Below are 57,671 nucleotides of genomic sequence, written 5' to 3'. Positions count from 1 at the left end.
TTTAACGCCAAAAATATTCCATTTTTATACTTTGGAGTTGAAGACCATAAAGATTACCACAAAGCAACAGACGAATATTCGACCATCACAAAACAGTTTTTTAGCGATGCCGCAAACACAGTTTTAGAGGTTGTTAAAAGTGTAGATAAACAAACAGGTTTGCAGCAATCATTAAAAGATAAAATGATCATGACAGATAATCCTCAGAAAGTGAATAAGTTTTAAAAAAACACCCTATAAATTAACATTAGTAGGCTATCTAAAAAAGGCCCCTTCTATATTTTTATTTATCGGTTACCAAACGTTTTAGCGATTTTTTACAGCATTCACTGTAGTTGTAAGGGATATGCTATTACCCATTGAGCCATAAGTAAAGAAAAGTCAGGAAGAAGATTATGTAAAAATCGGACAAATCGGGAATCAGATTCCGGATTTGTCCAATAAAAATAAACAAGAAATTGATTATCAATAACTACTGCGGCACATACACCACATATTTAGTTTCAAAAAAATCTTCTTCAAAATATGCTGAAAGCGGATACAATTCTGCTTTCAGTTTTGATGCTGCAATTTCTGCTGTTAAATCACCACCTTTTAAATATAAAATTCCATTTGGAATAGCATTTAATGAATCCTTTTTGAATTTCCCCTGAATCCAGGGATAAAATTCTCCTAAACGTGTAACCGCTCTTGAAACTACAAAATTGAATTTGTCTTTAATTTGTTCAGCCCTTAAATGATCCGCTTTTAAGTTTTCTAATCCTAAAGCAGCGGCAACTTCCTTAACAACTTTGATCTTTTTTCCAATAGAGTCTACTAAATGAAACTGTGTTTCAGGAAATAAAATCGCCAGTGGAATACCAGGAAAACCACCACCTGTTCCAACATCCAAAACAGATTCGCCAGCTTTAAAAGTGCAAACTTTTGCTATTCCTAGCGAATGTAAAACATGGCGTTCGTAAAGTTCTTCAATATCTTTCCTTGAAATTACATTGATCTGTGCATTCCAGAAACTGTATAAATCAAACAATTGCGAAAATTGTGCAATTTGTTTTTCGGTTAAACCAGGAAAATATTTTAAAATGATATCGGGTTTTACATCAGCCATATATAATTCTTAAAGTTTGCAACTTATTTCCAATTTACTTTTTTCTTGCCAAACATGGCTAAAAATCCGTTCAAAGTTAAAAATAGAAACAAAAGTATATCTAATATCGGGAACCACCAACGCAAATCTCCATAGTTTAGTCGTTTCAGTAATTTCGGATAGACAAAAGACCTGATGATAATGCTTAACAAAAGGATTCCGCCAGCAATATATTGTGCTTCTCTGCTTAAAAACATACAGCCTGCAAAAAATCCATAAAATAGAAATTGAAATATGATTTGCAGGCTTAAAATAAATTTGTGTTTAGCTTTATAAAGTTTCCCTGCTCCAAAATGGCGCTTTTTCTGTTTGAGATAACCACTCCAGGTACGATTAGGCTCGCTCCATACATGACTATCTTGATGCAACCTTATTTCCGTATTGTATTTGCTGGCATGAGCGTTCACAAACAAATCATCATCTCCTGATGGAATATGCATGTGGGCCGCAAAGCCCTTATTTTTGAAAAAAAGAGATTTCTTGTATGCCATGTTTCGGCCAACGCCCATATACGGCATGCCTTTTAAAGCAAAACCCAAATAATTCACAGCTGTAAAAAAGGTTTCAAATCGAATTAAAGCATTTAATAAACCTCTCCGTTTCAGGTATGGCGAATAACCTAACAAAATATCAACATCTTCATTAACTGGCTGTTGCATATCCATTAACCAATTTTCAGATGCAGGTGTACAATCAGCATCCGTAAAAACCAGCCAGTCGTATTTTGCAGCTTTAATTCCCATCGTTACTGCGAATTTTTTGCCAGCGATAAATTTATCATTATCCAGAATTTTAACCACTTTGAGGTTGCTGAATTTCTTTTCCCAGGCTTCCAGAAATTCTTCGGTACCATCCCATGAGCGATCATTTACTACTACCACTTCAAATTCAGGATAGTTCTGATTTAAAATGGTTGGAAGATACTGTTCCAGGTTGGCCATTTCATTACGTGCACAAATGATTACACTGCAAGGCTTTCTGGCTGATAAAGGAATTTCCTCAATTTTAGCATTTGCTAATTTTAGGTGTATAAAAAGAACATAATATAACTGCACCAAAAGGCAAAAAGCCAGGATCGAGAGCAATATAATTTCAAGTAGGGTTAATATCACGATGGTAAAATAATAGGCGCAAATTTCTCATTTTTAATCTGCAATATCCCTTATGTTGAAAAAAACATGTGGAATATTATTTAATATTAAAATATCAGGCTAATTGTAGCAAATGATTATTGTTTGAATTAAGCCATTAAACTAGTTAACAGTATATATAGGTGTGTTAAATTTGCTACTTTTGCATCCTATATGAAATTTACTTTACAGGCTAACGACCCATTATCAAAAGCCAGGGCAGGAACAGTAACCACTGCTCACGGCGAAATACAAACACCAATATTTATGCCTGTAGGCACAGCTGGAACAGTGAAAGCGGTTCATCAGCGTGAGCTTAAAGAAGACATCGACGCTCAAATCATTCTTGGCAATACATATCACTTATATTTAAGGCCAGGATTAGATATTCTTGAAAAAGCTGGAGGTTTACATCAGTTTATTGGCTGGGATCGCCCGATTTTGACAGATAGCGGTGGTTATCAGGTATATTCTTTAAGCAAAGTGCGCAAGATTAAAGAAGAAGGGGTAACTTTTAATTCGCATATCGATGGCTCAAAACACTTGTTTACACCTGAATACGCAATGGATATTCAGCGAACCATTGGTGCAGATATTATTATGGCTTTTGATGAGTGCACTCCGTATCCTTGCGATTATACTTATGCAGCAGAATCTATCAAAATGACGCATCGGTGGTTAAAACGTTGCTGTACTCACTTTGATAATACCGAACCAAAATATGGTTTTGACCAAACCTTATTCCCTATTGTGCAAGGTTCTGTATATAAAGATTTAAGAATTAAATCTGCAGAATTTATTGCCAGTATGGAACGTGAGGGCAATGCAATTGGTGGTTTATCAGTTGGTGAGCCCGCTGAAGAAATGTACGCCATGACAGAAGTAGTTTGCGATATATTGCCATATGATAAACCACGTTATTTAATGGGAGTGGGCACTCCTATTAATATTTTGGAGAATATTGCCCTTGGCGTAGATATGTTCGACTGTGTGATGCCTACACGAAATGCACGTAATGGAATGCTCTTTACCAGAAATGGCATCATTAACATTAGAAATAAAAAGTGGGAAAATGACTTTTCTCCTTTAGATGCTGAAAGCGATTTACATGCTGATTTAGTCACAAGCAAAGCATATTTAAGGCATTTGGTTCATAGCAATGAGATGCTTGGAGCGCAAATTGCTACACTACACAACTTACATTTTTATTTATGGCTGGTAAAACAGGCTCGTGAGAAAATAATTTCCGGGGAGTTTTATGAGTGGAAAAACAAAATGATAAAAGTTTTAGGCAATAAACTGTAAAATGAATCAATTAAAAGGAAAGATAAAAATCATCGATCAATATATTATCGGTAAATACCTGGGTACCTTCATTTACACCCTGGCTATTTTTGTGATCATCATTATTGTTTTCGATCTATCAGAAAAGATGGATGATTTTATGAAAAGCGGTCTAAGTTTTTGGGGAGTGCTATCCAAATACTACGCTGGTTCTATCCCTTTTTATGTGAACATGCTTTCCCCTTTAATCAATTTTATTGCGGTGATTTTCTTTACCGCTAAAATGGCCGATCAAACAGAAATCGTTCCTATTTTGAGTGGAGGGGTAAGCTTTAACCGGTTTTTATTTCCTTATTTTATATCTGCTTCCGTTATATTTTCAGCGAATCTTGTATCAAATCTGTACATATTACCCTATACCAATACATTAAAAAATTCTTTCGAAAACACCTACGTAAAACGAAACGATCCATCTACCAAGTCTAATATCCACATGAAATTAGACGACAAAACCTACATATATATTGAAAGTTTTGATAATAAAACCAACTACGGATACAGATTCTCTTTAGATAATTTTAACGGCGATATACTGGTTAAAAAGATTGTTGCAGACAATATAAAATGGGATTCGACCAAGAGAAAATGGCAGTTGAGCAATTATTCAATCCGTAAAATTGATGGACTGAAAGAGTCAATGGTGTATGGAAACGGAAAACTTAAGGATACGATTTTGGATATGCGCCCTGATGATTTTTCAGCCTATGATAATGTGATTCAAAACCTGTCTACGAAAGAGCTTTCAGAGAAGATTAAAAAAGAAAAAATTCGTGGTACAGGAGTGATGAACGATCTCGAATTTGAAAAATATAAACGATATCTGCATCCACTTTCAGCTTATATTCTTACGCTCATCGGTGTGGCTTTATCTTCACGTAAAGTGCGTGGGGGCGTTGGTGTTTCCCTCGGTATAGGAATATTCATCAGTTTCGCATACATCGTATTCAATCAATTTACACAGATGTTTTCTACAAAGGGTGGATTACCTCCTTTTATAGCCGTATTACTACCAACAATTGTATTCGGAATTTTAGGCATTTACCTGCTGAGAAGAGCTCCAAAATAGCGATGGACATCAATAAAAAAAACTTAATTATTCTTCACTTAACTGTACTCATCTGGGGATTTACAGGCGTACTCGGCAAAGTGATTTCTATTGATGCTGTGCCACTGGTTTGGTATCGGGTATTGATTGCAACATCCACCCTTTTCGCCTGGTTTTTGATCACCAAAAAGAATATAAAAATCTCCAAAAAACAGTTTATACAATTCTTTTTAACCGGAGGAATTGTAGCTGTTCACTGGATATTTTTCTTCCATGCCATTAAAGTTTCTACCGTTTCAGTTACGCTGGTTTGCCTATCTTCTTTTACTTTATTTACGGCAATTCTGGAACCTTTAATTAAAAAACAGCCTATTCAAATGGGCGATATTTTAATCGGACTCTTAATTATTCTGGGGATTTATATGATCTTTAAATTCGAAAGCCAGTATACTTTAGGTATTATTTTCGGACTTCTTGCCGCTGTTGCCTCAAGTCTTTTCTCTACCATAAACTCTACCCTGGTTCAAAAAAGTGAACCTTCCATCATCGGTTTTTATGAATTGATTGGCGGACTTTTCTGGATTACTTTATACCGCTTGTACTATGGATCTTTAGTCAATTCTGCCTTTAACTTAAACACAAGAGACTGGTTTTATATCGGCATTTTAGGAACACTTTGCACCTCCGTAGCCTATGTAGCTGGCGTGTCGGTAATGCGAACTTTATCTGCTTTTCGCGTAGCTTTGGTTACCAATCTGGAGCCTGTTTACGGCATTCTTTTAGCCTTCCTTTTCTTCAAAAATAAAGAACAAATGACAGGTGGTTTTTACATCGGAGCAGTCATTATTTTAGGTGCGATATTCCTTTATCCGATTTACAAAAAGAGACAAAACAAGCAATAGGAAAATTTACTTTTTCAAGGCTATTCCTATACATTGAACCGTAAAATATCGGGCATATAAACCACTCATATTACCTGAAATATTTACACCTTAAAAGGAATTTTTATAAGCTATTAAACGAATTGATCTGGCATAGATTAATGGATAGAAGCATAACAAAATTGCATTCATTTTAGTGCATCATCTAACTCATTCAACCATCATAAAATGTTGCAATCAAACGCAAAATTTTGTCAATAATAACAAAGTTATTATCTCCGATACTCTTATCAATTAGATGTAGTTTACAGCATTGAAAACACTAAAGCAAAGTTATATTTAGCATAAAATTCCATAATAAAATAAGCAATCAAACGAGATTTTCATAAAGCATAACAAATCTGAGCAAGCAGCTAAAACCGCTTAATAAAACAACATAACAGTATGTTATTCAATTGATTAAATCTTAAATTTCCATTTTCGTCCAAAATATTAAAATCATTACTGAATACTCAAATATCGCAAGGAAATACGATTAGAATTGATTATTCAGGGCGTTTTTACCTCCTAAAACTATCAGAAAACATACTTATCGAGCAAAAATAACAATGTGATTTGTAAGAAAATTGATATTATTCTTAATTAAAAACGGAGTAATCAAAAGATTGTGAGGAGTAATTCCTAACTGAAAACACCTTTTTTGGCCTACATTTTCAGCGCATAAAAGAAAGAACAATCAACTGGTCTGAAATTAAATAGATTGGAAGCACAGAAAAAAACACAGACATTTCGTCAGCAAATTAAAAAAATAAGCAATCACAGTTGTTTATAAAAATGCCAATTCATTGATTAAAAAAGTGGTCAAGAATAACATTAGTGGTGTTACTTTTTTACGCAAAATTACCCAAGTAAAATCCTTTTTTGAGAATCCTTTTTCTTGAGAAATCAATGGTAAAGAACCAACCATTTATCTCAACAAAATGAGTTGAAACAATAAGATAAGCGTTGAAATTTTAAGACAAAAGGCTCGAGTTTTGTCAACGTTCATCATGTTATAAATTCAAAAATGGAGTAAAAATTTTCAAGGAAAACCGATTAATAAGTGTAAATTAAGAGCGGTTTAAAAGAAGAATATATTTTTAATAAAACCATCATTCAGATGCCTTAAAACTGTAAAATATAAATGATTTTTAATTAGATAAGTCGATTTAAGTAAAAAATATATAAAATTAAAAATCAGTTATTTAAGTAAATACACATAAATAAAAAATCAACAAAAATTAAACTTATAAAATTCCATAAAACTAAATATTTTAGCATTCACATCAGATGGGTTTAAACAAAGTAAACAAAAAACTATTTATCAGATACTTAAGTACAATTACATTAAGTTTTATTTCACTATCGGTTTTTGGGCAGATTTTCAGTACTGCACAAAACCCACTTAGTGTAAAATGGAACTATATTCAATCAGCAGGCTTTAAAATCATCTATCCAAAAGAACTGGAAAAAGAAGCACAAAGAATGGCCAATACCCTACCCTATATCTATCCAAAAATCGGGCTTGGTTTAAGGCAACAAAACACTACCATTCCACTGCTGTTGCAGAACCGAGGAACCATAGCAAATGGCTTTGTTCAACTCGGTCCAAAGAAGTCTGAATTTTATGCAACACCACCGCAATACTTCGATAGCCAGGATTGGCTAAACAACCTTGCCGTACATGAACTTCGACACATTGCACAGTTTGACAAATTGACAGGAACACAAGCACACCCTTTTCCTGAACTGGTTTACTTCGCTTATTTTGGAGCAGCAATACCAACCTGGTTTTTCGAGGGTGATGCAGTTGTGAACGAAACAGCTTTGACCGAATCCGGACGTGGTCGTCAACCAAATTGGATCATGCCTTTTCGGACTTCAATTTTGGAGGGCAAAAAATTCTCGTACAGCAAAGCATATTTTGGGTCGAATAAAGATGTAACACCGGGTTACTATCAAACCGGTTATTTAATGGTAGCTGACATAAAAGAAAAATACGGGCAGTTCATTTCCGACAGCTTACTTGGCGACATCAGAAAAAGGCCATTAAGGCTTTACCCATTTTCGCAAAGCCTGAAAAAATATACCGGAAAAAATACAAGAAAATATTTCCTTTCCACGCAAGAAAAACTGGAAGAAAACTGGATGCTTCAGAATGAAAAAACTGCTGCAGAAAATTATGAAAGCTTAAACAAAAAAACCTTGCTTGCCACCAATTATTTTCTGCCTGTTCGGTTAAACGAAAATCAGATTCTTACACTTAAAGAAAGTAAGCAGGATGCAAGATATTTCGTCATTATAAACAAAGATAAAACAGAGCAAAAATTATTCGGAATTGGTTATCAGGAACAGCCCTGGTTCAGCTTTAAAAATGATGTACTGGTTTGGGATGAAATCCGCTATGACCCGAGGTATAAGCAGAGAAGTTACAGTGTGATTTGCTCCTATAATTTCAAGACTAAAAAATTCAAAAAACTAAGCAGTAAAAGCCGGCTCTTCTCTCCCACCCTTTCTGAAAACGGAAAGAAAATCATCGCTGCAAAAGTTGAGCTCAACAATCAATTTAATCTTATTGAAATTGATGCTGCGTCGGGTAAGATTTTAAAAACTTACCCCAATCCTGAAAATGAAATTTTGCAAACTCCGGCCTTTGACAAAACGAGAAACCGGATTACTTACATCAGCGTAAATGAGAAGGGAAAAAGTTTGTGGCTGATGGAAGGCGATAAAAAAACACAACTCATTTCGAACAGCAGGCAGCAACTGAGCAGACCGGTTTTTATGGACGATAAAATTGTTTTTAATGCGCATTACAATGGCATCGATAATATTTATGACATTGATATCGAGACAAAAAAAATCAGCGCACTGAGCGGCTCAAAATACGGTGCCTTTAATCCGACAGAAACTGAAGATGGAAAGATCATTTTCAATGACTATAAAATCAATGGATATGAAATTGCAGAGAAAGCAATTACGGAGAAAATAACGGGAGAAAATAATTTTGTAGATTTTTCTGTTGCAGCAGAAAAGCAGGAAAACACGGGCAATGTTTTCGACAATATTCCAGACAGTACTTTCCAATCGAAACGTTTTCGCCAGGGCTTAAATCTTTTCAGTTTTCACAGTGTGATTCCAGTGATCAATAACGAATATGTTTTTGGATTGGAGCTTCAATCGAACAATTTATTGAACACAATGGATTTTTATACGGGCGCAAAATACCATCGCGATTTAAAGCGTTTCGAATACACCGCAGATATTAGCTATAAGGCGCTTTATCCGGTTTTTAGTGTTCTATACCGTAACCGACCAAAACGAACGTTCTATCGAGCTAAAAACGCTATACAGCAAGGCGATTGGCGGGAGAACTATATTAAGCTTAATACTTCAATACCGTTATCGTTCAATGCAAGAAATCACAACTATGCTTTTACATTAAATGCAGCCACCAGTTTTACGCAACGCTACATGCCAGAGAACATGCCAGTCAATTTCATCCGCGAGCTTAAATTCCCGATGGAATATAATTTTACTTTTAACCACAGTGTCAGAACCACCGAAAGAGATATTGCGCCGAAATGGGCCCAGGTTTTAAGAGCAACTTACAACCACCAACCATTTGATGAAAATCTTGGAGGCGAAATTCTGGCTTTGGAAAGTTTCTTTTATTTCCCTGGTTTTGCCAAAAATCATTCTTTCCTGGCAAGCTTCAATTATCAGAAAGCAAGTGGCGTAAATCAATACGCAACAGAGATTGCCACGGTTTACGGCTACAACAATATCCTTGCGAAAAGTAAATTACAAAACACCATGCTTTTTAATTACCGTTTTCCCTTTGCTTTCCCCGATTGGGAACTGGGCCCGCTGGCTTACGTCAGGAATTTCAGGGCAGGCTTATTTTGTCATTACGAAAACATTGGAAAAGACACCAGCATTGGCGAACCGAAAACTTATGGCGTGGAATTGAACAGCAGTTTAAACATTTTACGCTACCAACCTGTTATTAATGTTGGGGCGAGATTGGTTTTCGTTAATAAAATTTACAATCAAAATCCGATATTAGAGTTTTCATTTAATTATAGCTTTTAATCATGAGCGGAAAAACCATCTTTATCATCATCCTAACTGCATTATTAACCATATTTTTAATGGTAAATACCGAGCCTGTCGATTTCGACTTTCTGGTTACAACGGTTGCAGTATCAAAACTTTTAGTGATCGGTGTGTGTATTGTGATCGGCTTCATCATTGGTTTCATTGCCGGCCGTCCAAGAAAAACAGTGAGCAGCTACGATGATGAGATTGAAAGAAATCAAGCAACCGGAAATAAAAAAGAGTTAAGCGACGAAGACAGAGATTATATTAGTTAGGTCTAAGATTTCTGTCATGCTGAGGCACGAAGCATCTGTTTCATCGGATGCAGATGCTTCGTGCCTCAGCATGACAGGTTAACGAAGTCGCTGCAAATTTCAAAAATGTATCGCTCCGAACCCGTTTAGAAATCACGGTAATTGTACTGTTTCCATTTCCTTTGCAAAACGCTGAAAAAGCAATTAACCTAAGGCGATCATGATTTCTCCATAAAGCAAGCCACTTCCACCACCATAATGCTGAATGATTTTAACATCTGGTCTAATTTCCAAAAGCCTTGCTCTCAATCTTTTTTCTGCATCAGGGTCGATGCCGTTACCCAGCAAAACCAGATCAATTTCTTGTTCCTCACAAATAGAAATGGCCTCTTCATCAGTGCACACGCAAACGCCTTTCCATTCTGGCCTGGCATTTAACAGGCGATTCATTACAACTGTAATTTCTGTATCCCGACCGATATAAAGTATGGTAGTTTGCATATTCTAAAACTAATAAACCTCGTAAGCATTGGAAACCTACGAGGTTTGATAAAAAATTATGTTTTTATTAATTCAGTTCCATCGGAACATCCATTAACAACACTTCTGCATCTGCAGAGTTTGCTTTAAAATTAATACTATCTGTATCCCAAATACCTAAACCATCTCTTTTGCTTAAAGTTTGGCCGTTAATGGTAACTTCTCCGCTGATCACAAAAGCATAAACACCGTTCCCAGCTTTTTTGATTTTGTATTCGGTTTCAAAGCCGGCGTCAAATTTACCTAATGAAAACCAGGCATCCTGATGAATCCAAACGCCCGCATCATCTGCATTTGGTGATAAAATCTGCTGAAAATTATTGCGGCGGGCATCCACATCTAAAGCCATCTGATCGTAACGTGGGCTAACATTTTTCTTGTTTGGGAATAACCAGATTTGCAGCAAGCTTAATTTTTCGTTTTCCAAAGCATTAAACTCGCTATGGCTAACGCCTGTTCCTGCACTCATTACCTGGATTTCCCCGCTTTTAATTATTGCTGAATTTCCCATGCTATCCTTGTGTGCAATGGCTCCGGCCAATGGAATTGTGATAATTTCCATATTATCATGTGGATGTGTTCCAAAACCCATACCACCATCAATCAAGTCATCATTTAAAACCCGCAAAACTCCAAAATGCATTCTTTCAGGATTGTAATAATTGGCAAAACTGAATGAATGATGTGCATTTAACCAACCATGATTGGCATGGCCTCTGGTGTTTTCTTTGTGCAAAATAAACTGTGACATAAATTTCCTTTCTTGTTTATGATACAAATTTACTACAGGTTTTAAACCTGTGCATTGATGTAGGGTAAGAAAGTTTTAGTCTGGAGTTCTGAGTCATTAGTCTGGAGTCTTCTTAGCGATTGTTTTGCTAAAACCGCATCGCTATCGAATTCCCTCAGTTAGGCGTTTTCCAGCGCCTGCTCTATATCAGCAAGAATATCATTAATATGTTCCAAACCAATTGATAAACGAACAGATCCTTGCTCTATACCAACAATATTACGCTCCTCTTCAGTTAACTTGCTGTGTGTGCTCGTTGCCGGATGCGTGGCGATTGAACGCGTATCGGCAAGGTTTGCAGAAATGGAGAACATTTTCAATCCATCCATAAATTTGCGGGCGCCTTCTATACCACCATCAACAACGATGGTCACAATGCCACCACCCTGTTTCATTTGCTTTTTTGCAATCTCATACTGCGGATGCGATGGCAAAAAAGGATACTTAACCAATTTAATTTTAGGATGTTTCTCTAAGTATTCGGCAACTTTTAAGGCACTTTCGCAATGACGATCCATACGAACGGCTAAAGTTTCCAGGCTTTTCGATAAAATCCAGGCATTGAAAGGCGACAAAGCGGGTCCGCTGTGGCGGGCAAAACCAATTACTTCTGCAATCAAATCCTTGCTTCCTAAAATAATTCCACCAAGCACACGGCCTTGCCCATCGATGTATTTCGTAGCCGAATGAATGGAAATATGTGCGCCCAACTTAATCGGCTGTTGCAAATAAGGTGTTGCAAAACAGTTATCCACTACAAGAAGTTGGTTATGTTTTTTAGCTAAATCGCCTAAAAATGCTAAATCAATAATATCGATACCAGGGTTTGAAGGTGTTTCAACGAAAATCATTTTCGTATTAGGCTTAATCAATCCCTCCCAATCTTGTGGTTTATCCAAATCGGCATAATCAAAAGTTATCCCCCATTTAGAGAAAACATTGGTAAGCAACTGGTGGGTAGAGCCAAAAACCGACCGACTGGAAATGATATGATCACCAGCTTTTAAAAAAGCACCAAAAGTGGTAAAAATGGCTGCCATTCCCGTTGCCGTTGCAAAACCATCTTCAGCACCTTCCAGCAAACACATTTTTTCTATAAATTCTGATGTATTTGGATTTGAATAACGGCTATATACATTGCCTTCTTTCTCGTTAGCAAAAAGCGCCCGCATTTCTTCTGCATCATCAAACTTATAGCTCGATGTCAGGTAAATTGGTGCAGAGTGTTCTTTGTGTGAACTGCGTTCGGTTTGAGTGCGTATGGCTATGGTTTCAAAATTTTCGGATTTCATTTTATTGTTAGTATCAAGATTTTAGTATCAAGTAGCGAGTATCAAGTATCAAGATTTTGTATGGAGTATAAAATTGGCATCATGCATTTTAGGCTTTCGCACTTGATACTTGATACTCACTACTTGATACTCGCTACTTGACACTTACTTCTTGTTATTTGTTTATTTTGTAAGTAAAATTAATTGTTGCTGAGCGCCCTAAGATATTCGATACGGAGCAATATTTATCAAAGGTCATGGCTAAGGCACGTTCAACTTTTTGAGCATTTAAATTCCCGAATAAATCGAAGTGAATATCAATCACATCAAAAATTGGTGGCATTTCTTCATCTTTTCGGGTTGCATTGATTGCAATTTTGATATCATCTAATGGTTCTTTTTGCTTGGTCAGCACATTTACCATGTCAATTCCGCTGCAACCACCAAGGCCAACCAAAAGCATTTCCATTGGTCTGAAACCTTTACCCTCGCCACCAATGGCAGCCTTTGCATCTAATTCAACAGTAAAACCGCTCTCGTTTTCTGCCTCAAAATTAAATTTACCGCTTTTGCGGATGAGATTTATATTCATTTTTGTTAGTATTCTAGTATTAAGTAGTTAGTATCGGGCAACAAGCCCAAATAACTACTCAAAATGTTTATCCAATTTCTTAGTATTTTTTGCATTCAAACTCAAAGTTCCAAACGCCAGGCGCCAGGCAAACTAAATGTTGTAGAATACTAAGTTGTTGCTTTCCAGTTCGGGCAATTTAACGGGTTCGTTAAAAATTGCAAAAACCGATGAACCGCTTCCACTCATTAAAGCGAATGTTGCGCCTGCATCGTATAAACTGGTTTTTATTTGATGAATTTGGGGATACTTTGCGAATACCGATGGCTCGAAATCGTTGATAACCTTATTTTTCCATGTTGTTGGGGGCAAATGTATGATTTCTTTTAAGGATTGCAAAGGTTTTTGAGGTTTTACTAAGGCATATGCATCAGCTGTGCTCACATGTACGGGTGGTTTTACCAAAACTTTAAACCAGGCTGACAAATCAATTTCACAGTGTTCAAATTCATCGCCTTTATTGAAAGCATAAACAGGTTTATTCTCAATGAAGAAAGCACAGTCAGCACCTAACTGGCGGGCGTAATCTTCCATTTGACTCACTGATAAACCTAAGCCGAATTTATCATTCAATAATTTAATCAGAAAAGCACAATCTGCTGAACCTCCACCTAAACCAGCGCCAATAGGAATATTTTTTAAAAGATTAATCTGCTGTGCTGGAATGTCGAAATCTTGTTTAATAAGATGGTAAGCCTTTACACACAAGTTATCATTTGTATCGCCTGGAATATCAATTCCGTGAATTTTGCATGAGGTAAATTCAGCATCCGTGATTTCTACTGAATCCTTAATATTGATCGGATAAAAAACCGTTTCGAGGTTATGATAACCATCACTTCGTTTTTCGGTAATATTTAAACCCAGGTTTATTTTTGCGTTTGGAAAGGATAACATTTTAGTCTTGAGTTGTAAGTCTTAAGTCTGGAGTCCATGATGCAGAAAAAGCAAACGACTCTGATTGCAAACATACAAACTAGTCTGGAGTTTTCGGTCTGGAGTAGAAGATCGCAAAAAGAAGTTCAATAATTAAAGTCAGTTTTGTTTAAAATTCAACTGATGTAGAAAACTAAAAAATTTTAGGATTGAGATTTTTTACATATTTGTAATCGATAATTTATTCACGATTAAAAGCCCTTTTAGGGGTTTGAGTATATGAAACAATATTTAGATTTAATGCAGCATGTGCTGGATAACGGCGCACAAAAGCATGACCGTACAGGAACAGGAACCATTAGTGTTTTTGGTTATCAAATGCGATTTAATTTGCAAGATGGTTTTCCGATGGTTACGACCAAGAAACTGCATTTAAAATCTATTATACACGAATTAATCTGGTTTTTAACTGGCGATACCAACATAAAGTATTTAAAAGATAATGGTGTTCGCATTTGGGATGAGTGGGCTGATGAAGATGGAAACTTAGGCCCCGTTTACGGTTCGCAGTGGAGAAGCTGGCCAACGCCTGACGGGCAACACATTGACCAGATTACAAACATCATCAATACAATCAAAAACAACCCTGATTCACGGAGAATTATAGTTTCGGCATGGAATGTTGCTGAAATCGAAAATATGGCTTTACCTCCTTGCCATGCCTTCTTCCAGTTTTACGTTGCTGACGGAAAATTGAGTTGCCAATTATACCAGCGCAGTGCTGATATTTTCCTCGGTGTGCCTTTTAACATCGCTTCGTATGCTTTATTAACGATGATGGTTGCACAGGTTTGCGGCTTAGAAGCTGGAGATTTTATCCATACTTTGGGCGATGCACATTTATATAACAATCACATTGAACAGGCTAACCTCCAATTGAGCAGAGCACCAAAACCATTGCCAACAATGAAAATCAATCCTGAGGTAAAAAGCATTTTCGATTTCAAGTTTGAAGATTTCACGTTGGAAAATTACGAAGCGCATCCACATATTAAGGGAGTAGTGGCGGTATAAAAAGTTCATTTGTCAATAGTTCATTCGTCATTAGTCAATAGTTCATTAGTCAATAGTTCATTAGTCAATAGTTCATTTGTTTGGCAGCAAATAAAAACCTATTAAAAAAATCATCCTTATAGTTCATTTTAAAAAATATAAAATCATGAATTATAAATTAGAGGATTTAGAAGTTTACAATCTATCAGAAATAATCTCTGATAAGATTTGGGATATTGTAATGAACTGGGAGTATTTTGCAAAAGATACCATCGGAAAACAATTATGCAGAGCGGCCGATTCTATTAGTGCCAACATAGCTGAAGGCTACGGACGTTATCATTTCAAAGAGAATAAAAACTTTTGTTACTATAGTCGAGGTTCCATCTTAGAGGTTAAATCCTTCTTAAGGAAATCAAAGAATCGGAAATTAATATCTGATGAAATTTACGAGGTGCTTTATTTAGAATTACAAACTATCCACCTAAAATTGAACGCTTATATAAAATATATTGGAAAGGGTTCATCTGGTTCAAACCAATGACCAATGACCAATGAACCAATGACGAATGAACTAATGAACTAATGACGAACAAACCAAAACTTTGCATTGCCGTTGCAGTAGGCGAAAATTTAGCAATTGGTAAAAACAACCAGCTTTTATGGCACATGCCAGCTGATTTAAAATTCTTCAAGCAAACTACTTTGGGGCATCCCATAGTTATGGGTCGCAAGACTTTTGATTCGGTGGGCAAACCTTTGCCAAATCGCAGAAATATTGTGATTACCAGAGATCCTGAGCTAGAAATTGAAGGTGTTGAAATAGTAAACAGTTTAGATGAGGCTTTGGAGATTACTAAAAACGAAGAAAAACCAGTTTTTATAGTTGGTGGTGCAGAAATTTATCGTCAGGCTTTACCGAAAACTGATACACTATATTTAACTACGATACACCATACTTTCGATGCAGATACTTTTTTTCCAGAGTTTGACAGAAATGAATGGGAAGTAATTAACAAAGAACCTCATCAAGCAGATGAGAAGAATAAGTACGATTATACTTTTGAGGTTTTGAGGAGGAAGTAAATCTTTTACAACAGAGAAAACAGAGATTTTCACAGAGGACCCTGAGCAATTTTAATGCTTTCGGTTTTAAAGTGATAGTCGTTAGATTACGCTTTGCCTTGCAACCACGATAGTTTAAGCATTTAGCCGAAAATAAAAGTACTACCTGCGCCACCTAAACCCGATATACGCGGAAAGCCCACAATTAAGCATTACTGTTTTTTGTTTTTTTAGGTTTGCTTGCTTGTTTCACAGGTTTTCATTGTGGCTTGCAGCATTAGCGGGACAGAACCAAACCTAAAAGCCACCGCCATTGCTTTTCAAATAAATCTGGCGAATCAGTGCAGATTATTTCATGTTAAAAATTAATCTTAATAAATTATCAATTAAGGGGTTCTATAATTTAAAAATTTAATTAGATTTGCCGACTTGTTAAAAAACAGCGAAAGACAAATTATTTTAAACAAACAATGCAAGGAAAAGGTTTTATTAAGTTTATAGCGATAGTTTTAGCTATCGTTTGTGCGTATGCACTTTCTTTTACTTTGATAGCATCCAAAGTGGAAAAAGACGCAAAAAACTATGCGAAAGGTGATTTAGCCAAAGAAAAGGCTTATTTAGATTCGATGAGTACCGAGAAAGTTTATCCAATTGTTGGATTTACTTACGGCGAGGTAAAAGCGAAAGAGATTAATTTAGGTTTAGACTTAAAGGGCGGAATGAACGTAACGATGGAGATATCGTTAGCTGAATTGGTTAAATCTTTAGCGGGAAACCCTACTGATGCAAATTTCAACAAAGCGATTCAAAACGCACAAATCCAATTAAACGCTGGTGGTAAAGATTACATCAAAATTTTTGTTGATGAATTCGAAAAATTAAGCCCTGGTGTAAAACTTGCTGATTATTTTTCAAATCAAGATAATGCATCGCAGTTAAAGCCGAATGCAAGCAACAGCCAGGTTGAGTCTTTCCTTGAGAAAGAAGCTACAAGTGCTATTGATCGTTCATTCACGGTTTTACGTTCACGTATTGATGGTTTCGGAGTGGTAAGTCCGAATATGCAAAAACAGGAAGGTAGCAACCGTATTTTAATTGAAATGCCAGGCGTACAAGATAAAGAACGTATTGCCAAGCTTTTACAGGGTTCTGCTGAATTGCAATTCTGGCAAGTTTATCAGGTACAAGAAGTTGCTCCTTTGTTAGAAAACATTAACAAAACTTTAGCTGCAACATTAAAAACTGAAACTCCTGTAACTACAGATACCAGTGCTACAGCTACTACAGGTGGTAAATTAGCGGGCTTAGAAAAAGCTGCTAAAGATTCTACTGATAAAGGTGGTAAACTTGCAGGTTTGGGTAAAAAAGATTCGACAGCGGTTAGAGCTGAATTAGCAAAATCTAATCCGTTGTATGCTGTTTTAAGTCTTCCGATTTACCAGGGTGAGAACGGACAACAACAATTAATGCCAGGTGCAGTTGTTGGTATGTCGTTACAGAAAGATACTGCAAAAGTTAATTCTTATTTTAAACTTCCTGAAGTTGCCGCAGCAATTCCATCTACGATGAAATTTATGTGGAGCGTTAAACCAAGAGAAGGTTCTAAAGTTTTCGAATTATATGCAATTAAAGTGGTAAGTGCCGATGGTAAACCAGATTTAGGTGGTGAAGCAATTAGTGATTCACGTGCTGACTTTGATCAAAAAGGTAAACCAGAGGTAACCATGTACATGACCAGCGAAGGTGCTGCAAAATGGAAAAAAATTACAGCTGAGGCTGCTGCCGATCCAAATAATAAAAAATCTATTGCTATTGTATTGGATAACATGGTTTATTCTGCTCCTACTGTTCAGAATGAAATCGCTGGTGGTGTTTCATCAATCACTGGTAACTTTACACAAGCAGATACTAAAGATTTATCAAACATATTAAAGGCTGGTAAATTACCTGCTCCTGCCCGTATTGCAGGAAGTTTCGTTGTTGGCCCTACTTTAGGTGCACAAGCCATTCACGATGGTTTAATTTCATTCGTGATTGCCTTTATTGTGATCTTAATCTTCATGGCGTTATATTACCACCGTGCAGGTTGGGTTGCAAACTTTGCTTTGTTAATCAACTTATTCTTCATTATTGGAATTCTGGTATCACTTGGTGCTGTTTTAACATTACCTGGTATTGCGGGTATCGTATTAACCATTGGTTTATCGGTAGATGCAAACATCCTGATTTTTGAGCGTGTGCGTGAGGAGCTTGCACAAGGAAGAAATACCAGCGCTGCCATTAAAGAAGGTTTTAAACATGCAATGCCATCAATCATTGACTCAAACGTTACCTTATTTATTTTAGGTGCCATTTTGTATGTATTTGGTAGCGGTCCAGTTCAAGGTTTTGCAACTACTTTGTGTATTGGTATTCTTTCATCTTTATTTGCTGCAGTAGCTATTTCGAGAGTTGTTTTCGAGTCGTTATTAAACCGTAAAATCGATGTTAGTTTCGATAATAGTGTTACCCGTAATGCATTCAAGAACATTAGTTTCAACTTTGTTGGTCGTCGTAAAATTTACTATATCATTTCAACAATCATTATTGTTGCAGGTATTGGTATGTACTTCAAAAATGGCGGCTTAAACCTTGGGGTAGATTTTAAAGGTGGTAGAACTTACTTAGTTCACTTCGATAAAGCAGTTAATACCGAAGATTTAAAAGCAAAATTAAATCCTGTTTTTGGTAACGAGACACCAGAGGTTAAAACAGCGGGCGATGATAGTCAGGTAAAAATCACTACTACTTTCCACATTGAAGATCAGGATATTAAAACTGACAAAGTAGTGGAAGATGCTTTAAACAAAGGTTTAGCAGGTTCTAAGTATGAAATTGTAAGCTCGCAAAAAGTAACCCCAATTATTGCAAGTGACATTGTTAATGGTGCTTTCTATGCGGTATTGATTTCATGTTTGTTCATGTTTATTTATATCGTGGTACGATTTAAAAAATGGCAGTATGGTTTAGGTGCTGTAATCGCATTATTCCACGATGTTTTAATGGTATTATCGTTCTATACCATTTTAGATGGTGTTTTACCATTCTCATTGGAAATTGGTCAGGATTTCATCGCTGCAATTCTAACGGTAATGGGTTATACGATGACTGAAACCGTTGTTGTATTTGACCGTATCCGTGAGAAATTGAAAGAGTCTGGCAAAAGCGACTTACACGGCGAAGAGCGTAACCACTTAATCAACTTCGCATTGAACAGTACATTAAGTCGTACCATTTTGACTTCATTAACTGTATTCTTCGTGTTATTGGTTATCTTTATTTTCGGTGGCGATAGCATTCGCGGCTTTATATTCGCATTATTGATCGGCCGTATCATCGGTACATATTCATCATTATGTATCTCTACTCCTATTGTAATTGATTTGGGAAGTTCAGCCGAGAAAAAATAAGATTTCAAATTCTTAAAAAATAGATAAGCGTTCCGAGTAATCGGGACGCTTTTTTTTTGAACCTCTTCCTTTCAATCACTGCACGAACCTGTCCCTCTCTTCAAGGAGAGGGACTAACAAAACCATACCCCTACTTCTGCCTTTCAAAGGGAGAGGTTTGAACAAAAAACAACTCGAAATCAAATAATAGCAATTCTTCATAGCAAAGCTATCTTGCTATTCTTTTCTCACAAATCCTTCAAAATCTCCATTTTTAAACCTTTTGGCGATCTTTTTGTTACATTAGCAACAGATAAAACCGATAGAAAATGGATTTACAACTTCCTAAAAGCGAATACCCGAGAGTAGTTATAGTTGGTGGTGGTTTTGGCGGGATTGAATTAGCTAAACGACTAAAAAACAAACCTTTTCAAATAGTGATGTTAGATAAACATAACTATCATACATTTCAACCATTACTTTATCAGGTTGCCACAGGTGGTTTAGAAGCTGATTCAATTGCTTTTCCACTGCGTAAAATTTTTAAGGGACAGAAAAATTTAATTTTCAGGGTTACAAAAGTTAAAGAAGTTAATGCAGCTGAAAATTGTTTAGTAACCGATATTGGTAAGGTAAACTATGATTATTTAGTGATCGCAACTGGCTCTACCAGTAATTTTTTTGGGAACAAGGAAATTGAATCGAATTCAATGCCCATGAAATCTATTCCTGAAGCCCTGGATTTAAGAAGTTTGATTTTACAAAATTTTGAGAAGTCATTAATAGAAAAAGATCAGGACAAAAAGAGTGCGCTGTTAAACTTCGTTGTGGTTGGAGGCGGTCCGACAGGTGTTGAAACCTCAGGGGCCATTGCAGAACTCAAGAAGCACGTTATTCCCAATGACTATCCTGAAATGGATTTAAGTAGGGTTAATATCTACTTAGTAGAGAATTCTCCTGAGTTATTAGGTCCGATGTCTCCTCAGGCACAGCAAAAGTCGAAAGAGTTCCTGATTAAAATGGGTGTTCAGGTCATGAATGAAACAAGAGTTTTAGGTTATGACGGGCACACGCTCACTCTTCAGGACAAAGCACCAATTTTAAGCTCAACCGTAATTTGGAGTGCCGGCGTAAAAGGCGAAGTTTTAGCGGGATTAGATCAGGCAGAAGTTGTGCGTGGCGGAAGATTAAAAACAGATACTCAAAATTTAGTGGTGGGCTATCAAAACATTTATGCCATTGGCGATGTAGCAGCCATTGTTACTGAAGAAACCCCAAACGGACATCCAGGTGTTGCGCCTGCAGCGATCCAACAAGGACATCATTTGGCAAAAAACCTAATCAATATCCAGAATAATAAACCTTTAGAAAAGTTTAAATATTTTGATAAAGGCTCAATGGCAACTGTAGGCAGAAATAAAGCTGTTGTAGATATTGGCAAAATTCATTTCCAAGGTGTTTTTGCCTGGTTTACCTGGATGTTTGTCCACCTGATGACATTGGTTGGCTTTAGGAATAAAATTATCGTTTTTGTAAACTGGGTATGGAGTTATTTTAGTTACGATAGAGGAACACGATTAATCATCAGAACCTTTGCAAAAGACCGAAGTGTGGATTATAGAACAGAAGTACCGAGTGTAAAAGAAGTTAAAACAACTCAACCTTAACCTGCATGACTTATAAAACCTTAACGCCGAACAAGAAAATTGCTTTAGTTGCTCACGACCACCGAAAGGACGACCTGGTTAACTGGGCGCTAAGAAATCGGGATGCTTTTCTTGGGCATGAGCTATTAGCTACAGGAACTACAGGCAAACTCATCGAAGAACGGCTAAATATCCCGGTAAGAAAACTATTAAGTGGCCCACTGGGTGGCGATCAGCAAATTGGTGCTTTGATTGCGCAGGGAGAAATAGATGTTTTAATTTTCTTTTGGGATCCAATGGAAGCACAGCCACACGATCCAGATGTTAAAGCACTATTGCGAATAGGAATTGTTTGGAACATTCCAATGGCCTGCGATGTTGCTACGGCAGACTTTTTAATTTCTTCTCCTTATATGCAGGGAAATTATCAGGCAGCCTTAACAGATTATGATTCATACAAGAATAGAATTGTATAAAGTTCATTAGTCATTAGTCATTAGTCATTAGTCATTAGTCATTAGTCATTAGTCATTAGTCATTAGTCATTAGTCATTAGTCATTAGTGAAACTTGAAAATTGGATGCTTGTTTTACCTTTTCTTCTTTTCTTTGCAGAAAACTTTGCGCACTTTGCGGTTAAAAATAGTCTTTAGTGAAGCTTGAAAATTGGATGCTTGTTTTACCTTTTCTTCTTTTCTTTGCGGAAAACTTTGCGCACTTTGCGATTAAAAATAATCTTTAGTAAAGCTTGAAAATTGGATGCTTGTTTTACTTTTTCTTCTTTTCTTTGCGGAAAACTTTGCGCACTTTGCGGTTAAAAATAGTCTTTAGTGAAACTTGAAAATTGGATGCTTGTTTTACTTTTTCTTCTTTTCTTTGCGGAAAACTTTGCGCACTTTGCGGTTAAACCAACAAAACAATGAACCAAAATAAATTCAAATTAATAGAATGCCCTCGTGATGCCATGCAGGGATTACATGATTTTGTTCCAACCGAACTTAAATCCGAATATTTGAACTTGCTTCTGCAAGTTGGTTTTGACACACTCGATTTTGGAAGTTTTGTTTCTCCGAAAGCTATCCCCCAAATGGCAGATACTGCAAACGTTTTAGCTAATCTGGATTTGAGCAATACCACAACCAAACTGTTGGCTATTGTAGCTAATTTAAGAGGCGCAGAAGATGCCGTAAAGCATGAACAGATTAGTTATTTAGGTTTTCCATTTTCTATCTCTGAAACTTTTCAACAACGCAATACAAATTCCAGCATAGCACAATCATTAATAACGGTTGAAGAAATGCTATCACTTTGTCAAAAGAACAATAAAAAAGCAGTTGTTTATTTATCTATGGGGTTTGGAAATCCCTATGGCGATGAATGGAATTACGAGATCGTAGAAAAATGGGCTGATGTTTTGATTACCAAAGGTGTTGAGATTCTCTCTTTAGCCGATACCGTTGGCATTTCCACACCAGAAAAGATTGAGGGTATTTTACCTCAACTCATTTCAAGATTTAGTAAAACTGAAATAGGTGTTCATTTGCACTCCACTCCTACCGAACGTTTTGAAAAAATTAAAGCCGCGTACAAAGCAGGTGTTAAGCGAATAGATTCAGCATTGAAAGGCTTTGGGGGTTGTCCTATGGCAGCCGATGACCTCACTGGTAATATTGCAACAGAAGATGTGATCGGCTTTTTAAACTCCAAAAATGAAAATCTAAACCTTGATATGGATAAATGGAATGAGGCCATGATCTTATCTGGGAAGATATTTGGGTAGTTTGCCCGTGGACGTCAATGACCACTAGTTTTTACCTATACCTTCTTAACCATTTTGAAATGCTGAATTCCAGCTTCTTCAAATTGCTCTCCCTCTGCAACAAAACCGAACTTGGCATATAAGCTCATGGCATCCAACTGTGCATTAAGGTAAATATAATGCGCATCTTCAGGTAAATCAGATAATGCTTCGGCAATTAAAGCACGGCCAACACCCATTCCCCTAAAATCTTTAAGCACAGCAAAGCGCTCTAATTTATAGCCTAAATCAGTTTTACGCCAACGGCAAGCACCACATGGCTGGCCATTATGTGAAGCCAAAAAGTGAGTAGATTCATCTTCATGCTCCCATTCCAACTCTGGCGGACAATTTTGCTCATCCACAAAAACGATCTTACGAATAGCAAATACTTTATCTAAATCTTCGGCATGATTTATTTTTTGAACTAAAAGGCTCATTATTTTTGTTTTTTAAAGTGTTTATTCGTTTCCAACTTAAACTGGTTCAATTCATTTGCAATATCAATAGAATGTGAACAGTGAATATCGGCCTCTTTTTTAGCTAAAATAGACAATGTAACGTAAAATTTATGTAATTGATCCAATTCTTTTTCACTTAAATCTTCAATATCAACCATCCTGTTACTGGCTTTTTCATGAGCAGCAATTAATTCATTCAGCTTCAGTTGAATAGCTTTACTATCTTTATTTTGGGCTTTTTGAATGAGGAACACCATCAGGAAAGTGATGATTGTTGTACCCGTGTTAATGACCAACTGCCATGTTTCAGAGTAATTGAATAATGGACCCGATGCAGCCCAGACGATTACGATAACTGTTGCCGAAATAAATGCAATAGAACTGCCCGTAAATTTAGTTGCAGCATTGGCGAATTTCTCAAAAAAATTATTTTTTTTGGAATGAGTTTTAGATTTTGTCATCACATTACATTGCTTAATTATAGCCATTAAACAAACAAAAGCGCCATAAGTTTTATAACCCATGGCGCTTTTATTGTTCGTTGCAATGTTAAAAAGATTGAAATGTTGTGAGGTTAAAACCCTTTCAACTACCAATCTTTCAACTCCTTAAAGCTTATCGTTGGCATTTATGCAGTTTAAATCTTCAAAAGCAACTGTTAAACGTTTAACAAATGCCTCTTCAGCTTTACGTAACCAAACGCGTGGATCATAATATTTTTTATTTGGTTTATCATCGCCTTCCGGATTACCAATCTGACCTTGAAGATAAGCCTCGTTCTTTTTATAATACTCCAAAATACCTTCCCAAAATGCCCATTGCATATCAGTATCAATATTCATTTTAATAGCGCCATAAGAAATGGCTTCTCTAATTTCTTCCTGAGAAGAACCAGAACCACCGTGAAATACAAAATTAATTGGTTTTTCTACAGTTAAATTGAACTTTTCTTTGATAAAATCCTGTGAGTTTTTCAAAATAACGGGTTGTAATTTAACGTTACCTGGTTTATAAACACCATGTACATTACCAAATGCCGCAGCAACAGTAAAACGAGGAGAAACTTTGCTTAATTCTTCATAAGCATAAGCAACTTCACTTGGTTGGGTATATAATTTTGAGCTGTCTACATCGCTGTTATCCACGCCATCTTCCTCACCACCTGTTACACCAAGTTCTATTTCAATCGTCATGTTCATTTTAGCCATGCGTGCAAAATATTTGGCAGAAATTTCCATGTTTTCTTCAATCGATTCTTCCGATAAATCTAACATGTGTGATGAAAACAAAGGTTTTCCGGTTTCAGCGAAAAACTTTTCACCGTGATCCAAAAGGCCGTCAATCCAAGGCAACAATTTTTTAGCGGCGTGATCTGTGTGTAAAACCACAGCAACGCCATAATGCTCTGCCAATAAATGTACATGTTTAGCTGCCGATACAGCACCTAAAATACATGCCTGCAATTTCTCGTTATCTAAAGATTTGCCAGCATAAAACTGTGCTCCACCATTAGATAATTGAATCATAACAGGCGAATTTACTGCCTTTGCAGTCTCCAATACAGCATTAACGGTATTTGTACCCGTTACATTTACTGCCGGTAAAGCAAACTGATGTTTTTTAGCCTGCTCAAACAATTCTTGAACGGCATCTCCGTAAATTACGCCTTTGTAGCCTTTTAAACTCATTTCTTGTTAATTTTATTAAGTCCGAAGTTATAAAAAAAAATAACATTTCAAGCTTTTGTAACAACAGAATTATTTGCTTAACAACCAAATAAAGGCCATTTAGTGTAAAAAAGACATTATCCTTAGTGTAAAAAAGACACTAAATAGAAATACTTGACTTAAATATTTTTTTCGTTTCTTTGCAATCCAATTCTTTAAAAAATTATATGGCTTGGTTTAAGAGAGAGAATAAAGGTATCATTACCACAACCGAAGAGAAAAAAGAAGCACCTGATGGCTTGTGGAATAAATGTCCAAATTGTAAAAAACCGTTACATCAGGCAGAACTTCAGGAAAACAAATATGTTTGCCATTACTGCAACTATCACCTGAGAATAGGTTCCAAAGAATATTTCGAAGTTTTATTTGATAATAACGAGTTTAAGGAGTTATTTGCAAACCTTACTTCAGGGGATCCGCTAAATTTCAACGATAACAAACCTTACACTGATAGAATCAAAGAAAGCCAGGCTAAAACAGGTTTGAAAGATGCAATTCGTGCAGGTGTTGGTAAAATTGAAGGCCAGGATTTAGTTATCGCCTGTATGGATTTCGCTTTTATTGGCGGATCAATGGGTTCAGTTGTGGGTGAAAAAATTGCCCGTTCAATCGATTATAGCATCAAACATAAAATTCCTTTCCTGATGATTTCAAAATCAGGTGGAGCACGTATGATGGAGGCTGCATTTTCATTAATGCAAATGGCTAAAACGTCAGCAAAACTGGCCTTGTTAAGTCAGGCTAAAATTCCTTATATTTCTTTATTAACCGATCCAACAACAGGTGGTGTTACGGCATCTTACGCAATGCTTGGCGACATTAACATTGCAGAACCTGGTGCATTGATCGGTTTTGCCGGCCCACGGGTTATCAAAGAAACCATTAAAAAAGATTTACCTAAGGGTTTCCAAACTTCAGAATTCGTTTTAGAGCATGGTTTCCTTGATTTTATTGTTGACAGAAGAGCAATGAAAGCTAAATTGGGTGCTTTTATTAAAATGATGAATCATTAGTTCATCAGCCGTTGGTACCATTTGTTCATTAGTGCAAATTGCCAAACGAAACTTTGAATTAATGAAAATTATAAGAAAAGCAGGGCTTGAATAACTTCGGTTATTTCAGTCCTGCTTTTTGCTTGTAGTCCCGATAAGAAAAAATCGGGAGCTACCGCGTCAATCAGGTTTAAATTACGTAGGTTTTGTAATGCTTGGGAAGCTAAAAACCATCTCCCATAAAACAACTAAAAATACATCCTCTGCGTGTTTTATCCTTAACTTATTTTAACTTTAAACTAAGCTAAAGAATCACAAACCTATTGATTATGAAAATTCTATTCTCCATTACCACTACCGCTATTGCAATATTTTTAATCAGCTTCTCTATCAATCCGTTAAAACCGAAATGGGTAATCGTTTGGCAGCCTTCACATCAAACCGATACTGGCGTTGATTTTAGTGAGGCTAAAACCTGTAATGCAATTGCAGATGCAGCAATGGAAAGTAAACCGAAGCTAAAAGAATTTAAGGTTTGGAGTTTAGGCAAACCCAATCTGCATCATGACAATGCTGGGAGCAATACCGTAAAAGCGCATACCTCTGATGTTGTTGAGGGAAAAATTTCGGGCTACGCTTACGAATTAGAAGAATCGAACAAAAAGAAACCAGATGTTTTTATCGCCATTCATAATAATGGCGGCACCAAACGCCACGCGATTTGGGGGTTTGTACACGAAGGAGATGCATATGAAGAAGAAAACAAGCTTTTGGCGGGTAGACTTATCGCTGCTGTCAGCGCTGCCACAGATTTAGAAAACCGTGGCGTATTGCTTGACAGCTCTACCGGAAGAAATGATTATGTATGTAAAAACACCGGAAAGAAAAGCTTTTATAGTCTTGATGAAAACATAAACACTGCAAAATACCGCGTTCTTTTAGAAATTGGAGATAATGGAGTGAGCAAAGCCTTTCTGGAAGATCCTGCGAACCAGAAAAAGATTGGCAAAGCCATAAAAGAAGAACTAGCAAAGTGGTTAGCAGAAAAGAAATAACTCTTTCTGAATATCTTTTGCATTATGGCGTGATACCCAAATGTATTACTTTAAAATATTTCATAAATTAGAACTCAATTAACTGTCAAATGAAAAAAATACTATTAGTGGTCTGCTTTATTACTGCCGTGCTAAATACCTATTCTCAAGAGAAAAAAACTAAAATCCCTTATGATGAAGCGCTTGCGAAAAAGCTTGAAGCAGATGAATATGGAATGAAAATGTATGTTTTAGTCATTTTGAAAACAGGATCAAATACCACTGAGAGCAAAACAAAAACAGATAGTCTTTTTGCAGGACACATGGCCAATATGGGCAAAATGATAGAGATGAATAAGTTGGTTATTGCTGGTCCGATGGGTAAAAACGATAAAAATTATCGTGGTATATTTATTCTCAACACTAAATCCATTGAAGAAGCGAAACAACTATTAGAAAGTGATCCTGCTGTTAAAGCTAAAGTTCTTGATGCCGAATTATATAATTGGTACGGTTCGGCAGCATTAGCTGAATACCTGCCTTTTCACGATAAAGTACAAAAAAAGGCTTTTTAAGTAGTTTTTGCCACAGAAACACTGAATACACAGAAGAATTAAATACAATCTCATTCCCTGTAAATTGGAATAAGTTGCCTAACCAAGCAAAAAAAGGCTTTTTAAGTAATTTTTTTGCCACAGAAACACTGAATACATAGAAGAATTAAAATACAATCTCATTCCCTGTAAATTGGAATAAGTTGCCTAACCAAGGCAAATAATTAAACTACTTTGAAAACCATTTAATTATTTCTATAACGATTTGATGAGTTTTCCAAAATCGAGCGCAAGCCTTGATTTTTTTTATCAGGAAAAAGCCTGCATAACTGAGGTAAAAAAACTCAGAACGCTCAAAAAGAAGAATTGCAGCTTTCTCAAATTCTCATAAAAAGAGATGGCAATGGTTGGTAAAAAATCGCCTCGCAATAACGAAAATACAAAGAAACTGCAACATTTCCATTAACATCACTCCTCCCATCCTCTAAATCCCTAAATTAGCATATCAAATAATCAACCGACTTAGCTTATTATGAATAAAAAACTACTATTACCTACTCTATTGTTATTTACATCGTCTTTTGCATTTGCCCAGGACAAGAAAATAATTGATAATATTGTTAAAGAAGTAAATGAAAACTCGCAGCTGGAGAAACTGGCTCATGAGCTTTTAGATGTTGTTGGACCACGTTTAGTAGGCTCTCCACAAATGAAGCAGGCAAACGATTGGGCTGTGAAAAAATACAGTGACTGGGGCATTTCAGCAAAGAACCAGGAATGGGGCAAATGGCGTGGTTGGGAAAGAGGTGTAACGCATATTGACCTGGTAAGTCCACGTTTAAGAACTTTGGAAGGAACGCAACTGGCATGGAGTCCATCAACCAATGGGAAACCAATTAATGCCGAAGCAATTGTTCTTCCTGCCATTACAGATTCCGTTTCCTTTCAAAAATGGTTGCCCAACGTAAAAGGCAAGCTGGTTTTAATTTCCATGAACCAAATTTCTGGCCGCCCGGAAAAAAACTGGGAAGAGTTTGCCACCAAAGATTTATTTGAAAAATACAAAAAAGAAAAAGCCGAAGCTGCAAAAGCCTGGGCTGAAGGAATTGCCAAAACGGGCTTAAACGCTAAAAATTTAGCTTTGGCCATTGAAAATGCAGGTGCAGCAGGTATTATCATTAATAACTGGTCGCAAGGATTTGGAGTAGATAAAATTTTCGGTGCAAATACCACAAAAATCCCTACTGTAGATCTATCAGTTGAAGATTATGGTTTAGTTTATCGCTTAGCTGTGAATGGTAATAAGCCAGTACTTAAAATAGAAGCTGAATCAAAAGAACATGGTGTAGTTCCAACCTTTAATACGATTGCAGAAATTAAAGGAAAGCAAAAGCCAAAAGAATATGTGATGTTATCGGCTCACTTCGATTCATGGGATGGCGCAAGCGGTGCTACAGATAATGGCTCAGGAACAATTATGATGATGGAAGCCATGCGTATTCTTAAAAAATTCTATCCTAACCCAAAACGTACTATTTTAGTGGGGCACTGGGGAAGTGAAGAACAGGGTTTGAATGGTTCAAGGGCTTTTGTTGAGGATAATCCAGAGATTGTAAAGAACCTTCAGGCATTATTTAATCAGGATAATGGAACTGGTCGCGTGGTTAACATTGGCGGACAAGGTTTCGCAAAATCAAAAGATTACATTACCCGTTGGTTGGCGGCAGTGCCAGATACGATTAAAAATCAAATCAAAACCAGCTTCCCTGGAATGCCAGGAGCAGGTGGCTCTGATTTTGCTTCATTTGTGGCCGCTGGTGCACTTGGCTATTCATTAAGCTCTACCAGCTGGGATTATGGAACTTACACCTGGCATACCAACCGCGACAGCTATGATAAGTTGGTTTTCGATGAGATTAGAAGCAATGTAATTTTAGCAGCAATTATGGTTTATATGGCTTGTGAAGATCCTGAAAAAACTTCGACAGAAAAAGCTACAGACTTACCTGTAAATGAACGTACAGGCAAACCTGTTACCTGGCCAGAACCTAGAAAAGCAACGAGAGAAGGTGGATTGTAGATAAGCATTTAACATTCATTTGAAAAGGAGCATTTGGAAACAGATGCTCCTTTTGCATTGCAATCAGTTTTTTCTTCTGCTGCCTTTTCCATTAAAAACCCGATAAAGTGGAAATACTTTTTTTTTGCAGCAACCTTGAATGTTCCTGTCATCGCTGGGGGTAGCATTTATTTTTCAAAAGCACTTCAATTAAGTTTTAACTCGTTGTCATTGGTATGATTTGGTGCTATATTTAGTACAGTTTTCATCGCTTAGAGATTCTTCACTGTGTTCAGGACAACCCCCGATTAACCATTGTCATTCTGAACGCAGTGAAGATCGCGAAGCAGCTACGAGTAAATCTCTAACCTACGGGCATTGTACCTGGTTTACCGCTGACTTTGTTTTTGTAAAAGGACTGTACTGTTATTAAAGTTTGTATTCCATCGGCTGCAGATTCTTCACTGCGTTCAGAATGACAAACTCCAAACAATATTGCCATTGGCAGAGCTCAGTATCACAGATTTGGTACCTACTCCTCTTTCTTTTGAAATTTATAAAACAAATACCCAAGGAAGGGCAAAATCAAAATACTTCCTAATAAAAGCGCTAAGCCTAAACTGTAAATTGTTTTCTCCGGTCCAACAGCTTCGAAAAGTGAAATCGCATTACCATTTTTTAAGCGAATAAAGTTTGGGAAATGAGCATAACTGATCGCCAGCAAAATCATCGTAACCTGAAAACCTGCTAAAATTCTCAATACTTTCGTTTTACCTTTGATTAACAGATACCAAAGTAAAATCAGTGATAAACTTGCTAAAATGATGGCTGATAAGCCAATTGTATTTTTGAAAACCCAATCTACCAATGGAATTTGATCACGTTGTGCAGCGATAAAAACCATAGCCCCAAATATTACAGCCGCCACATTCATCAATTCCGCCTTCTTTATAAAGCGCCTTTTATCATGTGCATCCTGAGTTTCGCCGATGAGATAAATGGCCGCAAGAAAACCGCATAGCGCAACGGTAAATAAGCCTACAGCGATAGAGAACCAATTAAACCATCCAAAAATATACGCTGAAAGGAAATCGTTAGCCTCTGTATCAATATGGCCAGAAATTACACTACCTGCAATTATACCCAGGAACAAGGGCGTGATAAAGCTTGAATACACGAATATTTTATTGTAAACCTCCTGCATATTGTCCTTAACGGCATCATAATGACGAAAAACAAATGCAGTTCCACGGGCAATAATACCAATAAGCATAATGAGCAATGGTATATGCAAATAAACCGACATAGTGGTGTAAATATTGGGGAAACCAACAAACAGAATTACAATTGCTATGATTAGCCACATATGGTTTGCTTCCCACACCGGGCCAATGGCTTGATACATGGTTTTTCTGGTTTTACTCCTGTTTTTTACAGAAGTAAAAAGCTCAATAATACCAGCACCAAAATCTGCACCACCCAATAGGAAATAAAGCAAAATCCCCAAACATAAAAAAGTAATTACAACATACTCCATAGTGCTAATTTAGTTTATTTGAGGATTTCAATTGATCATAAACATATGGAACCATTTTAATTTGGCGGTAAAGCAAAAACGTTACAATTATGCTTAATGAAACATAAATTGCCGTAAAAATGTAAAACGAATAAGCAATTCCGGGCATGGGTGTCACTGCATCTTTAGTAAGCATAATACCATAAATTATCCAGGGTTGCCTCCCAACTTCAGTTACCACCCATCCTGCTTCTAAAGCGATATAACCTAATGGAATTGCCAGCACAAACAACTTAAGTACCCAACGTTTATCCAATAAAGGCTTTTTCCTTAAAAGAATAAAGAAATAAATGAGCGAAACAAGCATTAATAAAGTTCCTATTCCAACCATAATCTGAAAAGCATAATGTGTAATGGCGACAGGCGGATGTTCATTTTCGGGAATTTTATCCAGTCCTTTTACTTCTGCTTTAAAATCGCCATGAGCAAGAAAACTTAAAGCACCAGGGATTTTAATCGCCCCTTTTACGGTTTTATCTTTTTCATTTACAATGCCACCGATTAATAATGGCGCGGGTTTTTCAGTTTTATAAAGAGCCTCCATTGCCGCTAATTTAGCTGGCTGCCGCTGCGCAACATCTTTTGCCGATATATCGCCACTTAAAGGTTGTAACAATGCACCAATACAGGCAAATATTGCAGCAATTTTAAAGGCCTTTAAATGAAACTCTTTATTTTTATTCCTCAAAATCATCAGTGCATGTACACCAGCAACTGCAAAACCTGTAGCCGTAAATGCCGCTAAGCACATGTGCAATGCCTGAGAAAACCACGCTTTGTTGAACATGGCCTGAATAGGGTCAATGTTCAGATATTTTCCATTTACAAAATCAAATCCAGCCGGGCTGTTCATCCATGCATTAGCGGCAACAACCAAAATTCCTGATGCTAATCCGCTTACACCAACCACCATTCCTGTAAACCAATGAAACCATTTATTTAGTTTATTCCACCCGTACAGGAAAAAACCTAAAGCGATTGCCTCGATAAAAAATGCTGTGCCCTCTAATGAAAAGGGCATTCCGAAGATCGGCCCGGCATGTTCCATAAACTTTGGCCAGAGCAGGCCCAATTCAAATGATAACATCGTTCCGGATACGGCTCCAGTGGCAAAGAAAATCGCTACGCCTTTACTCCAGGCCTTGGTAAGATTCTTATATACCTCATCATTCGTTTTTAACCATTTATAATGCGATACAGCCATAAAAAATGGCATTACCATACCGATACAGGAAAAAATAATGTGAAAGCCTAATGATAAGGCCATTTGGGAACGGGCAGCTAAAAAATCATCCATATCTGATATTGGATTTGGTGTAACACAAATATAACAGATAAGGGTTTAGTTATACTGATTTTGAAAATGTTGTTTAGCTTTATTTTAAATATAGAATGTTTATAAATTGAAAAAAGATTTTGAGGGGTGGCTGCAGATTCACAGATTAGTTTATAGGAATCTGCAGCTTAAAACTAAACTCCTTTTAACTCATCGTAAGCAGCAGTTAAGCTTCGTTGTATTCCTTCTCCCTGCCACTCTGAAGCATTTGGAATTGCTGTTGTTTTTAAAATTTCTTCTTTGCTTTTGCCCGCTTTTATTTCGTTGCCAACAAAGGTCAATAAATTTTGCAGATAATTTTGAAATGCCTTCACATCGGCCTTGTTTCCTGTTACCTTTTCTGGTTCACGACTATGTCCGAAAATAAACAAAGTATCATTGTCAAACTGATTATAAATTTTATCCAGGGCTATAATCCAGTTTCCTATGTGCGCACCATTTTCTCTATCAATATATGGATATTTCCTATTAGAAACTAAATCGCCAACATGAACGATATTGGTGTTTTCAAAATGATAAACCGCATCTCCATTGGTATGGCCGGAACCATAATAATAGCCACTGATCTTATCCTCTCCGATTTTAGCTTTCCAACCTGTACCGAAAGTGGTATCAGGCAATAATTGCTGATCCAGATTATTAGCTTTCTCTGCTACCCTCTTTTGATTAACCAGTGAATTTTGATGCGCTACAACTTTATCCGCCAAGCCTTTGAAAGAAATATTTCCTGCCGTGTGGTCACTATGGTGATGGGTATTAATCAGGTACTTGAAAGGTTTTTCGCCTAATTTCTTTAATTCCTCTATCACATGAGGCGCAGAGGCAGGAAATTGTGCATCAACAACAACAAATCCACTTGAGGAATTCAGCCAGCCGATCGTTCCACCCTGTTCAGTGAAAATACCAACATTATTTCTTAACGGTTTAAAGTTATATGCCCGTAGCAATTCCTGCTGAGCAAAAACATCGCTTTTATAAATGGAAAGCATAGCCATTGCCAATGCCGAATCTTTAATAAAATTTCTTCTTTTCATTTTTGGGATAAATTAAAAAAACCACAGGATTACTGTGGTTTAAATTTAATAATTTCTGATCAAATATGATATGTTCAATTATATGCCGGAACCTGGAGTTGTACCTGGCTCATGTCCTGGACCAAATGAATTATTTTTGCGGTCTTTATCCTTATTGAATAAATTGGTAGCTACTTTGGATGATTTGTTCTCATCTAGTTTTCTATCATCTTTTATATCTTCGGCAGTTTTATTTAGCAATTCGTTCTCAACGATTTTACCTTTTTCCTTATTAGTTTCCATAATATTTCAATTGATGTATTAACAGAAACAAACGAAAAATTATTTTGTTTTTGTTAGTTGCTTTTAGAATACCTTTTACAATACAAAGCCATCCGCTACCTGAAAGGTAGTTGTGAATTAAAGAAAGTATTAAAGAAATTACAACATTGCGCCTGGCAATTTTTTAATTTCATGAATGCATCCAAATGAATTAAACCTCCTTTTATGTATTTTATTAAAATGATTAGAGGATTCAAAAGAAAATGGATTCAAAATAAACTTATAAATGTGTTTTCTATCCAATTTTTCCTCAGGCTTTGCGTTGTTAAGCTCGGGATTTATTTGATCATTTTTCATAACGATAAGATTTATGGAAAGCTTGAAAAGCCCTCAAGGTTTAATAAATTCTTCAATACATATGAGCTGCTCTTTAGAATGCTTAAGTCTGTCAGAAATTCGTTCAACCTTATACCAGGGGATTTGATAAGGTTTCGTTAAGGGATTACAAATAAAATAAACAGTTGAACTGTCTTTGTCTTGATTAAAGATAAGGTTTTGTTTTGGATTTTGCAAGGGCATTTTTTAGCCATTGCTTTCTATAACAGATCGATCAGATGTAATCTCTTTTATTCGTGATGATGCACTAGCCAGATATTAAATTTCCATCCCAAAAAAAAGTCCCGATTTTCATCGGGACTTTTTCTTACTGGTTACTGATATTTTATGCCAAAGCATTCTGTTTAACCACCATTTTAACTTTTTCAATTACGTAATCCAATTCCTCTTTTGTGGTGTATTTGCTAAAAGAAAAGCGAACTGAAGGACGATTTGGATCGGCTTTAATACCATTTAAAACATGTGAGCCAATGTTTGAACCTGATGAACAAGCGCTGCCACCTGACGCACAAATGCCGTTAATATCCAAATTAAACAATAGCATATCGCCCATATCCATTTCAGGGAACGAAACATTTAATACCGTATAAAGGCTTTTATCAGCGTCTGTTTCGCCATTGAATGCAATTCCAGGAATTTCAGCGGTTAGCTGTTCTTTTAGATAATCTTTCAAGCCCTGGATATGATTTTGATGTTGTTCCATTTCTGCATACGCAATTTCCAATGCCTTCGCTAAGCCAACAATGCCATAAACATTTTCGGTCCCACCACGCATATTACGTTCCTGGGCTCCTCCGTAAATCATTGGCGGGATTTTAATATTGCTGTTTACATACAAAAACCCTACGCCTTTTGGTCCATGAAGTTTATGCGCCGCACATACAATGAAATGAGCTTTAAGCTCGCGTACACGATGAGGATAATGTCCCATCGTTTGAACGGTATCTGCATGATAAATAGCATTGTATTTCTCGCAGATATCGCCAACTTTAACCATATCCGTTAATGTTCCCAATTCATTATTTGCGTGCATTAAGGATACAAAAGTACGTTCGTTGTTTTGCAGCAATTCTTCTAAATGTGCGTAATCAACATTACCTTTTTCATCGATATTAACAAAACTTAGTTTATCAATTTCGCCATTTTTAAGCATCATATTGAGTGTGTGCTCAACAGCATGATGTTCTATTTTTGAGGTAATGGCATGTTTAATTCCGTAAGCTGAAATTCCACAACGGATTGCTGTATTATCTGCTTCAGTACCGCCAGATGTGAAAAAGATTTCAGATGGAGATGCACCTAAAAGATTGGCAACGGTTTTACGGGCCTTTTCAACTAAGGTTCTAACCTCGCGACCAAGTGCGTGAATAGCCGATGGATTACCAAAATAGTTTTCCATTACATTCGTCATTTCTGCAATTACATCTTTATCTAAAGGCGTTGTTGCCGCATTATCTAAGTAAATCCTCTTCATATTATAATTCCACCTGTTTAGCGATAACTGATATTACCCGCTAATATTTTAATATTTTATTTTAACTCGCTTTATTTTACACAAAATCTGACTAAAGGTGCAATATTTCTTTAATGTCAGAAATGATTTTATTTGCCAGGTTTTCAGCAATGGTTTCATTTTCTGCCTCGCTATAAATGCGGATAATTGGCTCTGTATTAGAACGACGTAAATGCACCCATGTTTTATCGAACTCAATTTTCAAACCATCAATAGTGCTATATGGCTGATTTTTATATTTCTCTTCCACTTGTTTCAATAAGTTATCGATATCCATTTCTGGCGTAAGTGTAATTTTGTTCTTCGAAATATGATATTGCGGATAGCTGCTGCGTAAAATAGAAATTGACTTACCAAATTTAGCTAAATGAGTTAAAAATAAAGCGATTCCAACTAAGGCGTCTCTTCCGTAGTGAGATTCAGGATAAATGATTCCACCATTACCCTCACCACCGATAATGGCATTGGTAGCTTTCATTTTATTAACCACATTCACTTCTCCAACAGCCGATGCATTATATTCAGAACCAGCTTTTTCGGTTACATCACGTAGTGCACGGGTTGATGAAAGGTTTGATACTGTATTTCCAGGAGTATTTTTTAATACATAATCAGCAACAGCAACAAGTGTGTATTCTTCGCCAAACATGCTACCATCTTCGTTAACGAAACATAAACGATCAACATCTGGATCAACCACAATGCCTAAATCGGCATTTTGTTTCTGCACTTCTTTTGAAATTTCAGTTAAATTTTCGGGAAGAGGTTCAGGGTTATGTGGAAAATGCCCATCTGGAGTACAATATAATTCAACCACTCTGGTAACGCCCAAAGCTTTTAGTAAGGCTGGAATAAAGATACCACCAGTAGAATTAACACAGTCGATAACGATTTTGAAATCGGCTTTTTTAATAGCTTCAATATCAACCAAAGGCAATGCTAAAACTTTATCAATATGTTTCTGAAGGTAAGTATCGTTTTTAATAACCTTCCCCAATTTATCTACATCGGCAAATTCGAAACTTGCACTTTCCGCTAAATCTAAAACTTCTTTACCATCAGCATCACTAATAAATTCGCCATCAGAATTTAATAGTTTAAGCGCGTTCCATTGCTTAGGATTATGGCTTGCCGTTAAAATAATGCCGCCACCTGCTTGCTCAGCAGGAACAGCAATTTCTACAGTTGGTGTGGTTGATAAACCTAAATCAATAACTTCTATACCTAAACCCTGTAATGTTCCGATCACTAAATTATTAACCATTTCGCCGGAAATACGTGCATCACGACCTAAAACTATCTTTTTATTACCTGTTTTTTGAACTACCCAGCTACCAAAAGCAGCTGTAAATTTCACTACATCTATCGGTGTTAAGCCATTTCCAGCTTGTCCGCCTATGGTTCCTCGTATTCCCGAAATTGATTTTATTAAAGTCACTTCTTATAATTTATTTGAGGCTCAAAAATAAGAAAAAAAACAAGATAGCGACTATTTCAAAAGGCTTGGGCAGCATTAATTTACATTGTTTTTATATCTATTTACACGATGTATATAATAGAAGTTAGGTTGTTTATAGAAATCAAACGTGTGATTTGATTTTTAATTTTTCAGAAAGAAATTGTGTCAGTTTATAAACTGACACAGCATAACAGATTTTTCAGAGGTGGTGCAATAAAAAAGAATTTCCAATAAATAAGTTTTACATCACTTAATACCCAATAAGAATAGTAAAAGCCTATATTTCCGCAGTAATTGTTTATTTTTGGCAGTTACGAAGAGAATGATAAATTGCTTTGGTGTGAATTTAATGTACCGCGTTTATGCAATTTTATCTAAGTTTGCACCTTTCTAAAACAAAAAGGCTTTCTGTATGCAGCGCAAGTGGTTTCAATATTGGTTTAATTCGCCATATTATCATATTCTTTACCAACAAAGAAACGATGCCGAAGCTGAATTTTTCATTGACAACTTAACTAAATACCTTCATCCAAAAGCCGATTCAAAAATGCTCGATATTGCTTGCGGAAAAGGCAGACATTCCATATATCTCAATAAAAAGGGTTATGATGTTACAGGAATCGACTTATCAGAGCAAAGTATAAAATATGCGAAACAGTTCGAGAATGACAAACTGCATTTTTTAGTACACGATATGCGAAAATTGTTCTATATTAATTACTTCGATGTTGCTTTAAATTTATTTACCAGTTTCGGCTATTTCGATACCGAGAAAGATCATGTGAACGCGATAAAAACCTTCAGAAAAAGTTTAAATGCCAATGGAGTTTTGGTAATAGATTATTTTAATACAGAAAAAATCATCAGGAATTTAAATTCATGCGAAACTAAATCGCTTGATGGGATTACCTTCCATATTGACAAGAATGTTGTGGATGGAAAAATTATTAAAAAGATAAATTTTGAGGATAAGCAAAAGATTTACAACTTCGAAGAACGTGTGCAGGCCTTTAGTTTTGAAGATTTTGAACGGATGTTAACTAAAGCAGGTATGGTTATACAGAAAGCCTTTGGCAGTTATGCACTCGATGATTTTGATCAAACAAATTCTGACAGACTAATTTTAATCTGCAAAAAAGCATGATAGAAAGCATACAGCAATTTGATGCAGACCTGTTTTTGAAAATCCACCGCGGACTTTCAAACAGTTTTTTCGATTGGCTGATGCCCTTGATGCGCAACCGTTTTTTTTGGTCGCCACTTTACCTTTTTATCATTGTTTTTTGCATTAAACAATATAAAAAACAAGGTTATTATATTATTGGGATGGCACTTTTTACCTTTGCCATGGGTGATTTAATTGCATCACGATTGATTAAACCATTTGTGGCCAGAGTACGTCCATGCAATGATTTTAGCTTAGCAAATGATATTATCCATCGCGTACCTTGTGGAAGTGGACTAAGCTTTCCATCGGCACACGCTACCAATCATTTTGCCATTGCTGTATTTTTAATTTGCGTTTTTTATAGCCGTTGGAAACCGACTTTGCCTCTCGGATTATTTTGGGCTACAATAATTAGCTTTGCACAGGTTTATGTTGGCGTACATTATCCTGTTGATGTAACTACTGGTGCTTTACTTGGTATAACCATTGGTTTGCTTGGCGCCAGATTATTTAAAACTTTACAACCTGATTTTTAAATGGAAGCTTGGAAATTTGCCGTACTTTTTTTCTGTGCTTTTTTAGGAGGCTCTGCTATATTTTTGGTTAAAAGCGATAAATCCAAACTCTTAAAACTGATATTATCTTTCAGTGGTGCATATCTTTTTGCTATTACTGTTTTACACCTGATTCCAGATGCATACAGTGGTAATGATAAATATGAAATCGGAATTTTTATTCTACTGGGTTTTTTATTGCAAATTTTTCTCGAGCAATTTTCTGAAGGTGTAGAGCATGGGCATATTCATAAACATCATGATGGTCATGTTTTTCCCTTTGGGATTATGATTAGTTTATGTTTGCATGCCTTTTTAGAAGGAATGCCACTAGCTAAAGATCAGCATAATGAATTGATATTTGGCATTTCCTTACATCATATTCCAGCTGCATTTGCTTTAGCGAGTATTTTAATGCAAAACCATTTCAAAAAGGGCAGTATTATTCTTTATCTCATCATTTTCGCTTTTATGGCTCCATTGGGCTTTTATGTAAGCGTTGGCTTAAGCAATGGTTCAATAGGTGGCATCGATGCTTATTTTAACAAAATAATGGGGATTGTAATCGGGATTTTCTTACATATATCTACTACCATTCTATTCGAATCGAGCGCCGACCATAAAATTAATACTCGTAAAATGTTCGCTGTTTTACTTGGAATTGGAGTGGCGTTGATTGGTTTTTTTGTAGGACACTAGTTAGTTTGCAGTTTTTAGTTGGCAATTTTCAATTAACCAATTAAAACAGTTAACCGATTAACCAACCGAAACAATTAACCGATTAACCGACTGAAACAATTAACCGATTAACCAACAAAACAATTAACCAAACAGCCACTCTAACTAGCCGTTTTAAATGTTTAATCGTTTAATCTTTCCAAACCTCACAAAAAAATTAGGTAAATTCGTTCATGGATGAGATTATAAATGAACCGTTTGTAGCCTACCAGAAAAGACACTATACTGTTGAGGAATATTTGGAAATGGAAAAATCATCAACGGTAAAGCATGAATATTTTCAAGGCGAGATATTTGCGATGTCTGGTGCAAGCGAAAATCATAATTGGATATTTACCAATATTTTCCTTGTAGTTGGCAATAATTTAAAAGGAAAATCATGCTACATTTTTGGCAGCGATATGAGGATGAGCATTCCGGAGAATACATTATTTACCTATCCTGATATTTCCATTTACTGTAATAATTATTTGCACAGTGAAGTGGATGAAGACACTGCGATTTTACCAAGTGTGATTATTGAAATTCTTTCCCCTTCAACGAAGGATTACGATAGAGGGAAAAAATTTAGCCTGTATAAAGATATTCCATCATTAAAAGAATACATCATGATTGATTCCGAATCTACATCTGTCGAGGCTCATTATATTAACGATGAACAAAATTGGACACTTAATGAGCACAAAGAAATTACCGATGTATTAACTTTCGTTTCTATGGGTTTTGATGTTGCTTTAAGTGATATTTATAACCATGTTCGCTTTGATTCACAAACAAAATAACTGTAAATTGGTAATTGAAAACTGGACTATTTTTTCTTTTTCTTTCCGTAACCCCACGGACAATGTTTGCATTTGTTTTTACAGCAATAGCCACGTTTTAAGTGATAAGCTTCTGTGAAAACCATCAATCCATCTTCGTTAAAGTAAAAGTCTTCGCCCTCTTTCATGTTAATAATGAGTGAATTTTGAGTAAGTGAATTTAAACTTGTTGATGCTTAATAGTTATATTTTCCATTTTTATCTTAAAAATCCTTGAATCCTGAAATCCTGTTCCTTAGTTAAGGATTTTTACCTTCAATCTGTTGTTAAAATACTCCTTTAGCTGTTTACCATCGCCATGTAAAGTCCATACCTGTTTAGGCTTAACCTTTTCTATAGTTTCTAAAATAGCATTCCAATCCGCATGATCCGAAATATAAAGTGAAATTCCGTTCTGTTGCTGTAAATTCTTCCATCCGGAAGCAAAAGCACGAACAACATTGATGGCTTTGTGGTAACTGTGAAAAACCATCGGCGGAACGATATAAACCTGATGCTCATGATTGTTCTTCATTATTTTCCGATCGTACATTTTATGGCTGCCCAACTTCATGCCGAAATCTTCATAAATCTTAATAAAAGGCATAATACTGTGATGCACCATCACATTTTTTGTTGGGCAATGGGTATTCAATAGCTGAATAATCCGTTGGCTTTTACCTAAGGCATAAGCGCCAAGCATAATATTTGCCTTGGTTTCATTAAGCTTTTTAATTTCATCAACCGGCGATGGGTGTTTCGTTTCAGGATTGGCAAAAGTGCTTTCCGTAATCAAAACATCTGTCTGAACAAATTCAAATGGTTCACAGCTATGATCAGGTTCAATTTTATAATCGCCAGTATATAGATATTTTATGCCTTTATACTCCATTAAAACCTGTGCTGAGCCTAAAATATGACCAGCGGAATAAAAAGTTATTGTTACATCATTAATTTTAAAGGTTTTATGGTATTGTTTGGTATGAAAATCAACTGCTGCAAATTTGCGGTAACGATGTTCCATAAAAGTTTTTGTAGCAGCTGTACAGTATACATTCTTGCTGCCGCCTATTGCATGATCGCCATGCGCATGAGAAATTACAGCCTCCGCTACAGGTTGTTGAGGATCTAAATAAAAATTACCATAAACACAGTATAATCCTGTTGGAGTAATGGTAATAAAATCGTCTATAATCATAGTCAGGATTTACGGGATTTAAGGATAAGGCAGGATTTTAAGCGATTTAACATTTTCAAATAATCTAAAAAAATTACCCATAGATAGATAGTATAATCCTGTTAGAATAATCGTTTAAAATCATAATTGAGGTTTACAAGATTTAAGGATAAGGCAGGATTTTAGTTGATTTGACATATTGAGATAAAATTGAAGATGAAGAAGATTTGTATTATTTAGAAATTTGCAAATCGGTGACAATTTCTAAAAATTGTTGATGCAAAGCCAAAACCTGTTCAATAATAGAATGCTCTTCATCATTCCTGATGAAATGGTTAGCTAGTTTCGCTTTCTCATCATCACTAAGTTGCTTATCGATTCTGGCTGTTACCTGATCGGCTGTTACCTGATCGCGTTGCATTACTCTTTTTAGTTTAATATCAAGTGGGGCGGTTACTAAAATGGTTGTATCGCACATGGTGTAAGAGCCGCTTTCAAAAAGTAAAGCTGCTTCTTTAAGGGTGTAAGGAACATTAGGATTAACCTGTTCTTCCCAGACATCAAAAGCACGAAAAACAGCGGGATGAACCAGGGCATTTAATTTAGCAAGCTGAGCTTCGTTATTAAATACAATACCAGCAATATGTTTGTTATTGAGCTTTCCATCCTCAAAATAACTTTCTTTACCAAAAGTGGATTTAATTCCTTCTATCAATAATGCATCTTGAATCATGATATTCTTAGCTTCGGTATCTGCATAAAACACAGGGATACCCAAAACTTCAAATACCTTGCAAACAGTAGTCTTACCGCTACCGATTCCTCCTGTTATTCCTACTTTATACATTATTTTTCTACTACAAAATCTACTTTTGATGGATTTACGTTAATGAGTTTACAATAATCAGGAAACTCTGTAATTTTCACAGCAAGCTGATGATGGTTTAAATTCTTCCATTCATCAACATCAACCGTTGCAGTAATAAAATTCGCATCAACCTGGGCATAACTTCCAAGAGCCACTAAAAAAGTTACTTTAATCTTTTTGGGATAAAGCTTAATGCTGTTATAGTTTCTATTGTTAACTATTTTTAAAGGCACTTCAACGGTTTTCTCCGTAAATTCATCAACAGAGAGCTTTACTTCGGTTGATGATGGATAAATGCTAACATTTTTATGAATGCTGTGTTGCAACCCGATTCTTACGGTACTACTACTTTGAATGTTACTTATTTTTAAAGTATCGGTAGGCCAGAAAGTGATTTTATTCAACTCCTCCATCGGCCCAGCCACTCTAACATTTTTAGGGCTAAGAATAACCTCACTGGCTAAGCCATATTGTTTAAAAAACTCCAGTTTACTAACCAGCATGATAGGAACTTTTTTTACAATCCTTTTGGTAAAATCGAAATATAAAGTATCGGGTTTAACAGAAATAACTTTTTGTGTGCTTCCTACCTGTTTATTTACATTGTAGAGCTGATCAGAAAAAACAACAAAATCTTTGGTGTTCAACTGGCTTAGATTTACTGAAATGGACGGTGGTTTTATTCTTAGCCGTGAAAATAAAAGTTGCCATCCTGTTCCCTCAACCTGTAAATCTACTGTATCAGATTGCAATGGGTAAAAAGCTCGCTTAGTTGGGGTATTCTTAAATACCAGAACTGTTTTTGCCGTATAAATATATTTATTGTTTAATGCCATAAAAAGCCATGCAGCTATAGCCAATAACAAACAGGCTAACAAGCTTAGTACACGTCTTCTCTCAATTTTAGTTAATCTAATAAAAGGCATAGTATAAGGTATAACAATTAATTTGTTCCATACAACAATACCGCCAAATGTAGCAAAAGTAACGAGTTGCTCAAAAACTAATGTTCGCAATGACTTATTAACAGTCAAACGGAGAGCTAAAAACCGGATGTAATAATGGGAATGATATTAATGTATCGGCCCCATTACCATAGAACATTACAGTATTTTTAAAAACAAATGGCTGAATAATCATTTGCTTTGCAAATTAAATTATTCAGCCATTAAATCAAATTGTAAGCAGTCACTAAATTAGTAACCTTTTATTTAACTATGCTTTTGGTGGTGTTGCCACTGCTTTAGTTGCATCTAAAGAAACTGCCGATTTATCAAAGCGGATTTTAACGCCACCTTCAACTTCAATTAAAAAAGTGGTATCATTCATATCTGCAATACGGCCATGAATACCTGCAGTTGTAATGATTTTATCTCCTTTTTTTAATTCACTTATTAATTTCTTATGCTCTTTAGCTTTTTTAACCTGAGGACGGATCATGAAAAAATAAAACACTACCGCAATAGCGCCTAACATAATTAATTGTCCGTACTGGCCAAATCCTCCACCTGCTGCTGCCTGTAAAATTATTGTTGATGTCATTTCTTATTTATTTGATTATTATTTAAATATTTGAGTTAGGCTTATTACTTTTTAGCTAATACCTCGCCCACTAAATGTACTGTAGTAATTGTTGGGTTTGCGTTCGAGGTTACTGTAACCACTTTATCTTGCATTCCTTCTTTGCCCTCGCTGTTAAAAACAACTTTAATTACACCTTCTTTACCGGGCAAAATTGGCTCTTTCGGCACCTCTGGAACCGTACAACCACAAGTAGCTGTTGCATTGGAGATAATTAAAGGGCTTTTACCGGTATTCTTTAATTTGAAATCGTGCTGAACTATTTCTCCTTGTTTAATTTTGCCAAAATCAAAAATATCTCGTTCAAAAACAATCACTGGTGCATCTGCCAGTGCTATTTTCGAAACATTTGAAGTGTCATTTCCCGTTGTTTCTGTAGTTGAATTATTTGCATTACGACACGCAGAAAAAGATAATGCTGCAATAGCCAGGATGAATATTTTTCTCATTTTTAATCTTCAATTAATCCGCGGCCAATCTTTTTGATGGTATTTGTTTTCTTAAGATCGCCTAAAATTTTGTCTAAAATACCGTTTATAAACGAATTACTTTTCGGAGTACTGTAATCTTTTGATAATTCTAAATACTCATTGATTGTAACTTTAACAGGGATAGATGGGAAATTTAACAATTCACAAATTGCCATTTTCATCAAAATTGTATCCATTAAAGCAATACGTTCTGACTCCCAGTTTTTAGTACGATCAGCAATCATATCCTGATATTTTGCATCGTTTTGCAACGTAAAAACAAATAAATCCTGAACAAATTTGCTATCTTCTACCCAATCAGCGCTAATTTCAGTTAGTTTATTTTTGAAAGGATCTTCGGAGGTAAAATTCTTTAAAGTTTTAGCAACCATTCCTTTCATCACTTCATGGTCTACCTGCCAGTTGATAAACTTTTCTTCAAAAACCTGTATAATCGCCTGGTTTTTAAGAATAATTTTTCTGAAAATATATTTAATGATATCTTTTGATGATTCTAAACTCTCATTTGGATCTGCAAGATAATCAGCATATTCTTTTGATGCTTTTAGAGAATTGTATACTGTTTTACGGATTTCAGGGTCAAAACCCCAATCTACCTTATACTTTTTAACCGCTGATACATACTCAGGGTTTTGCTGCATTAAAACGCTAAATTTATTGTGCAGCAATTTCATGTTCGGATTTAAATCTTCCGCGGTTTTTAGATATTTGTTTGCACGTTCAGCAGCATCATTTGCAGTGAACTCAGTAACCTCTACCATTAACGATAGCATCCAGATGTACATTTCGTACACGCTATCGATGCTTTGCATTAAAGTTTTCAAATCACCTTTAATGTCTTTTTTGTCTGCCATGTGCCAAGCAAAAATGTTTTGCAAAGCTTTGATTCTTAAGTGCCTTCTATTTAACATGAATGTAAGAACGAGTGCGGTTTATAAAACCTGTTTAATAATTAATTTAATATGACGATTTAATTTTTTTTATATCTGCAATCCGCTTTTCGGCAATACGGTTTGCGGCAATATTTGTTGATATGTTTTCTGCTTTACTGAGTTTGATCACGCTACGTGTAGCATCGTAAATGTTTTCAGTAAGCTGAACAGTACGTTTTTTACCAAAGCCAGTCCATTCAGAATAGCAGGCAATCAAACCACCGGCATTGATCAGGTAGTCGGGTGCGAAAAGAATTCCTTTCTTCAAAAGCAATTCGCTATCTAAAATTTCATCTTTTAACTGGTTATTTGCTGAGCCTGCAATAATTGCAAACTTCATTTTTTCAATGGTTTTATTGTTAACGGTAGCACCCATTGCACACGGAGCATAAACATCGGCATCACAACCGAAAATTTTATCAGCATCAATAGGTTTGGCTTTGTATTTACGGGCTACGTAAGTGAGTTGCTCCTGGTTAATATCGCTGATTAAAACCTCTGCATTTTCTTTTCTTAATAAAGCAACCAAATGTTCTCCAACATTTCCGATTCCCTGCACTACGATTGTTCTTCCTGCAAGCATATCCGTTCCGAAAACCTCTTTAACGCTTGCTTTAATACCCAGGTAAACACCTTGAGCAGTAAATGGGGCAGGATTTCCGGCACCGCCAATTGATTCTGGTACGCCGGTAACGTAATTCGTTTCCATGCGAATGTATTCCATATCACGCGTATTAGTGCCCATCTCTTCAGCAGTAATGAATTCGCCATTTAAGTTTTTAATAAACTTGCCATAGCTACGCATTAAAGTTTCAGTTTTATCCTTTCTGGAATCGCCAATGATCACTCCCTTTCCACCACCAAGATTTAATCCGGTAATGGCAGCTTTATAAGTCATTCCTCTCGATAAACGCAGGGCATCTTCAAGCGCTTCTCCCTCTGTGGCATAGCTCCACATTCTGGTTCCGCCCAATGCAGGGCCCAAAGTGGTGTCATGTATAGCAATAATTGCTTTTAAACCTGTATCGGGATCATTGCAAAAAACCAATTTTTTATGCCCATAAGCACTTAATTGATCTAAAATGGATGAATCTGACGGAGAATTTGCTGGCATATTGAACGTTCGGCTAACCTGCTGCAAAATTAAAATAAAAAACCATTATTACACGTATTTAACTAAACTATAGCAAAATTAATTCGGTTTATTTATTTCAGAAAGATATAAAGGCATTTTTATTATCTCTAAATGATTGGAAAACCAATGCTGGTAAAGCCATGGTGTACAACAGTTTCATCGGCTAATAGTCATTACAAAGCTGATAGGTTTTGAAATGTGCCTGATTTAACATTTATGTCATTAATTTTTAAAGCTTGAGCAATGATGTATAAATATGCAATATGAAATAACAAATTTATCTAAGTTTGTATTGCATGAAACATCTCAGTAGATTAAACAAATATTTCTTAAAATATAAATGGTGGATCATTCCAGGTAGTATTTTCGTTGTCATTTCAAATATTTTTGGCGTTGTACCTGCTCAGGTTATTGGCTATGCTGTTGATTTGATCACCGAAAATGTTCAGGTTTATAACCTTTTTAGCGGTTTTAACCGGCAGGAAATCATTTATGATATTTTTAGCAGTAATCTTTTATATTTCGGATTATTGGTAGTTGCTTTATATATATTAAGAGGGTTGTTCTTGTTTTTCATGCGCCAAACCATTATTCTCATGTCAAGGCACATTGAATTCGATATGAAGAACGATATCTATCAGCATTACCAGAAACTAAGCTTAGGTTTTTATCGCCGAAATAATACCGGCGATTTAATGAACAGAGCTACAGAAGATGTGAATCGTGTGCGAATGTACGTTGGTCCTGCAATCATGTATACCATTAACACATTTGTTTTATCGGTACTCATTATCTGGTCGATGTTTGATGTAAATGCCAAACTGGCCATCTACTGCCTGTTGCCTCTACCCTTTCTGGTTATCATTATATATTATGTAAACACCTTGATCTTTAAGAAGAGCGGAAAAATTCAGGAACGGTTATCTGAACTTTCAAGTTTTGTACAGGAACGCTTTTCGGGGATCCGGATCATAAAATCATACGTACGTGAAGATTATACCCGAAATATGTTTGAAATCCAAAGCAACGCGTATAAAAAAGACTCGATGAGTTTGGTAAAAGTTTCAGCACTGTTTTATCCAACAATGCTTTTACTGATTGGTTTGAGCACCATTTTAACCATTTATATAGGTGGCATTCAGGTAATCAATGGCAGTATTACAGCAGGAAATATTGCTGAATTTATTATTTACATTAATCAATTAACTTTCCCGGTAACGATGCTGGGCTGGGTTACATCATTAATACAACGGGCAGCTGCATCGCAAAAAAGGATTAATGAGTTTTTGGATATTCCCTCAGATATTCAATCGACAAACATGGAAGAAAAAGAAGTTAGTGGCAATATTAGATTTGAGAATGTGAGTTTTACCTATCCGGATACAGGAATTGAAGCACTGAAAAATATTAGTTTTGAAATTAATAGCGGGGAATTTGTTGCTATTATCGGAAAAACAGGCTCAGGAAAATCTACATTGGCAAACCTGATCATGAGAATGTATGATGTGGAAGATGGCAAAATTACTATTGACGGACAGAATTTAGAATCCTTAAACCTGAAAAATTATCGAAGCCAAATTGGTTTTGTACCACAAGAGGTTTTTCTTTTCTCTGATACGATAAAGAATAATATTGCATTTGGTTTAGATCGGGTAACGGATGAAGAGGTGCATCATGCAGCGAAAAATGCATCTGTTTATCATAACATTATTGATTTTGAAGAAAAATTCGAAACCATGCTGGGCGAGCGGGGAATTACACTATCAGGAGGGCAAAAACAACGGGTTTCTATAGCAAGAGCATTAATAAAATCTCCAAAGATTTTAATTTTTGATGATTGTTTATCGGCAGTTGATACTAAAACTGAGGAAGAAATTTTACAAAATCTGGGTAAAATCATGAACGGCAAAACCAGTATTTTAATCGCGCACCGTATTTCTACTATAAAAAATGCTGATAAGATTTTGGTGTTGGATGATGGAAGAATCATTGAAAAAGGCACACATGATGAACTACTTAGCTTAAATGGCAGTTATACCGAACTATATAACAACCAACTTTTAGAGGAAGAAACAAAAAGTATTTAAATTGTATCAAAATTGTATTTTGTACTTTAAATATTTGCTTTATATTTACCGAAACCAAAAACCAACATCAATACCAATCATGGGAGAATTCGACAACAAAGAAAGAGAAGAAGTTTTTTCAAAGAAAGTACGAGCAGGTAAGAGAACTTATTTCTTCGACGTGAAGGCTACTCGTTCGGGTGATTATTATTTAACAGTTACCGAGAGCAAGAAAAGATTAGAAGACGGTGTATTCGTTAAGCATAAAATCTTTTTATATAAAGAAGATTTCGAAAAATTTGCAGAAGGCTTAAATGAAACTGTTGATTACATTAAAACTCACCAGGATGTTGTTGAAAAACGCTATGAATATTCAGAAAATGGAGAACATAGCACCAAAGCAACCGACGATTTTTCTTTTTAAGGTAAATATAATTTCAATAATAAGCCTTTGTTTTCACAGCAAAGGCTTTTTACGTTATTTTTGTTTCTGATAAATGCTAATCCTAAGAGCAATTTCCAAGCATCGTTATCCTGATATTAAACCTAGATATTAAGCTATGCAACCGCCATTCCTGTACTTACTAAAAGTACCAGCAAGAAATAGAAAACGATGATGGCTATGGTAATAATACCCCAAAATTTAAATAACGATTTCAAACTTGCCACTGATTGGTTTAAGCTTTCCTGATCGCCAAATAATACTCCTTGTTTTCCTTTGTTTGCAATTTTATTGAGCAATACGCTTGGATAAAACAGAAATAAACCAAGCATAAAATAGATAATCGTTATCATAGTTGTGCCACTTTCTCCTAACTGGCTCATTTGCTTTGCTACAGCTGGATTGCTGGAAATTAATGATGGAATGCTAAAAGCTGCCAGAAATACAAACACTGTAATTACAAAACCAATCACCGAAAGGAATTTTGCCCATTTCGTAATATCGTAGAGGTAACTACGCATATCTTCTGTTATCACCAATTTTACTTCTTCTGGTTTCTGTTGCTCAAATTCTTCCATTTATTCTATAATTTTCGATAAACTTAGATAAAATATCCATTTGCTACAAATTGCCACCTTTAAATAAAGGTTTTAAAAGCTTATCTTTGCCCGATTTTTAAGCGGAAAGCAGAAAGCGAAAAACTAAAATATATACTAAAGATTATAATATAAATGGCATTACAATGTGGTATTGTCGGTTTACCAAATGTTGGAAAATCGACTCTTTTTAACTGTTTATCAAATGCAAAGGCACAAGCGGCAAACTTTCCTTTCTGTACAATTGAACCGAATGTTGGGGTAATCACTGTTCCTGATGATAGATTAACTAAGCTTGCTGAATTAGTTAAGCCGAACAAGGTTCAACCAAATACAATTGAAATTGTTGACATTGCAGGATTAGTAAAAGGGGCATCAAAAGGAGAAGGATTAGGTAATCAATTTTTAGGAAACATCCGTGCCACAAATGCAATTATTCATGTTTTACGCTGTTTTGATGATGGTAATGTTATCCATGTTGATGGCTCAGTAGACCCTATCCGCGATAGAGAAATTATTGATACTGAATTGCAGTTGAAAGATTTGGATACAGTTGAAAAACGCATTCAAAAAGTGGAGAAGATGGCCAAAACAGGTGGCGATAAGGATGCTAAACGCACTTATGAAATTTTAACTGTTGTAAAATCTCATTTAGAAAGTGGGAAATCCATCCGTACTGCACCTTTAGCTCAGGAAGATTTCGATTTTATTGAAGATTTAGGCTTATTAACTCAAAAACCTGTAATGTACGTTTGCAATGTTGATGAGGCTTCGGTAGTTACAGGAAATAAATATGTAGACCTGGTTAAGGCTAATGTTGCTGATGAAAATGCCGAGGTTTTAGTTATTTCAGCAAAAATTGAATCAGAAATTGCTGAATTAGAAAGTTATGAAGAGCGTCAGGAGTTTCTGGCAGATTTAGGTTTAGATGAATCTGGCGTGAACAAACTGATTCGTGCCGCTTATAAATTATTGAACCTTTACACTTACTTTACTGCAGGTGTACAAGAGGTTAGAGCCTGGACCATTACAAAAGGATTTACTGCTCCACAAGCTGCTGGTGTAATCCATACTGATTTTGAAAAAGGTTTTATACGTGCTGAGGTAATTAAATATAATGATTTTGTAACCCTAGGGTCAGAAAACGCTTGTAAAGAAGCAGGTAAATTGGGTGTAGAAGGAAAAACTTACGTAGTGGAAGATGGTGATATTATGCACTTCAGGTTTAATGTTTAAACCATTAAATCTGTTGAAAAGACTTTAAAGTGTTAACAGTAACAAAGCTACCTCAAAAGGGTGGCTTTGTTCATTTTAAAGTTTCTGCGCTTCTGCGGCTATCAGTGGAAATGTGTGGGCAAACCTAAAAATCCCAGATTAAAAAGTGCCGATTGCAGTAATAATATCATTAAGAAAAGATATTAATTTCTCCCGCAGATCAAAAGATTTACGCTGATTTTTTCTGCGGCTATCAACGAAATCTGAGGGCAAATTTAAAGTTCTAATCCAAAAGCCGCTAATTTAGCCTTTGTATCTTCATAAGAAGTATGATGTATGCCTTTTAAACCAAGGCCTTCGGCTACCTGAACAAATAACATTCTATCATCGATATATAAACTTGTAGCTACATCACTTTGAGAAATATCGATGGCTACTTTGAAGATATCAGCGTCAGGTTTTCTAAAATGGACAAAGCTTGAGGAAACAAAGAAATCAACAAATTCATTCAGCTTAAAAGTATTGATACGATATTGATTTAGCTCCCTTCCTTCATTACTGATAACTGCTACCTTTAATTTATATTTCTTTTTTAAATCACAGATCAAATTGATCATGTCATTGTAAGGCGATGATTTTTGGAACATGAACACTTTGAAATCATCGTAAGTAAAGGAACGTTCCTCAAAGAAAACAATACGCTCTAGATACTCATCAAGCGTTAATTTACCAACTTCATAAGTATCAAAAGTTAAATGGTGACGCTCTTCTAAATCTACAGAATCAAGATTGAAAAGAACTGCTGCCTCTCCTCTGGCTTGCCTGTCCCAACCATTCGTTAATAATACGCCTCCTATATCAGTAAAAAGAGTTGTGATTTTTTTATGCATTTGTTAGTTACTAAAGTAAAACGCCTTTTAAAAAAAGAACTGCAAAACTGAAATAAATAATCAGTCCGGTAACATCAACAAGTGTTGCAACAAAAGGTGCTGAAGATGTTGCAGGGTCGGCACCTAATTTTTTAAGTAAAATAGGCAACATTGACCCACTTAATGAGCCCCACAATACAACAAACACCAATGATACACTAATGGTAGCAGCTATAAGCAACCAATGTTCTCCATAAATATTTGGTGCGGCAACATGCCAAACAAAAATCCGCAAAAAGCCTACTAAACCTAAACACAAGCCTAAGAGAAATCCCGAGGTAATTTCTCTGCTCATTACACGCCACCAATCTTTAATGGTTACCTCACCCAAAGCCATTGCCTGAATAATTAATGTAGATGCCTGCGAACCGCTATTACCACCACAGGAAATAATTAATGGAATAAATAGTGCCAATACCGTAGCCTGGTGAATTTGACCTTCAAAAAAGCCCATTGCCGTAGCTGTAAGCATTTCGCCAACCATTAAAATGGCCAGCCAGCCTACCCTTTTTCTAACCAGGTTGAAAATTGAGGTATCCAAATATGGTTCATCAAGTGCTTCGGTACCACCAATTTTATGAATGTCTTCCGTGTATTCCTCGTTTGCAATCCAAAGAATGTCATCAACGGTCACAATACCTAAAAGAATGTTATTTTCATCAACTACCGGTAAAGCCACCCGGTTATTCATCCTGAAAATGTTAATCGCATCTTCCTGCGGATCGTTCGCTTTTAATGCGATAAAACGCCTATCGGTTAGTTCGCCGACAATAGCCTGGGGGTCGGCTAATAAAACCTCACGAATTCTGATATCATCGAGTAAAACCCCATCTTTATCAATAACATAAACTACATCAATGGTTTCAGAGTTTTTACCGTATCTTCTGATGTGTGCTAAAACTCTTTCGATAGACCATTCAGGTTTTACCGCAATATAATCTGGTGTCATTAAACGACCAATACTATCTTCCTTATAACCTAAAAGAGCGAGCGATTCTTTACGTTCTTCAGGAGGTAAAAGTGTGATCATTTTTTTTACCACATCGCCTTTTAATTCAGTAAAAAGTGCAGTACGATCATCTGGCGGCAAATCTTTAATGATTTGATTAAGCTTATTACCCGAAAGTTTTTTAATGATTCTTTCTTGTGTCGGGAAATCGAGAATACGAAAAACATTAACAGCCCTGTTTAAAGAAATGGTTTCAATGAATTTAGCTGCATGTTGCGGAAGCTCGTCGATCAGCTCTTCTACATCCGAGATATTCAGATCATCAAGATAACGCTTAAGCGCTCTATCATTCTCTTTTTCAAGTAATTCCTGAACCTCTTCTACAACCAATTCTTCCATAAACTATTAATTAATTTTTACATGCCTAAACCTTTATTAACGGTTCGCAAAGGTGCGCTTTTATTTTTAAAAAAGCCAATTTTGGGATAACTAGTGGCGTGGTTTTTAACAGATGTTGAGATTTATTTATTTAAATTTAGAAGGAGGTTAGCCTGATGTTAAAGCTGCCGTATTTTTTAGGGTTCAGGTAATGAGCAATTATTATTGAAGTTTGCAAAACTGATGACTATTAAGCAGCTGTAGATTATTTTGCCACGGAAACACAGAACGCACTGAACAATAATTAATTCGATTCCGTGTTAATCTGTGTTTCCGTGGCAATCTTGTTAAAAAACCTCTCCCTGTCAAAGTTCATCGTTTAGGTTCTTTTGTGCTGTTTCTCTCCTTAAAGAGAGGGAAACAAAGTTTGTGGTTTGAACCATTGGTAAGTAAAGGCGCAGATATTATTTGCCACAGAAACACGGAACGCACTGAAACAATAATTAATTCGATTCCGTGTTAATCTGTGTTTCCGTGGCAATCTTGTTAAAAAATCTCTCCCTGTCAAAGTTCATGGTTTAGGTTCTTTGTGCTGTTTCTCTCCTTGAAGAGAGGGAAACAAAGTTTGTGGTTTGAACCTTTGATAAGTAAAGGCACAGATATTATTTGCCACGGAAACACGGAACGCACTGAAACAATAATTAATTCGATTCCGTGTTAATCTGTGTTTCCGTGGCAATCTTGTTAAAAAACCTCTCCCTGTCAAAGTTCATGGTTTAGGTTCTTTTGTGCTGTCCCTCTCCTTGAAGAGAGGGAAACAAAGGTTTGTGGTTTGAACCTTTGGTAAGGTAGCCCGCAGATATTGCCACTTATATTTGCCATGGAAACACGGAACGCATGGAAAAATATTGAACTTGGTTCCGTGTTGATCTGTGTTTCCGTGGCAATCTTGTTAAAAACCTCTCCCTGTCAAAGTTCATGGTTAAGGTTCTTTTGTGCTGTCCCTCTCCTCGAAGAGAGGGAAACAAAGTTTGTGGTTTGAACCTTTGATAAGGTAGCCCGAAAATATTGCCACTTGTATTTTGCCCCTGAAACATGGAAGCAAGGAAAAATATTGAACTTGATTCCGCGTTAATCTGTGCTTCCGTGGCAATCTTGTTAAAAAACTTCTTTTTGAAGAAAAAAACCTATAATAGTAACGAAAAGGGTAATAAAAAATATGTAGTGTTTATAGGTCCTTAATGGTTGCTTTGACAATCAATATTTTTGGTAAAACTCGATTTTTTTATTACTCAGTTACCTTCGGAATGATTATCTTTGCCCCACTTTGCTCCCGTAGTTCAATGGATAGAATTATGGTTTCCGGTACCATCGATATGAGTTCGAATCTCGTCGGGAGCACAAAAAAACGCCTTAAACTCAATAAGGCGTTTTTTTTATTCTGAACTTACAACATCCAAATTCATTAAACCCATCAGAAGCTAAAAGAACCGGCCAAAAACCCATTGGCATACAAAAACACAAGTTCTTTTAAAAAGATCCGTTATAGTTTTAAACAATATTGTAGTTTTGATAAACACAAATTAATCTTAAACCAAATTTCAAAAATGAACATGATTAAAAATTTCTTTTTAACGGCAATTATTGTCGCGTTTACTTTAACAATCTATTCCTGTAAAACAAAAAAATTAGTTGCTAAACCAGACCCCGCTCCTATTTCAAAGCCCACTCCTCCGGTTGAAGAAAAAAAACCTACACCACAGCCTCAGGAAGAACCTGAAAAACCAGCTCCTGCTGAAAAACCAAATTTCAATTTGGATAACATTCAATTTGAGTTTAACTCCTTTGTATTAAAAACATCATCATTTGCTATTTTGGATAAAGCAGTGGCAGAAATGAAAAAATCTCCAGATACTAAGTTTGTTTTGCATGGACATTCTTCTTCAGAAGGCACACCTGAACACAACATGTCACTTTCCATCGATCGTGCCAATGCGGTAAAATCTTATTTTGTAAATGCAGGACTTAATGGTGCTAAATTTACTATTGTTGGGCATGGAGAAAAAGAACCAATAACCACTAATGCAAATGAAGAAGGAAGGGCGGTAAACAGAAGAACGGAAATTAAAGTTCAAAATTAAAATAGATTAACAAAACATTCTTAAACACCAATTGATTATTCTCTTGCTAATGGCCGTTGATTAATCAATTGGTGTTTTTTTTATCTGATGATTTCAGATTTTTTTTCAATAAATCGAAATTCAATAAGCTTAAGCTAACGTATGCTTACTTAGTTTTTCAAATGAACTTTTTTGTTCATTATTTATTTTTTTTTGAAAACTTTGAGAACATTTTTTAACTTGAAAAACATTCTTGACAGTTTTACCATCTAATTACTAAGACTTTGCATCCTATACTGATCAGAAATAATGTAAAAATTCTTGGCGAAGGTAGCCAGGTTATCGTATTTGCACATGGCTTCGGTTGTGGGCAAAGTTCATGGAAGTATATAACCAATGCTTTTCTGGAAGACTACCGCGTTGTACTTTTCGATTATGTTGGCTCAGGAAACTCGGATATTAATCAATATGATTACCATAAATATTCTACTTTAGAGGGTTATGCTTGTGATGTAATAGATATCATCGATGCACTCGGGCTTAAAGAAATCATTTTCGTAGGCCATTCAGTCAGCAGTATGATTGGAATGATCGCAGCCCTACAAAGGCCAGATGCATTTAAGCAACTTGTATTTATTGGTCCGTCACCAAAATATCTTAATGATAGAGACTATATTGGAGGTTTTGAGGCCAAGGACATTGAAACAATATTTACTAATATTGCTGAAGATTACGTGGGTTGGGCAAGAGCCATTTCTCCTGTTGTTATGGATAAAGCAGAGAAACCAGAACTTTCAGATTTTTTACTGGAATGCTTTGAAGCGACCAATCTCAGCATTGCACTTGCATTTGCAATGGCCACCTTTAAAGCAGACTACAGAAAACAATTAAAAGATTTGGAAATCCCAAGCCTGACATTGCAAAGCAGCAATGATATTATGGCCCCACAAACTGCCGGAGAATATATCCATCATAATACACCAAATAATTTCCTGGTAGTAATGAAAGCAACGGGCCATTTCCCTCACATTAGCGAACCTGAGGAAACGATTCGGGAAATCAAGGATTTTATTGGCAACAAAAAGTTAAGCCAATCGGAAGATCAGCTTTTTGTTTAGCTTTTATTCAATAAGAAGCCACGGAATGCTTCATTGACAATAATCTTTAAAATTGGTTTTCTTTATTCTGCATTAAAATAGCATCATTCAATTTTTCTGCTCTGAACGCGTTAATCTAAAGGATTATTATGCCTAAAATGTTACAGGTTTTTAAGTTCCGCAGTATTTAGTTATACCAATCATTCAATATATTAGCTAAATCAATTATTCCATAAATGAAGAAAATTTACAGCACCGTATTGGTTATATCATTAGGCCTGTCAGTGCAATCACAAACCATTGTAAACCGCAATGCTGATATTGATCAGATGGTTAAATCGGTTAACCAGGATTCACTAAAATCGTACATTTCCAAAATGGTTTCTTTTGGCACCAGAAATACATTAAGTGATATAAAAAGTAAAACCAGAGGCATTGGAGCCGCAAGAAGTTGGGTAGTAAATAAGTTCAATCAGTTTGCTAAACAAAGCGATGGCAGGCTGACCGCTTTTTTAGATACCACAACTTTTCAACCTGATGGGAAACGAGTGGATCAACCAACGTTACTGGGAAATGCTGTTGCTATTTTAAAAGGAACAGATCCAAATGATAAGCGGATTTATGTAGTTAGCGGCCACCTCGATAGCCGTGTAACGGATGTAATGAACCGAACAAGTGATGCCCCTGGAGCGAATGATGATGGTAGTGGAGTTGCAGGTGTGATTGAAGCTGCCAGAATTATGAGCCAGCACAAATTTTCGGCAACAATTATTTTTGTTGCCGTAAGCGGAGAAGAGCAATCTTTACTCGGTTCTGGTTTTATGGCGGCAAAAGCAAAAAAAGAGGGTTGGAATGTTGATGCAATGCTGAATAACGATATGATTGGCAGCAATAACAGCAGCGAAACACAAATTATAGATAATACCCGCCTTAGGGTTTTTAGTGAAGGTTTACCAGGTTTTGAATTGGATAAAAATGCAAAAAACATTCGCCAG

The 57,671-nt window shown here is 36.0% G+C and carries 54 protein-coding genes and 1 tRNA gene (2 of these 55 cut by a window edge); 28 read left to right on the top strand and 27 right to left on the bottom strand.

The genetic code is table 11. The features are described 5' to 3' along the window. Nucleotides 1-225, top strand: partial view of a M28 family peptidase gene (locus DU508_RS15050; RefSeq protein WP_115403634.1) — the 3' portion only. The gene continues 750 nt to the left of window position 1, outside the view; the window shows 225 of its 975 coding nt (coding positions 751-975); its start codon lies beyond the left edge, outside the window; the stop codon is at nucleotides 223-225. A 247-nt stretch (nucleotides 226-472) separates the two neighbouring features. Here DU508_RS15050 and rsmG read toward each other — a convergent pair whose 3' ends face one another. Further along, nucleotides 473-1,108 (bottom strand): 16S rRNA (guanine(527)-N(7))-methyltransferase RsmG, encoded by a 636-nt coding sequence (gene rsmG, locus DU508_RS15045; protein ID WP_115403633.1) that lies wholly within the window; start codon nucleotides 1,106-1,108, stop codon nucleotides 473-475. A gap of 23 nt (nucleotides 1,109-1,131) precedes the next feature. Next, nucleotides 1,132-2,259 (bottom strand): glycosyltransferase, encoded by a 1,128-nt coding sequence (locus DU508_RS15040; RefSeq protein WP_233509616.1) that lies wholly within the window; start codon nucleotides 2,257-2,259, stop codon nucleotides 1,132-1,134. 192 nt (nucleotides 2,260-2,451) lie between these two features. On the opposite strand from DU508_RS15040, the gene tgt reads away from it, so the two are divergent. The 5 genes from tgt to DU508_RS15015 all read left to right on the top strand — a co-directional run bounded on the left by tgt (nucleotide 2,452) and on the right by DU508_RS15015 (nucleotide 9,962). Then, nucleotides 2,452-3,582: a tRNA guanosine(34) transglycosylase Tgt gene (gene tgt / locus DU508_RS15035; RefSeq protein ID WP_115403632.1), complete on the top strand. Its 1,131-nt coding sequence runs from the start codon at nucleotides 2,452-2,454 to the stop codon at nucleotides 3,580-3,582. Between the two features lies 1 nt (nucleotide 3,583). Then, entirely contained in the window at nucleotides 3,584-4,687 is a 1,104-nt protein-coding gene (locus tag DU508_RS15030) for an LptF/LptG family permease (RefSeq protein WP_115403631.1), read from the top strand. Nucleotides 4,688-4,689: 2 nt separating this feature from the next. Continuing rightward, on the top strand, nucleotides 4,690-5,568 hold the full coding sequence (locus DU508_RS15025) for a DMT family transporter (protein ID WP_115403630.1): 879 nt from the start codon (nucleotides 4,690-4,692) through the stop codon (nucleotides 5,566-5,568). Nucleotides 5,569-6,876: 1,308 nt separating this feature from the next. Continuing rightward, nucleotides 6,877-9,681: a TolB family protein gene (locus DU508_RS15020; protein ID WP_115403629.1), complete on the top strand. Its 2,805-nt coding sequence runs from the start codon at nucleotides 6,877-6,879 to the stop codon at nucleotides 9,679-9,681. A gap of 2 nt (nucleotides 9,682-9,683) precedes the next feature. Then, the gene (locus DU508_RS15015; protein WP_115403628.1) at nucleotides 9,684-9,962 is read left to right on the top strand and encodes a lipopolysaccharide assembly protein LapA domain-containing protein; all 279 of its coding nucleotides are present in this window, start codon (nucleotides 9,684-9,686) and stop codon (nucleotides 9,960-9,962) included. 183 nt (nucleotides 9,963-10,145) lie between these two features. On the opposite strand, the gene DU508_RS15010 is transcribed toward DU508_RS15015, so the two are convergent. The 5 genes from DU508_RS15010 to ispE form a co-directional block, all read right to left on the bottom strand. Beyond that, complete coding sequence (locus DU508_RS15010; RefSeq protein ID WP_115403627.1) at nucleotides 10,146-10,442, bottom strand: response regulator; 297 nt, start codon at nucleotides 10,440-10,442, stop codon at nucleotides 10,146-10,148. A gap of 67 nt (nucleotides 10,443-10,509) precedes the next feature. Beyond that, nucleotides 10,510-11,232, bottom strand: coding sequence for a pirin family protein (locus tag DU508_RS15005; RefSeq protein ID WP_115403626.1), 723 nt, complete (start codon nucleotides 11,230-11,232; stop codon nucleotides 10,510-10,512). Nucleotides 11,233-11,390: 158 nt separating this feature from the next. After that, nucleotides 11,391-12,563, bottom strand: coding sequence for a trans-sulfuration enzyme family protein (locus DU508_RS15000; protein ID WP_115403625.1), 1,173 nt, complete (start codon nucleotides 12,561-12,563; stop codon nucleotides 11,391-11,393). A 154-nt stretch (nucleotides 12,564-12,717) separates the two neighbouring features. Beyond that, the gene (locus DU508_RS14995) at nucleotides 12,718-13,134 is read right to left on the bottom strand and encodes an OsmC family protein (RefSeq protein ID WP_115403624.1); all 417 of its coding nucleotides are present in this window, start codon (nucleotides 13,132-13,134) and stop codon (nucleotides 12,718-12,720) included. Nucleotides 13,135-13,266: 132 nt separating this feature from the next. Then, the gene (ispE, locus tag DU508_RS14990) at nucleotides 13,267-14,070 is read right to left on the bottom strand and encodes a 4-(cytidine 5'-diphospho)-2-C-methyl-D-erythritol kinase (RefSeq protein ID WP_115403623.1); all 804 of its coding nucleotides are present in this window, start codon (nucleotides 14,068-14,070) and stop codon (nucleotides 13,267-13,269) included. A gap of 258 nt (nucleotides 14,071-14,328) precedes the next feature. On the opposite strand from ispE, the gene DU508_RS14985 reads away from it, so the two are divergent. The 7 genes from DU508_RS14985 (at nucleotide 14,329) to DU508_RS14955 (ending at nucleotide 23,020) form a co-directional block, all read left to right on the top strand. Continuing rightward, the gene (locus DU508_RS14985) at nucleotides 14,329-15,123 is read left to right on the top strand and encodes a thymidylate synthase (protein WP_115403622.1); all 795 of its coding nucleotides are present in this window, start codon (nucleotides 14,329-14,331) and stop codon (nucleotides 15,121-15,123) included. Between the two features lie 145 nt (nucleotides 15,124-15,268). Next, nucleotides 15,269-15,646: a four helix bundle protein gene (locus tag DU508_RS14980; protein ID WP_115403621.1), complete on the top strand. Its 378-nt coding sequence runs from the start codon at nucleotides 15,269-15,271 to the stop codon at nucleotides 15,644-15,646. Between the two features lie 41 nt (nucleotides 15,647-15,687). Next, nucleotides 15,688-16,188 (top strand): dihydrofolate reductase, encoded by a 501-nt coding sequence (locus DU508_RS14975; RefSeq protein ID WP_115403620.1) that lies wholly within the window; start codon nucleotides 15,688-15,690, stop codon nucleotides 16,186-16,188. Between the two features lie 449 nt (nucleotides 16,189-16,637). Next, a complete protein-coding gene (gene secDF, locus DU508_RS14970; RefSeq protein WP_115403619.1) occupies nucleotides 16,638-19,616 on the top strand; it encodes a protein translocase subunit SecDF in 2,979 nt (992 codons plus the stop codon). A gap of 308 nt (nucleotides 19,617-19,924) precedes the next feature. Continuing rightward, nucleotides 19,925-21,262, top strand: a complete 1,338-nt coding sequence (locus DU508_RS14965) for an NAD(P)/FAD-dependent oxidoreductase (RefSeq protein ID WP_115403618.1) — start codon at nucleotides 19,925-19,927, stop codon at nucleotides 21,260-21,262. A 5-nt stretch (nucleotides 21,263-21,267) separates the two neighbouring features. Then, on the top strand, nucleotides 21,268-21,717 hold the full coding sequence (locus DU508_RS14960) for a methylglyoxal synthase (protein ID WP_115403617.1): 450 nt from the start codon (nucleotides 21,268-21,270) through the stop codon (nucleotides 21,715-21,717). A gap of 442 nt (nucleotides 21,718-22,159) precedes the next feature. Further along, complete coding sequence (locus DU508_RS14955) at nucleotides 22,160-23,020, top strand: hydroxymethylglutaryl-CoA lyase (RefSeq protein ID WP_115403616.1); 861 nt, start codon at nucleotides 22,160-22,162, stop codon at nucleotides 23,018-23,020. Between the two features lie 35 nt (nucleotides 23,021-23,055). Here the strand turns inward: DU508_RS14955 and DU508_RS14950 are convergent, their stop codons facing one another. The 3 genes from DU508_RS14950 to fbaA form a co-directional block, all read right to left on the bottom strand. Further along, nucleotides 23,056-23,478, bottom strand: a complete 423-nt coding sequence (locus DU508_RS14950) for a GNAT family N-acetyltransferase (protein ID WP_115403615.1) — start codon at nucleotides 23,476-23,478, stop codon at nucleotides 23,056-23,058. Continuing rightward, nucleotides 23,478-23,960 carry a low affinity iron permease family protein gene (locus tag DU508_RS14945; RefSeq protein WP_115403915.1) on the bottom strand — a complete coding sequence of 161 codons (483 nt, stop codon included), beginning with the start codon at nucleotides 23,958-23,960 and terminating at the stop codon, nucleotides 23,478-23,480. Before DU508_RS14945 ends, DU508_RS14950 begins: the two co-directional genes overlap by 1 nt. Nucleotides 23,961-24,107: 147 nt before the next feature. Further along, a complete protein-coding gene (gene fbaA / locus DU508_RS14940) occupies nucleotides 24,108-25,187 on the bottom strand; it encodes a class II fructose-bisphosphate aldolase (protein WP_115403614.1) in 1,080 nt (359 codons plus the stop codon). 206 nt (nucleotides 25,188-25,393) lie between these two features. On the opposite strand from fbaA, the gene accD reads away from it, so the two are divergent. The 4 genes from accD (at nucleotide 25,394) to DU508_RS14920 (ending at nucleotide 29,886) form a co-directional block, all read left to right on the top strand. Then, complete coding sequence (gene accD / locus DU508_RS14935; RefSeq protein WP_115403613.1) at nucleotides 25,394-26,239, top strand: acetyl-CoA carboxylase, carboxyltransferase subunit beta; 846 nt, start codon at nucleotides 25,394-25,396, stop codon at nucleotides 26,237-26,239. 308 nt (nucleotides 26,240-26,547) lie between these two features. Next, the gene (locus DU508_RS14930) at nucleotides 26,548-27,273 is read left to right on the top strand and encodes an N-acetylmuramoyl-L-alanine amidase family protein (RefSeq protein ID WP_115403612.1); all 726 of its coding nucleotides are present in this window, start codon (nucleotides 26,548-26,550) and stop codon (nucleotides 27,271-27,273) included. A gap of 89 nt (nucleotides 27,274-27,362) precedes the next feature. Further along, nucleotides 27,363-27,827, top strand: coding sequence for a YciI family protein (locus DU508_RS14925; protein ID WP_115403611.1), 465 nt, complete (start codon nucleotides 27,363-27,365; stop codon nucleotides 27,825-27,827). A gap of 511 nt (nucleotides 27,828-28,338) precedes the next feature. Then, nucleotides 28,339-29,886: a M20/M25/M40 family metallo-hydrolase gene (locus DU508_RS14920; RefSeq protein WP_115403610.1), complete on the top strand. Its 1,548-nt coding sequence runs from the start codon at nucleotides 28,339-28,341 to the stop codon at nucleotides 29,884-29,886. Between the two features lie 511 nt (nucleotides 29,887-30,397). Here the strand turns inward: DU508_RS14920 and DU508_RS14915 are convergent. The 6 genes from DU508_RS14915 to glmM form a co-directional block, all read right to left on the bottom strand. Then, nucleotides 30,398-31,402, bottom strand: coding sequence for a cytochrome d ubiquinol oxidase subunit II (locus DU508_RS14915; RefSeq protein WP_115403609.1), 1,005 nt, complete (start codon nucleotides 31,400-31,402; stop codon nucleotides 30,398-30,400). Nucleotides 31,403-31,406: 4 nt separating this feature from the next. Then, on the bottom strand, nucleotides 31,407-32,738 hold the full coding sequence (locus tag DU508_RS14910) for a cytochrome ubiquinol oxidase subunit I (protein ID WP_115403608.1): 1,332 nt from the start codon (nucleotides 32,736-32,738) through the stop codon (nucleotides 31,407-31,409). Nucleotides 32,739-32,911: 173 nt separating this feature from the next. Then, on the bottom strand, nucleotides 32,912-33,811 hold the full coding sequence (locus DU508_RS14905; protein ID WP_115403607.1) for an MBL fold metallo-hydrolase: 900 nt from the start codon (nucleotides 33,809-33,811) through the stop codon (nucleotides 32,912-32,914). Nucleotides 33,812-33,889: 78 nt separating this feature from the next. Continuing rightward, nucleotides 33,890-34,093, bottom strand: a complete 204-nt coding sequence (locus DU508_RS14900; protein ID WP_115403606.1) for a hypothetical protein — start codon at nucleotides 34,091-34,093, stop codon at nucleotides 33,890-33,892. A 700-nt stretch (nucleotides 34,094-34,793) separates the two neighbouring features. Then, complete coding sequence (locus tag DU508_RS14890; RefSeq protein ID WP_115403604.1) at nucleotides 34,794-35,942, bottom strand: cysteine desulfurase family protein; 1,149 nt, start codon at nucleotides 35,940-35,942, stop codon at nucleotides 34,794-34,796. Between the two features lie 91 nt (nucleotides 35,943-36,033). Continuing rightward, nucleotides 36,034-37,419 (bottom strand): phosphoglucosamine mutase, encoded by a 1,386-nt coding sequence (gene glmM, locus DU508_RS14885; protein WP_115403603.1) that lies wholly within the window; start codon nucleotides 37,417-37,419, stop codon nucleotides 36,034-36,036. A 433-nt stretch (nucleotides 37,420-37,852) separates the two neighbouring features. Here glmM and DU508_RS14880 point away from each other — a divergent pair, with 433 nt between their 5' ends. The 4 genes from DU508_RS14880 (at nucleotide 37,853) to DU508_RS14865 (ending at nucleotide 40,682) form a co-directional block, all read left to right on the top strand. Beyond that, nucleotides 37,853-38,584: a class I SAM-dependent methyltransferase gene (locus DU508_RS14880; RefSeq protein ID WP_115403602.1), complete on the top strand. Its 732-nt coding sequence runs from the start codon at nucleotides 37,853-37,855 to the stop codon at nucleotides 38,582-38,584. Continuing rightward, nucleotides 38,581-39,144: a phosphatase PAP2 family protein gene (locus DU508_RS14875; RefSeq protein WP_115403601.1), complete on the top strand. Its 564-nt coding sequence runs from the start codon at nucleotides 38,581-38,583 to the stop codon at nucleotides 39,142-39,144. The genes DU508_RS14880 and DU508_RS14875 overlap by 4 nt, the downstream gene beginning before the upstream one ends. Continuing rightward, nucleotides 39,145-39,861: a ZIP family metal transporter gene (locus DU508_RS14870; RefSeq protein ID WP_115403600.1), complete on the top strand. Its 717-nt coding sequence runs from the start codon at nucleotides 39,145-39,147 to the stop codon at nucleotides 39,859-39,861. A 212-nt stretch (nucleotides 39,862-40,073) separates the two neighbouring features. After that, nucleotides 40,074-40,682, top strand: coding sequence for a Uma2 family endonuclease (locus DU508_RS14865; RefSeq protein ID WP_115403599.1), 609 nt, complete (start codon nucleotides 40,074-40,076; stop codon nucleotides 40,680-40,682). A gap of 26 nt (nucleotides 40,683-40,708) precedes the next feature. Here DU508_RS14865 and DU508_RS23870 read toward each other — a convergent pair whose 3' ends face one another. The 8 genes from DU508_RS23870 to DU508_RS14830 all read right to left on the bottom strand — a co-directional run bounded on the left by DU508_RS23870 (nucleotide 40,709) and on the right by DU508_RS14830 (nucleotide 46,863). Beyond that, nucleotides 40,709-40,849 (bottom strand): DUF5522 domain-containing protein, encoded by a 141-nt coding sequence (locus DU508_RS23870; RefSeq protein ID WP_158542183.1) that lies wholly within the window; start codon nucleotides 40,847-40,849, stop codon nucleotides 40,709-40,711. Between the two features lie 107 nt (nucleotides 40,850-40,956). After that, nucleotides 40,957-41,898: an exonuclease gene (locus tag DU508_RS14860; protein WP_115403598.1), complete on the bottom strand. Its 942-nt coding sequence runs from the start codon at nucleotides 41,896-41,898 to the stop codon at nucleotides 40,957-40,959. Nucleotides 41,899-42,109: 211 nt separating this feature from the next. Then, the gene (coaE, locus tag DU508_RS14855; protein WP_115403597.1) at nucleotides 42,110-42,724 is read right to left on the bottom strand and encodes a dephospho-CoA kinase; all 615 of its coding nucleotides are present in this window, start codon (nucleotides 42,722-42,724) and stop codon (nucleotides 42,110-42,112) included. Next, nucleotides 42,724-43,761 (bottom strand): CdaR family protein, encoded by a 1,038-nt coding sequence (locus tag DU508_RS14850; protein ID WP_233509606.1) that lies wholly within the window; start codon nucleotides 43,759-43,761, stop codon nucleotides 42,724-42,726. Before DU508_RS14850 ends, coaE begins: the two co-directional genes overlap by 1 nt. A 199-nt stretch (nucleotides 43,762-43,960) precedes the next feature. Continuing rightward, nucleotides 43,961-44,287, bottom strand: coding sequence for a preprotein translocase subunit YajC (gene yajC / locus DU508_RS14845; protein ID WP_115403596.1), 327 nt, complete (start codon nucleotides 44,285-44,287; stop codon nucleotides 43,961-43,963). 44 nt (nucleotides 44,288-44,331) lie between these two features. Next, nucleotides 44,332-44,775, bottom strand: coding sequence for a DUF1573 domain-containing protein (locus DU508_RS14840; RefSeq protein WP_115403595.1), 444 nt, complete (start codon nucleotides 44,773-44,775; stop codon nucleotides 44,332-44,334). A 2-nt stretch (nucleotides 44,776-44,777) separates the two neighbouring features. Continuing rightward, nucleotides 44,778-45,728 carry a transcription antitermination factor NusB gene (nusB, locus tag DU508_RS14835; RefSeq protein ID WP_115403594.1) on the bottom strand — a complete coding sequence of 317 codons (951 nt, stop codon included), beginning with the start codon at nucleotides 45,726-45,728 and terminating at the stop codon, nucleotides 44,778-44,780. Nucleotides 45,729-45,774: 46 nt separating this feature from the next. Then, nucleotides 45,775-46,863, bottom strand: coding sequence for a Glu/Leu/Phe/Val family dehydrogenase (locus tag DU508_RS14830; protein WP_115403593.1), 1,089 nt, complete (start codon nucleotides 46,861-46,863; stop codon nucleotides 45,775-45,777). A gap of 317 nt (nucleotides 46,864-47,180) precedes the next feature. On the opposite strand from DU508_RS14830, the gene DU508_RS14825 reads away from it, so the two are divergent. Together DU508_RS14825 and DU508_RS14820 are read left to right on the top strand one after the other, a co-directional pair. Next, nucleotides 47,181-48,971 (top strand): ABC transporter ATP-binding protein, encoded by a 1,791-nt coding sequence (locus DU508_RS14825; RefSeq protein WP_115403592.1) that lies wholly within the window; start codon nucleotides 47,181-47,183, stop codon nucleotides 48,969-48,971. A 79-nt stretch (nucleotides 48,972-49,050) separates the two neighbouring features. Continuing rightward, nucleotides 49,051-49,374 carry a DUF3276 family protein gene (locus tag DU508_RS14820; protein ID WP_010600466.1) on the top strand — a complete coding sequence of 108 codons (324 nt, stop codon included), beginning with the start codon at nucleotides 49,051-49,053 and terminating at the stop codon, nucleotides 49,372-49,374. A 134-nt stretch (nucleotides 49,375-49,508) separates the two neighbouring features. Here DU508_RS14820 and DU508_RS14815 read toward each other — a convergent pair whose 3' ends face one another. Further along, nucleotides 49,509-49,970: a DUF5362 family protein gene (locus DU508_RS14815; protein WP_115403591.1), complete on the bottom strand. Its 462-nt coding sequence runs from the start codon at nucleotides 49,968-49,970 to the stop codon at nucleotides 49,509-49,511. A 153-nt stretch (nucleotides 49,971-50,123) separates the two neighbouring features. On the opposite strand from DU508_RS14815, the gene ychF reads away from it, so the two are divergent. After that, nucleotides 50,124-51,224 carry a redox-regulated ATPase YchF gene (gene ychF, locus DU508_RS14810; protein WP_115403590.1) on the top strand — a complete coding sequence of 367 codons (1,101 nt, stop codon included), beginning with the start codon at nucleotides 50,124-50,126 and terminating at the stop codon, nucleotides 51,222-51,224. A 254-nt stretch (nucleotides 51,225-51,478) separates the two neighbouring features. Here ychF and DU508_RS14805 read toward each other — a convergent pair whose 3' ends face one another. Then, entirely contained in the window at nucleotides 51,479-52,093 is a 615-nt protein-coding gene (locus DU508_RS14805; RefSeq protein WP_115403589.1) for an HAD hydrolase-like protein, read from the bottom strand. A 10-nt stretch (nucleotides 52,094-52,103) separates the two neighbouring features. Further along, nucleotides 52,104-53,480, bottom strand: a complete 1,377-nt coding sequence (gene mgtE / locus DU508_RS14800) for a magnesium transporter (RefSeq protein WP_115403588.1) — start codon at nucleotides 53,478-53,480, stop codon at nucleotides 52,104-52,106. A 1,308-nt stretch (nucleotides 53,481-54,788) separates the two neighbouring features. Between mgtE and DU508_RS14795 the strand changes: the two genes are divergently transcribed. The 4 genes from DU508_RS14795 to DU508_RS14780 all read left to right on the top strand — a co-directional run. Further along, a tRNA-Arg gene (locus tag DU508_RS14795) sits at nucleotides 54,789-54,860 on the top strand. A 206-nt stretch (nucleotides 54,861-55,066) separates the two neighbouring features. Next, entirely contained in the window at nucleotides 55,067-55,600 is a 534-nt protein-coding gene (locus DU508_RS14790; protein ID WP_115403587.1) for an OmpA family protein, read from the top strand. 263 nt (nucleotides 55,601-55,863) lie between these two features. Continuing rightward, nucleotides 55,864-56,697, top strand: coding sequence for an alpha/beta fold hydrolase (locus DU508_RS14785; RefSeq protein ID WP_115403586.1), 834 nt, complete (start codon nucleotides 55,864-55,866; stop codon nucleotides 56,695-56,697). 215 nt (nucleotides 56,698-56,912) lie between these two features. Next, nucleotides 56,913-57,671 carry the 5' portion of a M28 family metallopeptidase gene (locus DU508_RS14780; RefSeq protein WP_115403585.1) on the top strand. The gene runs 591 nt beyond the window's last position, so only the first 759 of its 1,350 coding nucleotides appear in the window; it begins with the start codon at nucleotides 56,913-56,915; its stop codon lies off the right edge, out of view.

This window comes from Pedobacter chinensis, assembly GCF_003339865.1.
Lineage (GTDB): Bacteria > Bacteroidota > Bacteroidia > Sphingobacteriales > Sphingobacteriaceae > Pedobacter > Pedobacter chinensis.
The sequence above is the reverse complement of the archived record's forward strand: the minus strand, read 5'-3'. Positions and strand labels throughout refer to the sequence as shown.

Bases quoted from the DNA above. Each gene is read 5' to 3' on its own strand.
- DU508_RS15015 (WP_115403628.1), top strand. From the start codon at position 9,684: ATGAGCGGAAAAACCATCTTTATCATCATCCTAACTGCATTATTAACC.
- DU508_RS14945 (WP_115403915.1), bottom strand. From the start codon at position 23,960: ATGACAAAATCTAAAACTCATTCCAAAAAAAATAATTTTTTTGAGAAA.
- DU508_RS14790 (WP_115403587.1), top strand. From the start codon at position 55,067: ATGAACATGATTAAAAATTTCTTTTTAACGGCAATTATTGTCGCGTTT.
- fbaA (WP_115403614.1), bottom strand. From the start codon at position 25,187: ATGAGTTTAAAAGGCTACAAAGGCGTAATTTACGGAGATGCCGTTCAA.
- tgt (WP_115403632.1), top strand. From the start codon at position 2,452: ATGAAATTTACTTTACAGGCTAACGACCCATTATCAAAAGCCAGGGCA.
- DU508_RS14985 (WP_115403622.1), top strand. From the start codon at position 14,329: ATGAAACAATATTTAGATTTAATGCAGCATGTGCTGGATAACGGCGCA.
- DU508_RS14840 (WP_115403595.1), bottom strand. From the start codon at position 44,775: ATGAGAAAAATATTCATCCTGGCTATTGCAGCATTATCTTTTTCTGCG.
- DU508_RS14920 (WP_115403610.1), top strand. From the start codon at position 28,339: ATGAATAAAAAACTACTATTACCTACTCTATTGTTATTTACATCGTCT.
- DU508_RS15030 (WP_115403631.1), top strand. From the start codon at position 3,584: ATGAATCAATTAAAAGGAAAGATAAAAATCATCGATCAATATATTATC.
- DU508_RS23870 (WP_158542183.1), bottom strand. From the start codon at position 40,849: ATGAAAGAGGGCGAAGACTTTTACTTTAACGAAGATGGATTGATGGTT.
- DU508_RS14930 (WP_115403612.1), top strand. From the start codon at position 26,548: ATGAAAATTCTATTCTCCATTACCACTACCGCTATTGCAATATTTTTA.
- DU508_RS14980 (WP_115403621.1), top strand. From the start codon at position 15,269: ATGAATTATAAATTAGAGGATTTAGAAGTTTACAATCTATCAGAAATA.
- DU508_RS14860 (WP_115403598.1), bottom strand. From the start codon at position 41,898: ATGATTATAGACGATTTTATTACCATTACTCCAACAGGATTATACTGT.
- DU508_RS14865 (WP_115403599.1), top strand. From the start codon at position 40,074: ATGGATGAGATTATAAATGAACCGTTTGTAGCCTACCAGAAAAGACAC.
- DU508_RS15005 (WP_115403626.1), bottom strand. From the start codon at position 11,232: ATGTCACAGTTTATTTTGCACAAAGAAAACACCAGAGGCCATGCCAAT.
- DU508_RS14875 (WP_115403601.1), top strand. From the start codon at position 38,581: ATGATAGAAAGCATACAGCAATTTGATGCAGACCTGTTTTTGAAAATC.
- DU508_RS14815 (WP_115403591.1), bottom strand. From the start codon at position 49,970: ATGGAAGAATTTGAGCAACAGAAACCAGAAGAAGTAAAATTGGTGATA.
- DU508_RS14995 (WP_115403624.1), bottom strand. From the start codon at position 13,134: ATGAATATAAATCTCATCCGCAAAAGCGGTAAATTTAATTTTGAGGCA.
- ispE (WP_115403623.1), bottom strand. From the start codon at position 14,070: ATGTTATCCTTTCCAAACGCAAAAATAAACCTGGGTTTAAATATTACC.
- DU508_RS14890 (WP_115403604.1), bottom strand. From the start codon at position 35,942: ATGAAGAGGATTTACTTAGATAATGCGGCAACAACGCCTTTAGATAAA.
- DU508_RS14805 (WP_115403589.1), bottom strand. From the start codon at position 52,093: ATGCATAAAAAAATCACAACTCTTTTTACTGATATAGGAGGCGTATTA.
- DU508_RS14915 (WP_115403609.1), bottom strand. From the start codon at position 31,402: ATGGAGTATGTTGTAATTACTTTTTTATGTTTGGGGATTTTGCTTTAT.
- DU508_RS14960 (WP_115403617.1), top strand. From the start codon at position 21,268: ATGACTTATAAAACCTTAACGCCGAACAAGAAAATTGCTTTAGTTGCT.
- DU508_RS14950 (WP_115403615.1), bottom strand. From the start codon at position 23,478: ATGAGCCTTTTAGTTCAAAAAATAAATCATGCCGAAGATTTAGATAAA.
- DU508_RS14905 (WP_115403607.1), bottom strand. From the start codon at position 33,811: ATGAAAAGAAGAAATTTTATTAAAGATTCGGCATTGGCAATGGCTATG.
- DU508_RS14965 (WP_115403618.1), top strand. From the start codon at position 19,925: ATGGATTTACAACTTCCTAAAAGCGAATACCCGAGAGTAGTTATAGTT.
- DU508_RS14975 (WP_115403620.1), top strand. From the start codon at position 15,688: ATGACGAACAAACCAAAACTTTGCATTGCCGTTGCAGTAGGCGAAAAT.
- coaE (WP_115403597.1), bottom strand. From the start codon at position 42,724: ATGTATAAAGTAGGAATAACAGGAGGAATCGGTAGCGGTAAGACTACT.
- DU508_RS14910 (WP_115403608.1), bottom strand. From the start codon at position 32,738: ATGGATGATTTTTTAGCTGCCCGTTCCCAAATGGCCTTATCATTAGGC.
- DU508_RS14870 (WP_115403600.1), top strand. From the start codon at position 39,145: ATGGAAGCTTGGAAATTTGCCGTACTTTTTTTCTGTGCTTTTTTAGGA.
- rsmG (WP_115403633.1), bottom strand. From the start codon at position 1,108: ATGGCTGATGTAAAACCCGATATCATTTTAAAATATTTTCCTGGTTTA.
- DU508_RS14955 (WP_115403616.1), top strand. From the start codon at position 22,160: ATGAACCAAAATAAATTCAAATTAATAGAATGCCCTCGTGATGCCATG.
- yajC (WP_115403596.1), bottom strand. From the start codon at position 44,287: ATGACATCAACAATAATTTTACAGGCAGCAGCAGGTGGAGGATTTGGC.
- mgtE (WP_115403588.1), bottom strand. From the start codon at position 53,480: ATGGAAGAATTGGTTGTAGAAGAGGTTCAGGAATTACTTGAAAAAGAG.
- ychF (WP_115403590.1), top strand. From the start codon at position 50,124: ATGGCATTACAATGTGGTATTGTCGGTTTACCAAATGTTGGAAAATCG.
- DU508_RS14925 (WP_115403611.1), top strand. From the start codon at position 27,363: ATGAAAAAAATACTATTAGTGGTCTGCTTTATTACTGCCGTGCTAAAT.
- nusB (WP_115403594.1), bottom strand. From the start codon at position 45,728: ATGTTAAATAGAAGGCACTTAAGAATCAAAGCTTTGCAAAACATTTTT.
- DU508_RS14880 (WP_115403602.1), top strand. From the start codon at position 37,853: ATGCAGCGCAAGTGGTTTCAATATTGGTTTAATTCGCCATATTATCAT.
- DU508_RS15000 (WP_115403625.1), bottom strand. From the start codon at position 12,563: ATGAAATCCGAAAATTTTGAAACCATAGCCATACGCACTCAAACCGAA.
- DU508_RS14825 (WP_115403592.1), top strand. From the start codon at position 47,181: ATGAAACATCTCAGTAGATTAAACAAATATTTCTTAAAATATAAATGG.
- DU508_RS15020 (WP_115403629.1), top strand. From the start codon at position 6,877: ATGGGTTTAAACAAAGTAAACAAAAAACTATTTATCAGATACTTAAGT.
- DU508_RS15025 (WP_115403630.1), top strand. From the start codon at position 4,690: ATGGACATCAATAAAAAAAACTTAATTATTCTTCACTTAACTGTACTC.
- secDF (WP_115403619.1), top strand. From the start codon at position 16,638: ATGCAAGGAAAAGGTTTTATTAAGTTTATAGCGATAGTTTTAGCTATC.
- DU508_RS15010 (WP_115403627.1), bottom strand. From the start codon at position 10,442: ATGCAAACTACCATACTTTATATCGGTCGGGATACAGAAATTACAGTT.
- DU508_RS14820 (WP_010600466.1), top strand. From the start codon at position 49,051: ATGGGAGAATTCGACAACAAAGAAAGAGAAGAAGTTTTTTCAAAGAAA.
- DU508_RS14900 (WP_115403606.1), bottom strand. From the start codon at position 34,093: ATGGAAACTAATAAGGAAAAAGGTAAAATCGTTGAGAACGAATTGCTA.
- accD (WP_115403613.1), top strand. From the start codon at position 25,394: ATGGCTTGGTTTAAGAGAGAGAATAAAGGTATCATTACCACAACCGAA.
- DU508_RS14830 (WP_115403593.1), bottom strand. From the start codon at position 46,863: ATGCCAGCAAATTCTCCGTCAGATTCATCCATTTTAGATCAATTAAGT.